At 57.5% G+C, this 56,672-nt stretch carries 52 protein-coding genes and 1 tRNA gene (1 of these 53 running past the window's edge); 22 read left to right on the top strand and 31 right to left on the bottom strand.

Translation table 11 applies throughout. The features are described 5' to 3' along the window. Positions 1–470: the 3' portion of a YghX family hydrolase gene (gene yghX / locus OWK27_RS07160; protein WP_252004174.1), read on the top strand. 418 nt of this gene lie to the left of the window's left edge; the window shows 470 of its 888 coding nt (coding positions 419–888); its start codon lies off the left edge, out of view; the stop codon is at positions 468–470. 64 nt (positions 471–534) lie between these two features. Here yghX and OWK27_RS07155 read toward each other — a convergent pair whose 3' ends face one another. Continuing rightward, positions 535–3,126: an autotransporter outer membrane beta-barrel domain-containing protein gene (locus OWK27_RS07155; protein ID WP_267590103.1), complete on the bottom strand. Its 2,592-nt coding sequence runs from the start codon at positions 3,124–3,126 to the stop codon at positions 535–537. 502 nt (positions 3,127–3,628) lie between these two features. Between OWK27_RS07155 and OWK27_RS07150 the strand changes: the two genes are divergently transcribed. Beyond that, positions 3,629–5,176, top strand: a complete 1,548-nt coding sequence (locus tag OWK27_RS07150) for a methyl-accepting chemotaxis protein (RefSeq protein WP_267590102.1) — start codon at positions 3,629–3,631, stop codon at positions 5,174–5,176. A 38-nt stretch (positions 5,177–5,214) separates the two neighbouring features. Here OWK27_RS07150 and fucR read toward each other — a convergent pair whose 3' ends face one another. Together fucR and yghU are read right to left on the bottom strand one after the other, a co-directional pair. Then, the gene (fucR, locus tag OWK27_RS07145; RefSeq protein WP_267590101.1) at positions 5,215–5,943 is read right to left on the bottom strand and encodes an L-fucose operon activator; all 729 of its coding nucleotides are present in this window, start codon (positions 5,941–5,943) and stop codon (positions 5,215–5,217) included. A 153-nt stretch (positions 5,944–6,096) separates the two neighbouring features. Then, entirely contained in the window at positions 6,097–6,963 is an 867-nt protein-coding gene (yghU, locus tag OWK27_RS07140; RefSeq protein WP_242170520.1) for a glutathione-dependent disulfide-bond oxidoreductase, read from the bottom strand. 183 nt (positions 6,964–7,146) lie between these two features. Here yghU and gss point away from each other — a divergent pair, with 183 nt between their 5' ends. Further along, positions 7,147–9,009, top strand: a complete 1,863-nt coding sequence (gene gss, locus OWK27_RS07135) for a bifunctional glutathionylspermidine amidase/synthase (protein ID WP_267590100.1) — start codon at positions 7,147–7,149, stop codon at positions 9,007–9,009. Between the two features lie 52 nt (positions 9,010–9,061). Here gss and pgaD read toward each other — a convergent pair whose 3' ends face one another. From pgaD to pgaA, 4 genes are read right to left on the bottom strand one after another with little or no spacing between them, the layout of a single operon-like run. Continuing rightward, positions 9,062–9,496 (bottom strand): poly-beta-1,6-N-acetyl-D-glucosamine biosynthesis protein PgaD, encoded by a 435-nt coding sequence (gene pgaD / locus OWK27_RS07130; protein WP_193354972.1) that lies wholly within the window; start codon positions 9,494–9,496, stop codon positions 9,062–9,064. Continuing rightward, positions 9,493–10,824, bottom strand: a complete 1,332-nt coding sequence (pgaC, locus tag OWK27_RS07125) for a poly-beta-1,6-N-acetyl-D-glucosamine synthase (protein WP_267590099.1) — start codon at positions 10,822–10,824, stop codon at positions 9,493–9,495. The genes pgaD and pgaC overlap by 4 nt, the downstream gene beginning before the upstream one ends. Next, positions 10,817–12,754 (bottom strand): poly-beta-1,6-N-acetyl-D-glucosamine N-deacetylase PgaB, encoded by a 1,938-nt coding sequence (gene pgaB, locus OWK27_RS07120; RefSeq protein WP_267590098.1) that lies wholly within the window; start codon positions 12,752–12,754, stop codon positions 10,817–10,819. The genes pgaC and pgaB overlap by 8 nt, the downstream gene beginning before the upstream one ends. Before the next feature lie 8 nt (positions 12,755–12,762). Then, positions 12,763–15,201, bottom strand: coding sequence for a poly-beta-1,6 N-acetyl-D-glucosamine export porin PgaA (gene pgaA, locus OWK27_RS07115; protein ID WP_267590097.1), 2,439 nt, complete (start codon positions 15,199–15,201; stop codon positions 12,763–12,765). A gap of 669 nt (positions 15,202–15,870) precedes the next feature. Between pgaA and OWK27_RS07110 the strand changes: the two genes are divergently transcribed. Further along, entirely contained in the window at positions 15,871–16,398 is a 528-nt protein-coding gene (locus tag OWK27_RS07110; RefSeq protein ID WP_148418646.1) for a LuxR C-terminal-related transcriptional regulator, read from the top strand. A gap of 61 nt (positions 16,399–16,459) precedes the next feature. Here OWK27_RS07110 and OWK27_RS07105 read toward each other — a convergent pair whose 3' ends face one another. After that, entirely contained in the window at positions 16,460–19,477 is a 3,018-nt protein-coding gene (locus OWK27_RS07105) for an autotransporter outer membrane beta-barrel domain-containing protein (RefSeq protein ID WP_267590096.1), read from the bottom strand. Between the two features lie 116 nt (positions 19,478–19,593). Beyond that, entirely contained in the window at positions 19,594–19,908 is a 315-nt protein-coding gene (locus tag OWK27_RS07100; protein ID WP_148418491.1) for a lipoprotein, read from the bottom strand. 175 nt (positions 19,909–20,083) lie between these two features. Here OWK27_RS07100 and OWK27_RS07095 point away from each other — a divergent pair, with 175 nt between their 5' ends. Together OWK27_RS07095 and OWK27_RS07090 are read left to right on the top strand one after the other, a co-directional pair. Then, the gene (locus OWK27_RS07095; protein WP_148418492.1) at positions 20,084–20,716 is read left to right on the top strand and encodes a LuxR C-terminal-related transcriptional regulator; all 633 of its coding nucleotides are present in this window, start codon (positions 20,084–20,086) and stop codon (positions 20,714–20,716) included. Continuing rightward, the gene (locus tag OWK27_RS07090) at positions 20,713–22,524 is read left to right on the top strand and encodes a hybrid sensor histidine kinase/response regulator (RefSeq protein WP_267590095.1); all 1,812 of its coding nucleotides are present in this window, start codon (positions 20,713–20,715) and stop codon (positions 22,522–22,524) included. Before OWK27_RS07095 ends, OWK27_RS07090 begins: the two co-directional genes overlap by 4 nt. Before the next feature lie 86 nt (positions 22,525–22,610). On the opposite strand, the gene OWK27_RS07085 is transcribed toward OWK27_RS07090, so the two are convergent. Continuing rightward, a tRNA-Phe gene (locus tag OWK27_RS07085) sits at positions 22,611–22,686 on the bottom strand. A gap of 95 nt (positions 22,687–22,781) precedes the next feature. Then, positions 22,782–23,495 carry a DUF554 domain-containing protein gene (locus OWK27_RS07080; protein WP_148418494.1) on the bottom strand — a complete coding sequence of 238 codons (714 nt, stop codon included), beginning with the start codon at positions 23,493–23,495 and terminating at the stop codon, positions 22,782–22,784. 181 nt (positions 23,496–23,676) lie between these two features. Between OWK27_RS07080 and OWK27_RS07075 the strand changes: the two genes are divergently transcribed. Then, entirely contained in the window at positions 23,677–25,812 is a 2,136-nt protein-coding gene (locus OWK27_RS07075; protein ID WP_148418495.1) for an ornithine decarboxylase, read from the top strand. Positions 25,813–25,866: 54 nt separating this feature from the next. Here OWK27_RS07075 and OWK27_RS07070 read toward each other — a convergent pair whose 3' ends face one another. Continuing rightward, positions 25,867–26,559, bottom strand: coding sequence for a response regulator (locus tag OWK27_RS07070; RefSeq protein WP_267590094.1), 693 nt, complete (start codon positions 26,557–26,559; stop codon positions 25,867–25,869). Continuing rightward, entirely contained in the window at positions 26,549–28,186 is a 1,638-nt protein-coding gene (locus OWK27_RS07065) for an ATP-binding protein (protein ID WP_267590093.1), read from the bottom strand. Before OWK27_RS07065 ends, OWK27_RS07070 begins: the two co-directional genes overlap by 11 nt. Before the next feature lie 346 nt (positions 28,187–28,532). Here OWK27_RS07065 and OWK27_RS07060 point away from each other — a divergent pair, with 346 nt between their 5' ends. Genes OWK27_RS07060 through citG form a run of 8 tightly spaced genes read left to right on the top strand, consistent with a single transcriptional unit; the run spans position 28,533 to position 35,844 of the window. Then, on the top strand, positions 28,533–29,894 hold the full coding sequence (locus OWK27_RS07060) for a 2-hydroxycarboxylate transporter family protein (RefSeq protein ID WP_176609503.1): 1,362 nt from the start codon (positions 28,533–28,535) through the stop codon (positions 29,892–29,894). Positions 29,895–29,911: 17 nt separating this feature from the next. After that, complete coding sequence (locus tag OWK27_RS07055; protein WP_267590092.1) at positions 29,912–30,775, top strand: fumarylacetoacetate hydrolase family protein; 864 nt, start codon at positions 29,912–29,914, stop codon at positions 30,773–30,775. Between the two features lie 13 nt (positions 30,776–30,788). After that, on the top strand, positions 30,789–31,811 hold the full coding sequence (citC, locus tag OWK27_RS07050) for a [citrate (pro-3S)-lyase] ligase (protein WP_267590091.1): 1,023 nt from the start codon (positions 30,789–30,791) through the stop codon (positions 31,809–31,811). 16 nt (positions 31,812–31,827) lie between these two features. Then, on the top strand, positions 31,828–32,121 hold the full coding sequence (gene citD, locus OWK27_RS07045; protein ID WP_252004190.1) for a citrate lyase acyl carrier protein: 294 nt from the start codon (positions 31,828–31,830) through the stop codon (positions 32,119–32,121). Beyond that, on the top strand, positions 32,118–32,993 hold the full coding sequence (gene citE / locus OWK27_RS07040; RefSeq protein ID WP_176609506.1) for a citrate (pro-3S)-lyase subunit beta: 876 nt from the start codon (positions 32,118–32,120) through the stop codon (positions 32,991–32,993). The genes citD and citE overlap by 4 nt, the downstream gene beginning before the upstream one ends. Positions 32,994–33,003: 10 nt before the next feature. Continuing rightward, complete coding sequence (gene citF / locus OWK27_RS07035) at positions 33,004–34,527, top strand: citrate lyase subunit alpha (protein ID WP_267590090.1); 1,524 nt, start codon at positions 33,004–33,006, stop codon at positions 34,525–34,527. Beyond that, positions 34,524–35,063 carry a citrate lyase holo-[acyl-carrier protein] synthase gene (citX, locus tag OWK27_RS07030; RefSeq protein WP_267590089.1) on the top strand — a complete coding sequence of 180 codons (540 nt, stop codon included), beginning with the start codon at positions 34,524–34,526 and terminating at the stop codon, positions 35,061–35,063. Before citF ends, citX begins: the two co-directional genes overlap by 4 nt. Then, positions 35,041–35,844, top strand: a complete 804-nt coding sequence (citG, locus tag OWK27_RS07025; protein WP_267590088.1) for a triphosphoribosyl-dephospho-CoA synthase CitG — start codon at positions 35,041–35,043, stop codon at positions 35,842–35,844. Before citX ends, citG begins: the two co-directional genes overlap by 23 nt. A gap of 33 nt (positions 35,845–35,877) precedes the next feature. Here citG and OWK27_RS07020 read toward each other — a convergent pair whose 3' ends face one another. The 4 genes from OWK27_RS07020 to mutY form a co-directional block, all read right to left on the bottom strand. Continuing rightward, positions 35,878–37,134: a nucleoside permease gene (locus OWK27_RS07020; RefSeq protein WP_148418505.1), complete on the bottom strand. Its 1,257-nt coding sequence runs from the start codon at positions 37,132–37,134 to the stop codon at positions 35,878–35,880. Positions 37,135–37,406: 272 nt separating this feature from the next. Continuing rightward, a complete protein-coding gene (gene mltC, locus OWK27_RS07015; RefSeq protein WP_148418648.1) occupies positions 37,407–38,483 on the bottom strand; it encodes a membrane-bound lytic murein transglycosylase MltC in 1,077 nt (358 codons plus the stop codon). 56 nt (positions 38,484–38,539) lie between these two features. Beyond that, positions 38,540–38,812: an oxidative damage protection protein gene (locus tag OWK27_RS07010; protein ID WP_148418506.1), complete on the bottom strand. Its 273-nt coding sequence runs from the start codon at positions 38,810–38,812 to the stop codon at positions 38,540–38,542. A 26-nt stretch (positions 38,813–38,838) separates the two neighbouring features. Beyond that, positions 38,839–39,891, bottom strand: a complete 1,053-nt coding sequence (gene mutY, locus OWK27_RS07005) for an A/G-specific adenine glycosylase (RefSeq protein ID WP_252004192.1) — start codon at positions 39,889–39,891, stop codon at positions 38,839–38,841. Positions 39,892–40,035: 144 nt separating this feature from the next. Between mutY and trmB the strand changes: the two genes are divergently transcribed. Genes trmB through OWK27_RS06990 form a run of 3 tightly spaced genes read left to right on the top strand, consistent with a single transcriptional unit; the run spans position 40,036 to position 41,854 of the window. Continuing rightward, positions 40,036–40,755: a tRNA (guanosine(46)-N7)-methyltransferase TrmB gene (gene trmB / locus OWK27_RS07000; protein WP_022649361.1), complete on the top strand. Its 720-nt coding sequence runs from the start codon at positions 40,036–40,038 to the stop codon at positions 40,753–40,755. After that, the gene (locus tag OWK27_RS06995; protein ID WP_003862421.1) at positions 40,755–41,081 is read left to right on the top strand and encodes a YggL family protein; all 327 of its coding nucleotides are present in this window, start codon (positions 40,755–40,757) and stop codon (positions 41,079–41,081) included. Before trmB ends, OWK27_RS06995 begins: the two co-directional genes overlap by 1 nt. Positions 41,082–41,137: 56 nt before the next feature. Continuing rightward, positions 41,138–41,854: a DUF2884 domain-containing protein gene (locus OWK27_RS06990; protein ID WP_148418509.1), complete on the top strand. Its 717-nt coding sequence runs from the start codon at positions 41,138–41,140 to the stop codon at positions 41,852–41,854. 67 nt (positions 41,855–41,921) lie between these two features. Here the strand turns inward: OWK27_RS06990 and OWK27_RS06985 are convergent, their stop codons facing one another. Genes OWK27_RS06985 through OWK27_RS06960 form a run of 6 tightly spaced genes read right to left on the bottom strand, consistent with a single transcriptional unit; the run spans position 41,922 to position 45,661 of the window. After that, entirely contained in the window at positions 41,922–42,284 is a 363-nt protein-coding gene (locus OWK27_RS06985; RefSeq protein ID WP_267590087.1) for an endonuclease domain-containing protein, read from the bottom strand. A gap of 56 nt (positions 42,285–42,340) precedes the next feature. Continuing rightward, entirely contained in the window at positions 42,341–43,489 is a 1,149-nt protein-coding gene (gene hemW, locus OWK27_RS06980; RefSeq protein ID WP_148418511.1) for a radical SAM family heme chaperone HemW, read from the bottom strand. Then, positions 43,482–44,075: an XTP/dITP diphosphatase gene (locus tag OWK27_RS06975; RefSeq protein ID WP_267590086.1), complete on the bottom strand. Its 594-nt coding sequence runs from the start codon at positions 44,073–44,075 to the stop codon at positions 43,482–43,484. Before OWK27_RS06975 ends, hemW begins: the two co-directional genes overlap by 8 nt. A 3-nt stretch (positions 44,076–44,078) precedes the next feature. Continuing rightward, complete coding sequence (gene yggU, locus OWK27_RS06970) at positions 44,079–44,375, bottom strand: DUF167 family protein YggU (RefSeq protein WP_047364545.1); 297 nt, start codon at positions 44,373–44,375, stop codon at positions 44,079–44,081. After that, the gene (locus OWK27_RS06965; RefSeq protein ID WP_148418513.1) at positions 44,372–44,938 is read right to left on the bottom strand and encodes a YggT family protein; all 567 of its coding nucleotides are present in this window, start codon (positions 44,936–44,938) and stop codon (positions 44,372–44,374) included. Before OWK27_RS06965 ends, yggU begins: the two co-directional genes overlap by 4 nt. A 21-nt stretch (positions 44,939–44,959) precedes the next feature. Continuing rightward, positions 44,960–45,661: a YggS family pyridoxal phosphate-dependent enzyme gene (locus OWK27_RS06960; protein ID WP_242170613.1), complete on the bottom strand. Its 702-nt coding sequence runs from the start codon at positions 45,659–45,661 to the stop codon at positions 44,960–44,962. Between the two features lie 17 nt (positions 45,662–45,678). Between OWK27_RS06960 and OWK27_RS06955 the strand changes: the two genes are divergently transcribed. After that, entirely contained in the window at positions 45,679–46,659 is a 981-nt protein-coding gene (locus OWK27_RS06955) for a type IV pilus twitching motility protein PilT (protein ID WP_148418515.1), read from the top strand. Between the two features lie 10 nt (positions 46,660–46,669). Here the strand turns inward: OWK27_RS06955 and ruvX are convergent, their stop codons facing one another. From ruvX to metK, 8 genes are all read right to left on the bottom strand, one after another. Continuing rightward, complete coding sequence (gene ruvX / locus OWK27_RS06950) at positions 46,670–47,086, bottom strand: Holliday junction resolvase RuvX (RefSeq protein WP_114979901.1); 417 nt, start codon at positions 47,084–47,086, stop codon at positions 46,670–46,672. After that, positions 47,086–47,646 (bottom strand): YqgE/AlgH family protein, encoded by a 561-nt coding sequence (locus tag OWK27_RS06945; protein WP_252004195.1) that lies wholly within the window; start codon positions 47,644–47,646, stop codon positions 47,086–47,088. The genes ruvX and OWK27_RS06945 overlap by 1 nt, the downstream gene beginning before the upstream one ends. Positions 47,647–47,720: 74 nt before the next feature. Beyond that, on the bottom strand, positions 47,721–48,668 hold the full coding sequence (gshB, locus tag OWK27_RS06940) for a glutathione synthase (protein WP_176609516.1): 948 nt from the start codon (positions 48,666–48,668) through the stop codon (positions 47,721–47,723). 19 nt (positions 48,669–48,687) lie between these two features. Further along, positions 48,688–49,419, bottom strand: coding sequence for a 16S rRNA (uracil(1498)-N(3))-methyltransferase (gene rsmE, locus OWK27_RS06935; RefSeq protein ID WP_176611173.1), 732 nt, complete (start codon positions 49,417–49,419; stop codon positions 48,688–48,690). A gap of 51 nt (positions 49,420–49,470) precedes the next feature. Beyond that, positions 49,471–50,178, bottom strand: a complete 708-nt coding sequence (gene endA / locus OWK27_RS06930; RefSeq protein WP_148418519.1) for a deoxyribonuclease I — start codon at positions 50,176–50,178, stop codon at positions 49,471–49,473. A 94-nt stretch (positions 50,179–50,272) separates the two neighbouring features. Continuing rightward, positions 50,273–50,770, bottom strand: a complete 498-nt coding sequence (locus tag OWK27_RS06925; RefSeq protein WP_061097110.1) for a SprT family zinc-dependent metalloprotease — start codon at positions 50,768–50,770, stop codon at positions 50,273–50,275. A gap of 58 nt (positions 50,771–50,828) precedes the next feature. Continuing rightward, positions 50,829–52,226 carry a galactose/proton symporter gene (gene galP / locus OWK27_RS06920; protein WP_148418520.1) on the bottom strand — a complete coding sequence of 466 codons (1,398 nt, stop codon included), beginning with the start codon at positions 52,224–52,226 and terminating at the stop codon, positions 50,829–50,831. A 361-nt stretch (positions 52,227–52,587) separates the two neighbouring features. Continuing rightward, on the bottom strand, positions 52,588–53,742 hold the full coding sequence (gene metK / locus OWK27_RS06915) for a methionine adenosyltransferase (protein WP_061097111.1): 1,155 nt from the start codon (positions 53,740–53,742) through the stop codon (positions 52,588–52,590). Positions 53,743–54,167: 425 nt separating this feature from the next. On the opposite strand from metK, the gene OWK27_RS24355 reads away from it, so the two are divergent. The 3 genes from OWK27_RS24355 (at position 54,168) to speA (ending at position 56,522) form a co-directional block, all read left to right on the top strand. Then, positions 54,168–54,311: a hypothetical protein gene (locus OWK27_RS24355; RefSeq protein ID WP_418250466.1), complete on the top strand. Its 144-nt coding sequence runs from the start codon at positions 54,168–54,170 to the stop codon at positions 54,309–54,311. Positions 54,312–54,405: 94 nt separating this feature from the next. Continuing rightward, on the top strand, positions 54,406–54,537 hold the full coding sequence (gene yqgB / locus OWK27_RS06910; protein WP_057979949.1) for an acid stress response protein YqgB: 132 nt from the start codon (positions 54,406–54,408) through the stop codon (positions 54,535–54,537). Positions 54,538–54,545: 8 nt separating this feature from the next. Next, complete coding sequence (gene speA, locus OWK27_RS06905; RefSeq protein ID WP_148418521.1) at positions 54,546–56,522, top strand: biosynthetic arginine decarboxylase; 1,977 nt, start codon at positions 54,546–54,548, stop codon at positions 56,520–56,522. Positions 56,523–56,672 lie beyond the last annotated feature (150 nt).

The following is a 56,672-nucleotide window of genomic DNA, read 5'->3' as shown; positions in this document are numbered from 1 at the left end:
ATCCAGGCAACGACGAAGAGGGGAAGGCGCTACAGCAGAAGGTGGATCCGACAAAGCTGATGAATGACTTCTTTGCCGCCGTCGGGTTCATGAAGGATCGTCCAGATGCGACCGGCAAAGTGGGGATAACCGGCTTCTGCTATGGCGGCGGCGTATCCAATGCCGCAGCAGTCGCTTACCCGGAGCTGGCGTGCGCGGTGCCGTTTTATGGCCGACAGCCGCCGGCCGCCGATGTGCCGAAAATCAACGCGCCGCTTCTGCTGCACTATGCGGAGTTCGATAAAAATATTAATGAAGGATGGCCAGCGTACGAGGCGGCCCTTAAGGCCAATAATAAGGTGTATGAAGCCTACATCTACCCCGGCGTTAACCACGGCTTTCATAACGACTCCACCCCGCGATACGACGAGCCCGCAGCCGGGCTCGCCTGGAAACGCACGCTGGGGTGGTTTGAGAAATACTTGAGCTAACGCCCGGCGTCGGGCCAGCGGATTGCCGGGCAGGGGGAACTGCCGCCCGGCAATCCGTCCGAGCTTAGAAGCTGTAGCTCATACCCGCCTGCACGCTGGCATCGTTATCCACGTCTCCCGTCCCAACATACACGCCGGTATTGAGCGTGAAGTTATGCGCGATGCTGGCGTTAATGCCTGCCCCAAAGATCCCCATGCTGTTGTTGTGACCGGCGGTGTTGTGGTAATCCGCTGCCTTAATGTCCGTATCATCGCTGAACTCTTTCTGGAAGCGGGCATCCACCCACGGCATTACCGTCACGTTTTTGTTCAGATCGGTAAGCATGGTGGTCAGACGTACGCCGGCACCGCCGTTCCAGGAAGAGACCTGACTGTCGGCAAAGGTCACTTCGCGGTCGGAGAACCCGTTTGCTTTTGTCTCATCCCAGCCTAAGGTGGCGTAAGGTTGCAGCAGGGTCTCACCAGGCAGCAGTACGTTAATACCGGTGCGGGCCTGCGCCAGATACAGGCTACCGTCCGTCGATCCGCTCAGCGCCTCGGTCATGCCGCTGGTATCGCCAGTGACGTTGCTGGCGGAGAGGGAGTAACGCATATCGCCATAGCTGAAGCTGCCGTCAGCGAACAGGCCCCAGGTTCTGCCGTTCAGCGCCTGCTGCCAGCCGCCGTAAAGGCTGTAGTAGTTACCGTAAACGCTGTCATTGAAGCTTTCTGCGCCGTCGCTGGTGTCCTGCACGCGGCTGCGCGTCCAGGCCAGGGCAATACCGCCGGTAACGCTGTCGCCGTTGCTCAGGTGAGCCGTCCAGTCAACGCCGCCCTGCGCGCCCTGGGTAATGCTTTTATAGTCCACGTCGTTGCTGAAGTTGCCGTTCTGGTAGAGGAAATCGCCCCACACCTGCGCGCCGTCCTGCTCGTCGCCCAGCATATTCGCGAGATGAACCTGGTTCATATGGTTACTAATGTCATCCGCAACCTGATGCCCGGCCTGCTCGGCGGCATCCAGACCCGCAACCAGCCCCTGGACGTCGCTGGCGAGGCTTCCCTTCTGGCTGTTAAATTCAATATTCCAGCTCTGGCTATTATCGGCTGCCAGCATCGTCTGCGGTGCCGCGTCGGCAGCAACAATATTCAGGCTGTTATCGTAGTTATAGGCACCGCTGCGGTTTTCAACCTCCTGCTTGCCGTTGGTGAAGGTTGCGGCGGCATAATTTTGCGGTGCGCTGCTGCCTGCTGTGGTGAAGGTGCCGAGGATGACGCCCTGCTGATTCATCGCGGACGGGGTAATGCTGTTTACGATGACCGCATTATTGGCCCCGGTAATAGTGCCGAAGTTCACAAAGCTGTCGGTACTCATCGTAACCATCGCATTGCTGCCGGTGGTGGTGGCAATGAGCGTGGAGCCGTTTTGCAAACTCCAGCTGGTCGCATCGTGAATTTTATCAATGGCGATGCTGTTATCGCTGGTGGTATTTACCGTCTCGAACTGGCTTATTTCGCCGGAAATAGCGCTACCGGCGTCCATTGAAAGCGTATCGCTACCGTCACCGCCGTCAACGTTGCCGTTAACGTGGGAATTATTGGTGAGCACAACGGTGTCATCACCCGCGCCGGTGGTAATATCGCCATTGACCGTGGCGTTATTTTGCAGGGTGATGGTAGTGTTACCGCTGTTCTGGCTGGTATTCACTGCGCCGTTAATGGTGCTGTTATCCACCAGAACCGAATTGGCTGAATTTCCGCCCAGCGTAATATTGCCGTTCACCACGCTATGGTTATTCAGCGAAAGGGTGGTTGTGCCTTTTTCGTTAATCACGTCGATATCACCCGTCACGGTGCTGTTATTGAGTGCCAGCGAATCGGCTTTTGTGCCGTACATGGCAACGGCGACGTCGCCAAACGCATCCAGATTCAAATCGCTGAAGGGCTGATATTCGCTAAGTTTTTCCGCCAGCGTATCAATATTTTGGGCAATCTCGCTTTGAGAGCCGTCTACCGTGGCGTTGGTCAGGGTAATAGTGGTATCAGATTTATCGCTACCCGCGTAAATGCCACCTTTATCCATCGTGCTGTTGCTGATGTTAATGTTTTGCACACCTGCGCCCGCGCTTACAATACTGCCGTGCAGAACGCTACCGTTCTGGATATTCACGTTATGGTAGCCTTTATCCATCGGATCAAGATAAATGGCGGAGCCCATCATATACGCTTTATCTCTGTCGTAATCACCCGCGCTGTTTTCACCGTTCAGCGTCGAACTATCGACCGTTATCGTCGTATTGGTTGTTTTAAATTCTGAACCGGTCTCAATCATATCCACGGTTGCGCCGTTGTTCAGGTTGATATTCACCGTGCCGCCGTTGCTGCCCTGAATATAATGACCAGACATATCCGTGCCGGAGACGGTCAGCGTTTGGGTATCACCCTCTTTACGATGGCCATCCATATAAATATTGGTTGCCGTAGCGTTCGCCATAACGGCATTGGCCACCTTTGAATCCTGATAGAAATTTCCATCGTCATATTTCTTTAAACCGCAGGTTTGCGATGTCGAGCTACCATCGCATTCCGTGGCAGGCGTGGTGGACGCATGGGCGCTGAATGAGGCCAATGCCATTACAATACTCTGCGAAAGCAGGGTCAGGTTCGTTAATTTGCGCATTTGAATTTCTCTGAATAAAAAAGTCGGCTTTTTTTTTAAACCACTTCATGAAAATTCAGAACTTTCTTAAGCAGGTGGGGTGTAATGAAATTTTAAACATCAGAACAGGCTTAAGATGCCGGAAAAATAGATTTGTGTGATAAATAATTTAAAACATATTTATTGTATAAATCTGGCTGAATGATTAGCACGCAAATTAAGGGGTTTCTTACTAAAGCTGGCGCTATCTATCGATCTTATCTGTGAGTGAGGTAAGCCTTCCGAATTTTAAGGTTAATTTTATGTGTAACTGTTTTACATTTTCTTATCAGCCGTAATGTAAAAACACACATTTTTCCGGACAGGATATCCGCGCCGACGATTATCGTTATCGCTTGTAAACCGGCCCAGTAAAAAATTTTATAAAATTACGCGCGAAAGATTATAACTTCGTCTTTTCCTGCCGATAACGAGGAAAGTACTCGCCTCTGGGCGAATTCACCCTCACGGCAAGGAATACTTAATGAATATGCTTCGTAATTTCACCATCCGTTTCGTCCTGTTGACGATACTGGGGATCTTTTGCGTCATGTGGGCAGGCGTGGGGCTTTACAGCACCTGGTCGCTGTCCCGTGTTTCTGATGGTAATGAGGTCGACCGCCAGCTGGTCAGGCAGATGACGGTGCTGAGCCAGGGTAACGATCAGTACTTCCGCTTCGTCACCCGCCTGAGCCGTGCGATGGAGGTCAAAGCGGCAGGCGGCACGCCGGACCTGTCCTCCGCCCAGCAGGCGCTGGATAACATGGGGAAAAAGCTGGCGGAGATGAAGGCGATCTCCCCGGGGCCGATGGATGAAAAAGTCTCTGCGCAGGTGATTTCCACCTGGCAGGCGCTGCTTGACCAGGGCGTAACGCCGCAGATGGCGCAGGCGAAGCAGGCGACGCTCGAAGGCTATCGTCAGCACGCTAACAGCGTCACGCCACCCCTGAGCCGTGCTTTCGGGGCAGCGGCTGAGAACTTTAACGATACCGCCGCGAAGGCGCTCGACAGCACGCGCGTTATCGTCGACGGCCTTACCAGCATGACCCGGACGGTAATTATCACCGCCACGATCGCGGGTCTGCTGATCCTGCTCTTCACTGACCGCTACCTGGTGGCGATGCTGGTAAAACCGCTGGAGCGCATCCGCCAGCAGTTTCGTCAGATTGCGCAGGGCGATCTCAGCCAGCCGATTGAGCCCTTTGGCCGCAACTGCGTGGGGCAACTGGTGCCGCTGCTGAGCGCCATGCAGGACAGCCTACGGGAGGCGGTCAGCACTATCCGTTCCGGCAGCGAAAATATCTGGCGTGGCGCAACGGAAATTTCCAGCGGTAATAACGATCTCTCTTCGCGTACCGAAGAGCAGGCCGCCGCCCTGGAAGAGACCGCTGCCAGCATGGAGCAGCTCACCGCAACGGTGAAGCTGAACGCCGAAAGCGCGCGTCAGGCCAGCCAGCTGGCGGACGTGGCCTCCGGTACGGCCAGCCGTGGTGGGTCGCTGGTGGAGGACGTGGTGACGACCATGAGCGGCATCTCGGACAGCTCGAAGAAAATTGCGGAAATTACCACCGTGATTAACAGCATCGCCTTCCAGACCAACATCCTGGCGCTTAACGCCGCGGTGGAGGCCGCCCGTGCGGGAGAGCAGGGGCGCGGTTTTGCGGTGGTTGCAGGGGAGGTGCGTAACCTTGCCAGCCGCAGCGCGAACGCCGCGAAAGAGATCGAAGGGCTGATTGCCGATTCCGTTGCCCGCGTGGAGCAGGGAGCGCGGCTTGTGAACGATACCGGCACCACCATGGAAGCTATCCTGCGCGACGTGACCGAAGTGACCGTCATCATGAAGCAGATCGCCACCGCGTCGGAGGAGCAGAGCAAAGGGATTTCTCAGGTAGGCGTTGCCATCACGCAGATGGACGGCGTAACCCAGCAGAACGCCTCGCTGGTGGAGCAGGTTTCCGCCGCCGCCGCCGCGCTGGAACGCCAGACCGAAGAGCTCCAGCGCTCGGTGCAGAAGTTCCGCCTTACCGCGTAACGTCCGTGCGTCAGGCCGGAATGCCCGGCCTGACGCCCTTATCGCTTCCCGCCCTCGCTCTGAATAACCTCCGTGACCTGCGACAGCTGGCCGACCTTGACCTCGCTTGACCGCTTAAATTTACTTTTGTCGATGAGCAGAAGCGACTGGCTGGCGCGGCTTAACAGCAGCGCTTTATAGGCCGCGTTGTGCCCGGAGGGATCCCAAAGCACGCCCTGCTCGTCGACGCCTTCGCAGGAGAAGATAAACAGGTCTATCTCCAGCCCTTTAATCTGCGTCACCAGCGCCGGATTAACATAGCAGCGATACTTTCGCTCAAGGGTTCCGCCGGAGCAGATTAACGTGGTTCGCTTGCGCTTCGCCATCTCCTGGCAGATGGGCAGGCTGTTGGTAAAAACGGTGAGTTCGATATCCGGTAGCTGGCGCGCCAGATGAAAGCAGGTCGAGCTGGCGTCAAGGGCGATGGTCATCCCTTCGCCGATCCAGCCCAGCGCGTGGCGGGCAATATCGGCTTTGTCGGCATAATGGCTTTTCAGCCTCGCGCCAAAAGGCTCTCCGCTGTCGCGGCTGTCCAGACGAATCAGGCGCGCGCGTCCATGCTGGCGCAGGATCTTGCCCTGCTGCTGCAGGGCCTTCAGATCGCGGCGGATCGTCTCTTTGCTGACGGAAAGCTTATCCGCCAGCGCCTCCGTGGTCAGCCAGTCGCTTTTACTCATCAGGTTGAGGATGTCCTGCTGTCGGGTCTGCCTGAGCGTCTGGTCTGACATAAAAGATCCTTGCGGAGGAAACGGAATAAGCGGGAGTATGAATTTTTCAGGCCGTAAACCGCAACATCACGCAAAAAAAAAACCAGCGCGCAGGCTGGTTTCGATCGTGGTTTATCGCGTGTTGCTTTACCCGCTCGGGCGCCCGGCCACTTATCAGGCCTGACGTTTATCTTCCGTCTGGGTATCAAAGTCGCTTGCTGAATGGCGTTCATGCAGCTGCTCGTTCAGCTCGCCGCTGGTGCGGTTAACGATGCGTCCGCGCTTCACGGCCGGGCGATTCGCCACGTCTTTTGCCCAGCGCTGCACGTTGGCGTACTTCCCGGCATCAAGGAACTCGGCGGCGTTATACACGCTGCCCAGCGCCACGCAGCCAAACCATGGCCAGATTGCCATGTCGGCGATGGTGTACTCTTCGCCTGCCACGTAGCGCCCGCGCGCCAGCTGCTTGTCCAGCACGTCGAACAGGCGCTTGGCCTCCATGGTGAAGCGATCGATGGCGTACTCAATCTTCACCGGCGCATAGCTGTAGAAGTGGCCGAAACCGCCGCCCAGGAACGGTGCCGCGCCCTGGAGCCAGAACAGCCAGTTCAGGGTCTCCGTGCGTCCCGCCGGATCTTTCGGCAGGAAGTGGCCAAACTTCTCGGCCAGATACAGCAGGATACTGCCGGACTCAAAGACGCGCGTCGGCGGGGTGGTTGAGTGGTCGCGCAGCGCCGGAATTTTTGAGTTCGGGTTCACGTCCACAAAGCCGCTGGAGAACTGATCGCCCTCGCCGATGCGGATTAACCATGCGTCGTACTCCGCGCCCGTCACGCCCAGCGCCAGCAGCTCTTCCAGCATGATGGTCACTTTCTGTCCGTTCGGCGTGCCCAGCGAATACAGCTGGAGCGGGTGCGCGCCCACGGGCAGCGCTTTCTCGTGCGTGGCGCCTGAAACGGGGCGGTTGATATTGGCGAACGCGCCGCCGTTATTCTTTTTCCATTCCCACACTTTTGGTGGCTGATAGGTGTTCTCTGACATGTTGGCCTGCCTTTTTGGTGTTGTGTTGAGGCAGTGTAGCAGGAGATGGGAGGGCCGTTTAACGATGTGAGCGTAATGGTCGGGGCGGGTGTATGATAACGCCACCTCTGTCAGTTAATTACAACGTGCAGACGACGACAAATCCCACAAAAAATTGCCGCCTGCCTGTTTTAGGTTGGACACATGCGTAAAGGAACGTTAAGCAGTGATGCACCCTTCGGGACGTTATTAGGCTACGCGCCGGGTGGCGTGGCGATTTACTCTTCGAATTACGGCAGCCTCGATCCGCGTAACTACCCGGAAGACGCGGAGTTCCGCAGCTATATTGGCAATGAATACATGGGCCATAAATGGCAGTGCGTTGAGTTTGCGCGCCGCTTCCTCTTCCTCAACCACGGTTTTGTCTTTACCGACGTCGGCATGGCGTGGGAGATCTTCTCCCTGCGTTTTTTACGCGAGGTGGTGAACGATAACATCCTGCCGCTCCAGGCCTTTGCCAATGGTTCAAAGCGTCCGCCGCAGGCGGGCGCGCTGCTCATCTGGCAAAAGGGCGGGGAGTTCCACGAGACCGGCCACGTTGCCGTCATTACCCAGCTGCTGGACGACAGGGTGCGCATTGCCGAGCAGAACGTGATCCATTCTCCGCTGCCGATGGGGCAGCAGTGGACGCGCGAGCTGCGCCTTACCGTAGAGAACGGCTGCTACACCCTTCACGACACCTTCAACGATACCGAGATCCTCGGCTGGATGATCCAGACGGCGGATACTGAACACAGCATTCCTCAGCCGGAGATCGACGGCGAGCTGCTGAAGATCCGCGGCGCGCGGCTGAAGAACAACCGCCAGTTCGACGGAAAGTGGCTCAACGAAAACGACGCGCTGCAGCAGGCGTACGTCCGCGCGAACGGTCATGTCATCAACAGCGATCCGTGCCACTACTTCACCATCACCGGGAGCGCCGAGCAGGAGCTGATCAAAGCCACCAACGAGCTGCATCTGATGTACCTCCACGCAACCGACAAAGTGCTGAAGGACGACAGCCTGCTGGCGCTTTTCGACATCCCGAAAATTCTCTGGCCGCGCCTGCGCCTCTCCTGGCAGTGGCGTCGTCACCATATGATCACCGGCCGTATGGATTTCTGCATGGACGAGCGCGGCATTAAGGTTTACGAGTACAACGCGGACTCCGCGTCCTGCCATACCGAGGGGGGCCTGATCCTCGAAGAGTGGGTGAAAAACGGCTATCGCGGCAGGGGGCATAACCCTGCGGAAGGGCTGCTGGAGGAGCTGACCGGCGCCTGGAAGCACAGCCACGCGCGGCCGTTCGTGCACATCATGCAGGACAACGATATCGAAGAGGATTACCACGCGCTCTTTATTCAGCGCTCGCTGATGCAGGCCGGGTTTGAAACCAAAATCCTGCATGGGCTGGGCGCGCTGGGCTGGGACGCTGCCGGACAGCTGATTGATGACGAAGGCCGTCACGTTAACTGCGTGTGGAAGACCTGGGCGTGGGAAACGGCGATAGAGCAGATCCGCGAGGTGAGCGAAACCGAATACGCCGCCGTGCCGATCCGCACCGGGCACCCGCAGGGGGAAGTGCGCCTGATTGACGTCCTGCTGCGCCCGGAGGTGCTGGTCTTTGAACCGCTGTGGACGGTGATCCCCGGCAACAAGGCGATCCTGCCGGTGCTGTGGCAGCTGTTCCCGAACCATCGCTATTTGCTCGACACCGATTTTGAGGTTAACGACCTGCTGAAGCAGACCGGCTATGCCGTTAAGCCGATCGCCGGACGCTGCGGCAGCAATATCGATCTCATCAGCGCTCGGGACGAACTGCTGGACAAATCCAGCGGCAGGTTTGTCGATCGTAAAAATATCTATCAGCAGCTGTGGTGCCTGCCGAAGGTCGACGGCAAGTACATTCAGGTCTGTACCTTTACCGTGGGCGGAAACTACGGTGGGACCTGCCTGCGCGGCGATGAATCGCTGGTGGTGAAGAAAGAGAGCGATATTGAACCGCTGATCGTGGTGAAGGATAACTAATTCGTACCAGCGACAAAAAAGCCCCCGCAGGTTACCCGGCGGGGGCTTTTTCTTACTGTTCTTCCTCGTCCTCCTGCTCGCTAATCTTCAGATCGATGATGCGGCCGATCTGGTCATGATAGACCGTCAGCAGGTTGTACTGGCTCATCTCCGAGATAAGCTGCGGTGAAACGTCAAAGCTTCTGGCAAGCTCGTCATGGTGCAAATAGCCCGCACGGCGGCGCCTCACGTGGGTACGTCGACGATTGTACTGATACCACAAAATCAGCAGCCAGCCGTTGAGCGCGGCGAGCAGCAGATAGATCAGCACCGTGTTAAAGGAAGCAATGATGTCTCCCCACCGGTACTCGCTCTCCTCGGTTAACTGCATCCACAGCCTGGCATACAGAAAAAACAGAAATCCTCCCCACGCCAGCAGGGTTAGCGCGGTATCGAAAAGGCGCGGCAGTAGCCGGTGTTCGGTCAAAATTAAGGTATTTTCGTTCATTGAAGACGTCCTTTTCCCCGGTCCGGGCTGATCCAGCGCGCGCGGGCGCGCTGGCGCTTAAGCATGACTTTTGGAAATGCAACGAGGGTGGTGAACAGGCCGATCATCCAGTAGACCATCGGGAACCAAATCACCCAGAAAAGCGAGCCTGCCACTTTTCGCTCGTACCGCCCCTCGATGTACAGGCTGACAAGAAACTGCATCAGGCACATCACGCCCAGCAGCAGCCCGGTAAACGCCGGTGGAAAGAGGGTTTCGACGGTCAGGTTGGCGGGCACCGGCGCGACATGGCTGATGATGAATAACAGGACCGTCACCGCGTAGGCAAACGCCCACAGCGTTGACAGCGCGTACTCCAAAAACAAGGGCCACATGCGATGGTGTTCCCAGCGCACGATCCGGCGAAGGTTGACCAGAAATACCTCCGCGCCGCCCTGCGCCCAGCGCAGGCGCTGTTTCCACAGGCCCCTGAGCGTCTCCGGCATCAGGATCCAGCACAGCGCCCGCGGCTCGAAAAAGATATCCCAGTGGCGCAGCTGGAGCTTCCAGCTGATGTCGATGTCTTCGGTGATCATGTCCGGGCTCCAGTACCCGACGTCCGCCAGCGCCTGGCGGCGAAAGGCGGCGATAACGCCCGAGACGGTAAAGACCCGTCCGTAGATCCGCTGCGTCCGCTTGATAAGCCCAATGATGGATGAGAACTCGCCCACCTGAATACGGCCTATCAGCGTCGAGCGCGTGCGGATCCGCGGGTTCCCGGTGACGGCCCCAACGTGGGGATACTGGATCAGCGGCGCCACCAGATACGCCGCCGTGTCGCGGTCGAGCAGGGCGTCGCCGTCAATGCAGACAAGCAGATCGCCCCGGGCCGCCGCCGCCCCGGCCTTGAGCGCGACGGCCTTCCCCTGGTTCTCCGCGAGGTTAATTACCCGCAGGCGCGGCTGCTCCAGCGCGAGCTGGTGCAGCACACGGGCGGTGTTGTCGGAAGAGCCGTCGTTAATGGCGATAACTTCAATATTTTCGTACCGCTGAGCCAGCGCGGCGCCGATGGTCTCTCTGGCATTCCTTTCCTCGTTGAAGCAGGGAATAAGGATAGAAATTAACGGCTCACCGGCGAGCGTCGGGGCTGGCGTTTCTTTGCCCCACGGCCAGCGTCGTTCGAGCTGAAGCCAGAAGTAGAGACCGCCGGTTATCCACAGCACGGACATGAACAGCGGCCAGAAGAACACAAAGTCCAGGATCAGCTCGCCGGTAAACAGGGCGGCAACGCCTAATGGCAGCCCGAACACCAGGCATAAAATAGAGAATGCGATAATGCGATCAGTCATTGTCAGGATACCAGTAGGAAGATAATTCAGGCCTGATGCGGGACATAGCAGGCTGGTTGTTAATGAAATCGTCGGGGTAGTAGCCGTAGTTTTTGACGCCGTTCAGCTGGAGCACGCGCATCCACTCCACCAGACGCTCGTCGGGAACGGGGCGCTGCGGTTTTTGCGACCAGTCTCTCGCCTGTAGTTCAAAAATGGTCTTGTTGAGCGCGCCGGGCCGCGCGGCGACGGCCTTAACCAGGCGCGTCAGCCATGCATTGCTCTCCTCTGCCGGGACGGACTCCATCAGGGGCATTGCCATCGGCACCGTCCAGTCATAGGCCGCCAGAAAATCGTCAAGATTCTGCGCAAACCACGCTTCGCTTTCGGGTTGCAGAATGGGCAGGACGAACATATTGCGCGCGGTTTTGGTTTGCGGGCCGCGGATGTCCTTTACCGCCCGGCTCAGGGCCTGGGTAAACCCAATGAGCAGCTGGCTCCTCTGGCGCGCGGTATTCTGCCCGGCATCGTCAACGTCCGTCAGCACCGCGTCGTCATGGAACACAATGCCGTTGAAGCTGGCATGCCGGGCTAAATCTTCATAGATTTCCGTCACCTGCTGGCGAACCCGCGGGTCCCAAGGCGAAAGCCTGATGTAGGGTTCGGTGGCGTCGTGCAATGTTCCTGCCTGACGGTCCCGACGCTGAACGCGCGGCAGGGAAGGATTGAGATCGAACGAGAGCACCGGCATCCACGCGAAGACTTTTACGCCCGCCCGGGTCTGGAGCTGCCAGGAGACAAAATTAAAGAGATCGGCCCGAACCGGCAGCCGGCGGTTGGGGAAATAGAGCGCTTTGATTTTGCCGTCGCCCTGCGGGTCGGCAAACGCCTGGAGGAAAACATGGCTTATTTTCATGTCGTAGACCCGCTGGACCAGCTTGTTGATATTCCGGGTCTGCTGGGCCGGGTCGGGATCGTAAACGTAGTCGAGATCGACGTGCATGACGCGCACGGGATCGTGCTCCTGGATCTGGCTGACCGTACTGGCAAAGGTTTTGAGCGAGGGATTTCCGGCAATCAGCAGGCGGGGAATGCTGCTGAGGTTGCGCACGTCCCCCAGCCCGTCCTCCAGGGTAAAGGCCAGCCGGTAGCCCTGTTTTTCGGCAATGGAGAGTGACGTGCCGTTGGCAGCACCGTACGGCCAGACCCAGGCGCGCGGCGCTTTTCCGGTTACCCGGGTGATTTTATCCGTCACCTTGCGGACGTCATCGCCGATCCGCTGGCTGAACTGCGCGTCAGTTTCATAGCGCCCCGTCGCCTTATCGTAAAAGCGGCTGGCGATGGCCGGTTCGCGGCTGCCCTGCGGGTTGGCCGGGATGCCGTAATGTGAGGCCCAGGTATGCGAGCCGATTTCAACCAGCGGGGAGCAGCTTAACTCGCGCACCATGTCCCACGTCGCGAACCGATCGCGGGGCGTCATCAGCCCTCCGAAGTTAACCTTTTGATTTTCCGGCGTATCCACCCAGCTGCCCACCGGCGCCCACAGCGCAGGAACGTTCCATGCCTGAAGCAGCGGCCAGACGCGGGTATAAAAGCTGCTGTAGCCGTCGTCAAAGCTGAGCAAAAAGGCTTTCGGCGGCAGCGTTTTCTTTCCGTCATGGGCATCAAGAATGTCCTGCACGCTGATGGCGCGATAGCCGTTATGCAAAAGCCAGCCGATCTGCTCGTTTAGCGCGCTGGTGCGAACGGAGAGGTAGCGCTGGTCGGCGGCATCATCCTCTACGTCGTGATAGGCGAGAACCAGAAACTGGTTTTTCGGCCAGGGCTTGCTCGCCTCCTGCTGCGGCCTCTCTTTGGGCGCAATAAACGAGATCGCCTGCGCGCAAACGCTCGCGCTGAGGCAGAGGCAGGCGATGAGTAACAGTCTCACGGAAAAACGTGTGTTCAGCATATTCATCCTTAAAAGCGTAAAGTCGCATCAAACGAGACGGAAAGATTGCTTTCGCGTTTGCCGTCGTAAGGGCGTTTATCCCAGTTCAGCATCACCCCGGTATCAATGACGTTATTCCACTGAACGCGTTGCCCGTAGCCCAGCAGGGTAACGGCGCCAGGCGACTGATTTTTCTGCCAGTATCCGCCGCCGCCGGCCACAATCTGCTGGCTCCAGAGGGTGTCGTAGTGGCGGTACATCTCATGGTCAACGGACAGGGCTGCCGTGACGGAGAGATCCCGCTCGGGGTTGTAATAGAGCGTATCCCGCAGGCTGTTTTTGCTGGCGGCGATCCCCGGTTCGAGATCCAGCGTCAGGGAGGGGCTTTGCCAGAGACGCTCTTTCCCCGTGAGGGCGTATTCCTGACGGCGGTTATGGTCTGAGAAGCGGCTAACGGCGGCGCTGAGCCGATACTCCCGGCGCTCGTTCTGGTACCAGCGCACTCCGCCTTCGCCCCGGTTCGCGCCGATCCCATTGCGGAGCGCCCGTAAGGGCGTGGTGCGGGACAACCGTTCGAGGCTACCGCTGACCTGCCAGCTATCGTTGAGGCTGTAAGTCGTTGAGAGCCGGGCACCCGGCGTGCTTTTACCGTGATAGCGGTTGCTGGAGAGCTCGGCCTCGAGCGTGAGGTCGCGGGGCCGCCACTCAACGCCGCCCAGCAGGTGGCGGCTGATGCCTTTACCTTCGTCAAAATTGCCCTGCGCATAGCGGGCGCCGGCAAACAGCCGCCAGCTATCCGCAACGGGCGGGCCATAGAGCGTGGCGTCCCAGCTCATGTCGTGGCTGCCGCTGACGGGATTGTCCGAGTGCAATCCTTTACCCGCGTTCAGACGCAGTTCAGACATGTGGTGGACCGCTCTGAGCCTGTCCAGACGGCGGGCGCTGCGATCGTCGGGCGCGCGGGCTATCACGTCCTCAGCCAGTAAATCCATCTGTCGCCACTCCTGAAGGTCCATTGCGACGTAAGCCTGCTGTTTCTCAAGCTCCAGATTCGAAGGTTCTAGCGCCTCCGCTCGCTTTAGCTTTTGCTCGGCCGCGCGCGGCAGGCCCCTGGCCTGAAGCAGGGCGGCATAGTCAATCTGTAACCCCTGATTGCCCGGCGCCGTTGACGCCAGACGATGCGCCAGCCTTTCGGCCTCCGGCAGGGCGTTGGTCGCCAGCAAATAGTTAAATGTGAGCGACTGCCCGGTAAGCCACCGATCGTTCGGCTGAGCGTTCGGGGACCCGAAGTCGTAGCGGATCCAGGGGACGCTGCGGGTCTGGCGCTCAACGTAGCGGCGGGCGGCCTGGTACTGCCCCGTATCCAGCCAGGCGTAGAAAAGCGCGTGCTCCTCGTCCTGCGGATCGGAGGCGTACCGTGGATAGCGCTGCAGAAGCGAGAAGGCGGCGGCGGTGTTTTTCTCCTGCAAATACGCGGAGATCGTCCAGCCGATGGCCCACTCCGGCACCGGATGCCGTGCGGCTGTCAGCGCCTGATATTCGCTAATGACCTGCCGGTAATCACCGTGCGCATACAGCGCGCCAAGCCGATCGATACGGGCAAGGATGACGTCTTCAGCCGCCTGCGGTTCGCTTTGCCAGCGGGAAAGCAGGGCGTGGTAACGATCTAACGCGTTTTGTGCCAGCCGCAGGCGCTCTTTCTCCGTTCTGCCGGGCACGTCCGCCAGGCGAACCATTTCGGCAGCGGCGTTACGCTCAAGGCGGCGACGCTCCGCGGGAGACAGCGCCGCGCTTCGTGACAGCCAGAGCGCGGGCGTGCTTATCCGGTTATCCGCTAGCGCATCGATCGTCTCGCGAAGAAGGGCCGTATTCCCCGGTGCGGCGTTCAGCGCGCGCATGTCCGCCAGCAGCCGATCCCAGCTTTTTCCCTGACGCATCCAGACATAGGAGAGCGTCTCAAGGTGCGCGGGAGATGGATCGTCCTTAACCATCTGCCGGGCTTCCCGAAGCGCGAGGCGATCCATGCGGGCGTCGGCCAGGGTCTTAACGTAGCCGATGCGGTAATCGTCGTTATCCGGCGCAAGGCTGCGCGCCTCTTTCCACAGCGTTAAGGCGGAAGGCCAGGCTTTTTGGTTTCTTCTTGACTGCGCGACGGCAGCGATGGCGCGAGCGGGCAGCGGCATATAGATGCCATAACGCTGCCAGACCTGAATAACCTCGTCATCGCGGCCTGCCCAGGAGGCTACCTGTAACCAGTCCGCAACCCGTTCGGGCGTTAAAGCATGCTGCTGCTCGTAGCGCTGTACATAATCAAGAAACAGAGCGTAATTACCGTTACGTGCCTGTTGAATCTGATGCTCATAAACGGATTCATCAGCCTGAACCAGAACAGGAAAGAGTAATACCAGGAACAATAATATTGTGGTGCGATAAAAGAATAACGTAGTGAAGCGAAGCGATCTTTCCATATCTATTTGCCATTTGTTTATCATGAATCCATTGCATAACACGGCCGCCTTTTAACTCAGCGTTAAAGGCCATAAAGGAAAACATTAAATCTGAATGATGTTACGTTATGGGGTACTTACCTAAAGGTAATTATGAGCCCTCCGCACAGTGGTTCGGTTGGGGGTAATGTACACCTGATGTGTTGGGGGATAAATAAGCTGAAAAGCGGGGTGGAGGTTTTGAGATAATTCTGGAAGCAAGCGGTTTTTTTGATAATTAAATACAAGGCGATTGTTTTTAACTTGCTGATAGTATTTGATTTTTCTTTCTTGTTTTTCCTTTTTGCTATATTCGAAATGAAGTTCTGCTCAGTTAATTAAAGAACTTTCCGGTGCATGTTTGGGAAGTTTCATGACAAAAATTCTTAATGTTCAGGGAAGTGACTTTTCTGAAATTCTTTTTTATTTATAATTAACGCAAGCCATTGAGTGATAGTCTGCAAAAAGTCTGGCTCACCAATGCGCATATTGAGGGATGATCAAAGCCAGAATACATTTGCCGTTAATGTAAAGCGCTATAAACGAAAGCGTTCTTCTTTCTTAAGAGGCGGGCTTGCTATAATCTAAAAGGGATGGTTAGTGGCGACTTCAATAGTGTTAGTGACTCAGGATTGTTTCCTTGTCAGGGGGATGCGGCTATTTTTCCCGGATATAATTTGCCTCAGTTCGATTGACAGAAACATATTTGATACCGGTGCAGATGAATATACTGTACTGATTGATAGCCGTACGCCGCTCCGTTTATATGATTACCTGATACGCCATCCGGCCAGAACGAGAAAAACGATCTGCTGCGTTATGCTGGATATGGGCCATCGGGATGAGGATCTGCTCAGTATGAAGCTGTTTATGAACACGTCGCTTACGGCTCCGGATATGGCGTCGTTATTCAATCTGGTGCTCGATATGAAAGGCAGGCGTCTGACAACCAAATGGCTGCTTAACTTACGGCTGAGCAGACACGAAGCGATAATGCTGCGGTTGCTGAAGGCAGGGAGGTCGATGGAAGAGATTGCAGAGAAGCTGAATATGTCGGTCAAAAGCCTGTACCGCAAGCGAACGATGCTGTCGGAGCGGCTAGGGGCGGGGAACTTCAACGAAGCGTGTTTGTTTATCTTTAAAAACAAACTGCTGGACGCGGTTGGGAACGATCCCTAGCTTTGTCAGAAGCCAAAAGCAAAAACCCGCCTCGGGGGCGGGTTCGTTAAAGTGAAATCCTTCAGAACGACCAGCGCAGATTAGCGTTAACCGAGTTGACGCGGGTGTCCGCACCATATTGTCCCTGATAACCCACATCCAGCGTCGCAGCACGCGACAGCTGTACGCTCACGCCGATATCACCCACCATCACGTCCTCATCCACGGCCTGCCCCTGAGTAATGAACGCGTCGCTGCCCGCAAACGCCATGCGCGAAGAGGTATTCTTATCGCCATACGCGTGCTGCCATCCCAGCGAACCGTAGAGGTTAACGTTCTTCGGCAGTTCGGTCATACCGCGCACCCCGAGGGTGGAATAGAAGGTGTTCATCGTTTCGTTACGTACGCTCAGCGCGGCGGCACCGCCGTCCTCCCTGAAGCTGTCGGTATGCAGCCGAATGTACGATAAATTGACGAACGGCTCGAGATTCATATCAGGCTGGCCGAAACGGTAGCCCGCTTCGGTGAACGCCAGCAGCGAGTTGGCGTCGTAATCCGACTTCAGCCGATCCGAGAAGCCGCTGAAATCAACGTTGCGCTCGCCTTCGATCTTGTGCCAGGTGTAACCAAGCGCGCCGCGAAGGGAGAACGCATCCTGTTGACCAGCCGCATACAGGCCAAGGTGATAGTTGTCGGTATCCGTTGAGGAACGACGGCTGTCGACGTCGTAATCACCGCGGCTGTAGCCGAAGTAGCCACCGACGCGCACGTTATGGTCCGACAGCTTGCGATCTGCCCCCAGCAGGAAGCCGGTGGTGTTGCCGTCCAGCTTGCCCACGTTACCGTCGCCGCTGTTTCGGCTCCAGGAGCTAAAGGTCTGGCCCCAGACGCCACTGTTTTGCGGCTCCGGCTGCTGCACCAGCGACATCGCTAGCGGTGGTATCGGCAGGCTGTCGTTATCAAACGCGCGCTGCATACGCTGGTTTAAGACGTTAACCACCTGCGTGCTCCCGGCGATAAGACTGGACTGCACGGACGGATAAACTTCACCGGACAGCTGGTTGAACGCCTCGCGCGCTTCCGGCGCGCTCAGCACCAGCAGCGAGTTATACAGCGCCAGCGACGGGCCGCTTTGCGTCAGCGTGGAGAGCGCACCGGCGGTATTCCATTGGTTGCTGCTCCTGGCCACGGTCTGGAAAATCCCCGGCTTGCCGCTGCCCGGGTTTTCACCGCCAGGATCCTCACCGCCCGGATTTTCGCCACCTGGGTTCTCACCACCTGGGTTCTCACCACCCGGGTTTTCGCCTCCGGGGTTCTCTCCTCCAGGATTCTCGCCGCCGGTCTCTTTCTGCGCGATGGTCAGATCGACGGCGTTGGTGCTCTGCCTGAGCGCCACGTCCAGGAAGGCGGATTTAGATATCGCCGACGCAAACTCGCCGTCAATCCCGCCGTTCGACGTCAAAATGCGGTAGCTTTGGCCCGTTTTGTAGCTGGTTTGCGGGTCCAGTGCGTTGACCTGTACCTTAGCCTGATTGCTGATGGTGGTTTTGCCCGACACCAGCAGCTGGTCGCTGCGGCCATCTCCCGCGATATCTACGTCATAGAAAGATTCGCCGATAAAGTTCAGATAGCGTTTCAGCGTCAACGTGCCGATATTGCCGTCGCCGGGGGAGATATGCCCGCCGGACAGGATCTCGGTCTGGCCCAGCGTGCCGTTACCGCCCAGCGTGCCGCCGGCCTTGATTGACGCGGCGCTGCTGTAGCCCAGCCCGTTGCTGACGTCTGAACCCGCCGTCGCGTTGAGGATCAGCGTGCCGCCGTTCTCCGCGCTTAGCGTCTGGACGTCAAAAATATCGTCTTCTGGCCGGGTGTTAATATTGCTGGCAATGATGACTTTACCGCCCCGCGCGGTTACGTTCGCCTGAAGGGCTGAAAGATCGCCGTTCAGCGTCGTCTGCCCGGAGGTGTTGATCACATCCCCTTCGCCGCTCATCGTGTTGCTGAAGACGTAATCGTCGTCGGTATGGTTGAAGTAGACATAGCTGCCGAATAGCCCGCCGCGCAGGCTGATTGCCGTCTTCGCATCGAGGGTACCCGCGCCGCCTGCCGTACCAAGCGTTGGCTCAGTTATACCCGTGCCGGTATCCATGTTGCCGCGGCTGCCGATGATGAGCGCACCCCGGTTCGAGCCGGAACCCGATGTCCCCACGATCAGCGTATTGCTGCCTGCGGAAAATGAACCGCCGTCAATAACCGACAGCACGCCGTTGCCATAATCACCCACGCTAACGCTGCTGTCGCTGGTAAAGCGCGAGTCTTTGCCCGCAATCACCAGCTCCGCGGTTTTCCCTGCCCCGGAGACGCCCGCCACCTGCACGCCGCCAACGTTAACCGCTCCGCCGTCCAGTACGTCCAGGTCGCCATTAAGCGTCAACGTACGGCCAACGTTCCACTGTGAGCCGCTCCCGGTGACGGTGGCTTTCGGGCTCAGCGTGTCGGCTTCATCCGGCCCGGTACCATTACCGATGCGCGCATCGTAGGCGGTATTGAGCGCCGCGCCGTCCTCAATTGCCAGCGTGGAGCGTGCGCCCAGATCGGTGCCTACGCTCAGAAAATTACTGGTCACGCGAGAGCCGGCACCCGTGGCGATAAGGTGGCTGTCGTAGCCCCGGGTGGTGCCGACAACGATCTCCTTTGCGCTCGCCAGCGCGCCCTCTTCGACTCGCAGGGTGCCGAGCCCGAGATTCAGGTCGCCGCGCAGGACGTACCGATCGTTCACCGCGTTAAGCTCCGCGTTTGGCCCACGGACCGTGACCACGCTTTCATAAATCTGGCCGTCGAACAGCCGACCGATATTGATGTTATAGGCGGTGATTTTGCCATTATCGATCAGCAGGTTTCCGCGTTGATTACGTCCAACGTAAACATCGCCGGTGTAACCCAGCGTTTCGGTAATACGCGAGTCGCCGTCAAAAAATGCATCGGCTGCACGCGCGACGTCGGCAGGTAAAAGCAATAACAGCGGCGCGGAAAATAGGGCGAGGTAAAGTCTGGAAAGCGGCGTCTTAACCGCTAAAGAATGCGATGTAGAGTTATTCACGGGCTATCTCCGTACTCATTAGCGTGATGTCGGGAAAATCGTTTTTATATGAAAACTCAGATACGTCAGATAACGTAAAAGGCGTTATTTCAGTACGCCTTTTGCTGTGGCGTTAATTATTTATGTGTGACAACAGGTGTACAGGTTGGCGCGCTAAGCGTCGGTGCGGATCCTAAAATTCCCGGCATCATCATCGATGAGCAATCGAAAATACGCCCTTTTTCCGTCGTCGCGCGATAAGAGAGTTTTTGTCCTCCCAGCGCGTCCGGCTGGGCGCCATTAACGTTGGTCACGGTTATTTCATCCGATGAGCCCAGCCCCAGCATTTTAGCGGTCTCCGCCTGCAGGAGTGGAATAGCCTGATCGGTTTTTAGCGTGGAACAACCGGCTAGCATCAACGTAATGGTTAAAAAGAGCAGCGATTTTTTCATAAATTATCCTTTATATCCAATCAGTTAATTTCACTGATTGTATTTAAGTTCTCAATTACCCAAATCAGCGGATAATATATTTCTCTTTCCTAATCGAAAAAACCCTCCTAAAGTAGGGTGGGTAGATAATAATTCATCCGAACTCTCAGATATGCGAAGGTCAAAGGAGGACCCTTTGGGACAGAATTATGCGCTGGTCGTTGATGACCATCCATTGGTAGCAAGCGGCATCGCCAATTTTCTGATTACACATTGCCAGTTTAAGCAGGCGTGCGTGGTGACGAATGAGGAAGATTGCTACCGTCAAATTAGGGATACTGGCCCGCCACGCTTGCTGGTAATCGATTTTTGGCTCTCGTCCGGAACGGCCCTGAAATTACTTAAAGAAATAAAACAACTTTACCCACAGGTACGACTCCTGGTGGTCAGCGGGGATGACAATAATGATCTCTGGCGGAAAGTGCATGCCGCCGGTGGGCACGGTTTTGTATTGAAAAGCGAGCCGCCTGAAATGTTCTCACGGGCCGTTTTCGCACTCGCTGATAATTTAACCTGGTTTCCTGAGGGAGACGAAATTCCCGTTAAGTCGACCAGTGAGAAGTTAAGTAAATTTAACTTAACGCCGCGACAAATTGACGTGTTAAATATGATTATGCGCGGCCTGCCAAATAAAAGAATCGCCGCACAGCTTTCAATTTCTGAGCCCACGGTTAAAGAACACATCAGCAATATTTTGAAAAAGATAGGCGTTAACAGCCGGGTCGAAGCCATTACGCTTTTGCATGGCAAACAGGAATCATCGGAATGAGGTTTTTCCAGCATTTACAAAACGATGTTATCTCTGCCCCGGCGCAGATCCGTTTGCTAAATAATACATTTCTACGGCTGGTATTCAGCTTTAGCGCGGTACCCTTTGTCGGTATTCCTTTCGCCATCTGGATTTATATGCTTGGGGACAGCCTCGGCCCAACCATTACCTGGATAATCATTTATTTGCTATGTGCTGTGGCGATACGAATATTGCACCGGCGCTATCAGCGCGAAGCGAAAGAAAATGTTGAAAAGGACGTCCTGCGGCGCTGGCTTCCGCGTATTAATAATATCGCCTTTATTCACGGGCTGGGCATTTCATCACTCTATTTAATTACGCCACAGACGCAGAACTTTGACTTTTTCCTGCTGCTTAATATCAGCATTGCCGCCATCGTTGCCGCCAACGCAACGCATCTGACGCCGGTCATCAGCACCTTTACGCGTTTTTTCTTCGCCTCGTGGGGCGTGCTGAACCTCGGTATTATCTGGCGGCTGGATGAGCTGATGTTCATTGTGCTTATGCTGAACCTGCTTTACGGCTTCGCGATTTATCGCCATGCGTTAACGTCACACGCGTTCTTTATTCAGCAGGCGCTGCTTGAGGAAAAAAGCTCACGCCTGGCGGAGCAGTTTCGTCAGGCCAAAGAGGACGCGGAGCAGGCGCTGCTGGATAAAAATCAGTTTCTGACAACCGCCAGCCACGATCTGCGCCAGCCCGTGCACGCTATGGGCTTTCTGATCGAAGCCATCCTCCACCGAAACCGGGACGACAGCCTGACGCCGCAACTCCTTGACCTGCAGCAGAGCGTTCGCTCGGTACATTTGATGCTCAATTCTCTGCTCGATCTCAGCAAAATAGAATCCGGGAATGTACTCTCTGCCCCTACTAAAGTGGATATCGGCGCTCTGCTCGACTCGGTCATCACGCTGTTTCGCGAAGAGGCCAACAGCCGCGCACTTAGGCTGTGCACCCGGCGGCCCAAACGCCGCATCTGCGTGACAGGCGATCCGCTTCTGGTGCGACAGTCCCTGATTAACCTGATTCAAAACGCCCTTCGCTACACGCTCAAGGGCGGCGTGCTGGTCGCCATCCGACCGCGCGGCGAGGAGTGTATGGTGGAGGTGTGGGACACGGGGGTCGGTATCGCCGATGATGAGAAAGGCAAAATCTTTTCACCTTACTACCGCCCCGAGCTGGCATGGAAGATCGACAGCGCCGGACACGGGCTGGGACTGGCCGTAGTCGCCCGCTGTGCCAAGCTGATGAAGGTGAAGTACGGGATGCAATCCATTGAAGGTAAAGGCTCACGCTTCTGGATGCGCTTCACCCAATATGCTGGCGAAGACATCGCGCCGGATATCCCGCCCGCCAGCGACAACACCGCCACGCCGGTACGCTATGCGCCGCTGCACGGCTCCTGCCTGGTCGTTGATGACGACCCGCTGGTGACGTCTGCCTGGGAGAGCCTGATGAGCGTCTGGGGAATCAACGTGCGCTGTGCGGCCTCCGCTGAAGAAGCATTTGCCATAATCGACGACGGCTTTACGCCGTTCGCCGTGCTGTGCGACCAGCGTCTGCGATCCGGCGAAAGCGGCTTCGACATCCTGAAAGCGCTTTTTGAACGTCTGCCGGATATGAGCGGCGCGATAGTCAGCGGCGAATTTAATTCACCGGTTCTGCTGGAGGCGGAGCAGGAAGGGTACCTGGTGCTCCGCAAGCCTCTCGAGCCGGCTAAACTGCATGCGCTGCTGACGCAGTGGTCGGGGGGAATGGATAAAAACGTGGCTGCGGGATTACGTTGATTGAGCGGGGGCAAGTTAAGGCATTACGGAAGGATTGGCGGGCTTAGAAAGCAAAAACCCGCCACGAGGGCGGGTTCTTTAAATAGTGGTGCCCGGACTCGGAATCGAACCAAGGACACGGGGATTTTCAATCCCCTGCTCTACCGACTGAGCTATCCGGGCAACGGGGCGCATTAAACCCGATTCATCCTCCGTCGTCAACGAAATTTGTTGTTTTCGTTGCAGACTGCACACTCTCTCACCATTTCGCCGCAAACTTAAGCGAAAAAGTGCGTCCAGAGCGCGGAAAGGGGCATTGCGAGCAGCAGGGCAGGGAGCATATTCACCACCGCGAACATTTTGATCCCGCAGATGCGCAGCCCCGTCGCCAGCAGCAGCAGGCCACCGACGGCGGTAAAGTCCGCCATCATCGCGGGCGTCGTCAGCGGCAGGATCAGCGCGGCGCAGGCGGCAAGCGCCAGCTGGATAAGCAGCATCGGCACACTAATCGCGGCGACGGCAATGCCGAGCGTGGTAGCAAAAATCGTGGCGGTGAAGAAATCCAGAAATGCCTTCGCAATCAGGATGCTGGGGTCACCGGTCATCCCTTCCTGCATCGAACCGAATATTCCCGTCCCGCTCGCGCAGAACAGAATAATTATCGCGACGTAGTTCTGAATAAACGATTCATGGGTGCCGTGTTTCGCCTTGCCCGGCCGGGCAATCAGGTTTTTGGCCTTGCCTACCGCGCTGTTGATGCCTTTTTCCAGATAGCAAAACTCGCCTATCAGGGCGCCAAGCAGCGTTGCCAGCACCATCACCGGCAGGTTGGCGCATTTAATCACTAACAGGATGCCGATCCCCAAAGATGCCAGTCCAAAAATAGAGGGCATAGAGACCCGAATACGCTCCGGCAATCGCTGACTGAGCACCGCTCCGAGTACGCCGCCCAGCAGTACGGCTCCCGCGTTGATAAAGGGTCCAATAACCACGTTTAACTCCTGTTATTTAAGCATTGGCATTGCATGATTATGGCACGTCTGTGCCTGATTACGCTTAGCTTTGGGAGGCGAAATGCATACTGATTCCTTGTTGCACCTGAAAATAAAAGGTGACATGATTGCGCGAATTTTCTCCTCCCTGTCTCACCGTTCGGTGAGGGTACTTGCGCTTATGAAAACCATGAAAATTGCCGTCAGCCGCGAGCTGGTATCCACAGTATCTACCCACCGCGAAAAGGTGACGCTGGATAACACCGATTTTACCGATGTGGCGGCAGTCGTCATGACGGTCGCGGAAAGCGGGAGCGGCATTCTTGCGCTGCTGAAGCGAACCGGTTTTCAGCTACCGGTGTTTATGTTCTCGCCGGAGCCAGGAGAGGTACCTGATGGCGTCACGGCGGTTATCTCGGGTAAAGCACAGGAATTCCTGGAAGTAGAATCTGCCGCCTGCCGGTATGAAGAGAACCTGCTGCCGCCTTTTTTTGACACCCTGAGCCAGTATGTTGCGATGGGCAACAGCACCTTTGCCTGTCCGGGACACCAGCACGGCGCGTTTTTCAAAAAGCATCCCGCCGGGCGACAGTTTTATGATTTCTTCGGTGAGAACGTGTTTCGCGCCGATATGTGCAACGCCGACGTCAGGCTCGGGGATTTGCTGATCCACGAAGGGTCCGCCAAGCACGCGCAGAAGTTCGCGGCGAAAGTCTTTAATGCGGATAAAACCTACTTCGTGCTCAACGGCACCTCCGCTGCCAACAAGGTGGTGACCAACGCGCTGCTGACCCGCGGCGATCTGGTGCTGTTCGATCGTAACAACCACAAATCCAACCATCACGGCGCGCTGATTCAGGCAGGCGCGACGCCAGTCTATCTTGAGGCGGCGCGTAACCCGTTTGGCTTTATCGGCGGGATTGACGAACACTGCTTTGACGATGCTTACCTGCGCAATCTGATCCGCGACGTTGCGCCGGAGAAGGCAGGCGAGACCCGCCCGTTCCGCCTGGCCATTATCCAGCTCGGCACCTACGACGGCACGATCTACAACGCCCGTCAGGTGATCGACAGGATCGGCCATCTTTGCGATTACATCCTCTTTGACTCCGCCTGGGTTGGCTACGAGCAATTTATCCCGATGATGGCGGAAACGTCTCCGCTCCTGCTGGAGCTGAACGAGAACGATCCGGGCATTTTCGTGACCCAGTCGGTGCACAAGCAGCAGGCCGGGTTCTCGCAAACCTCGCAGATCCATAAAAAGGATAACCACATACGCGGTCAGGCGCGCTTCTGCCCGCACAAGCGGCTGAACAACGCGTTTATGCTGCACGCCTCCACCAGCCCGTTTTATCCCCTGTTCGCCGCGCTGGACGTGAACGCCAAGATCCACGAAGGCGAAAGCGGGCGCAGGCTGTGGGCGGAGTGCGTGGCGCTGGGCATCGAAGCGCGCAAGGCGATCGTGGCGAACTGCCATATGATCAAACCGTTTATTCCGCCGACGGTGGCGGGGCGTCCGTGGCAGGATCATCCTACTCACGCCATCGCCAGCGAGCGTCGCTTCTTTAGCTTTGAGCCGGGCGCAAAATGGCACGGGTTTGAGGGATATGCCCGCGAGCAGTACTTCGTCGATCCGTGCAAGCTGCTGCTGACCACGCCGGGCATTGATGCGGAAACGGGGGCGTACGCGGATTTCGGTATCCCGGCGACCATTCTGGCGCACTACCTGCGTGAAAACGGCATCGTGCCGGAGAAATGCGACCTTAACTCGATCCTGTTCCTGCTGACGCCGGCCGAGAGCGCCGGGAAGATGGCGCAGCTGGTGGCGATGCTGGGGCAGTTTGAACAGCATATTGAAGACGACACGCCGCTCGCGGACGTGCTGCCGACCATCTACCAGAAATACCCGGTGCGTTATCGCGACTACACTATCCGGCAGCTGTGCCAGGAGATGCACGATCTCTACGTCAGCTTTAACGTGAAGGATTTGCAGAAGGCGATGTTCCGCCGGGAGAGCCTGCCCGCCGCGGTGATGAACCCGCAGGACGCCAACCAGGAGTACATTCGCGGAAACGTGGAGCTGGTGCGCATTCGCGACGCGGAAGGGCGCATCGCCGCCGAAGGCGCGCTGCCGTATCCGCCGGGCGTGCTGTGCGTGGTGCCGGGCGAAGTCTGGGGTGGCGCGGTGCAGCGCTATTTCCTGGCGCTGGAGGAGGGCATTAATATGCTGCCGGGCTTCTCGCCGGAGCTGCAGGGCGTGTACAGCGAGAAGGACGCCGACGGGATTAAGCGGCTGTATGGGTATGTGTTGAGATAGTGCGGGCTGTTGCCCTCACCCTAACCCTCTCCCACAGGGAGAGGGAACTTTTCTTCAAACCGCACTACGTTTATACATCCTTCTCGGATGCCCAATCTTCCCGTACAGCATCTCCACGCTCAGAAAGCCCACCTCCACGCAGTGCTCCAGGTAGCGTCGGGTGGTGGTTTTACTCAGCCCCGTCTCGCTCACCACCTCATCCACCGTAAAACAGTGCGCCGCCTTGTCGTTAAACAGCGTCTGCACCCGCGCCAGCGTATTCTCCTCAATCCCTTTGCTGCCGTTGTCCAGGCGGTAGTTTTTCGCCTGTAACTGATAGAGTGAATCCACGTTCTGCTGATCGACAATTTTCCACACGCGCTGCTGTTCGGCAAACTGTACGAAGCGCTCCAGCGACTGGCTGAGACGCTTCCAGGAAACCGGCTTGAGGATATAGTCGAACGCGCCGTTACGAATAGCCTGGCTACAGGTCCCCATATCGCTGGCGGCGGTGATGAAAATCACCGAGCAGTTGGCGCGTGCCAGCATGGGGTCGCTGACTAGCGTGATGCCCTTACCGTCGGGCAGGTAGTTATCCAGCAGCATCAGCTGCGGCCGTTTGCTCTCCAGCTGAACCTGCGCGTCGGCCAGCGACGAGGCAATCCCCACCAGCCTCAGGCGAGGGTGTTTACCGATCAGCTCCGCGTGCAGTTGCGCCAGTTCGTTCTCGTCTTCAACAATCAGTACGTCGATAAGTTCATGTTGCATAGTCGGTATCTTCCAGTTCCTGTGCGGGGTGCCGGGCCGTTCCCGTGGCGGGAATAAACAGTGAGAAAATGGCACCGCGTGGGGTGTTATCGGCAACTTCGATTGCGCCGCCAGCCTGTGTGACATAGCTTTCAATCAGATACAGGCCAATACCGTGATCGCCGCGCGTTTTGGTGGTGATGCCGCGCTCAAATATCCTGTCGCGGATCTCCGGTCTGATGCCGACGCCCTGGTCGGCGACTTCGATGATCAATTCCTGCGCGCTGAGCTTTATCAGCACTTCAACCGGCGCATGGGGAAGCGGGGCCCGCTGGGTTGCCTCGATGGCATTATCCAGCAGGTTACCGATGATCGAGATTAGCTCCGATTCCGGCAGCGGCAGGAACGGCTTATCCATCCGGCAGGCCGGATCGAAACTCAGCTCAACGCCCTTCTCGCGGGCGCGGGCGGCCTTGCCGAGCAGCAGCCCGCACAGCGTTGGGGAGCTAAAGCGGGACGAGATAAAGTCCAGAAGCTCCTGGGCATGCTCCGACTGCGCCTGAATGTAGCAAATCGCCTCTTCATAACGGCCCATGTGCAGCAGGCCAGAAAGCGTGGTCATGCGGTTCAGCTGCTCGTGACGCATGATGCGCAGGTTATCGACGTAGCGTTTTACCTGGCTGAGCTGGGCGCTGAGGGAGTCGATCTCGTTGCGATCGCGGAAGGTGATAACCCAGCCCTGCAAAGCATCCTCCAGCATAATCCGCACCCGGCTGGCAATGACCGTGAGATCGTTAAAGCGGCAGATCTCATCGTGGGTGTCTTTCGCAAGCATGGTCTGCGGGTTGAAGAACGGTACGGGCGCGATCACCCGGCCGATGGGCTGGCCGCGCAGCTCGCGCGCGGGCTGGCTTAGGCCTAACAGCTTGCGCGCCGCCTGGTTGATCACTTCAATGCGCAGATCGTCATCTATGGCAATCACCCCTTCATAAATGGATTCCATCATCGCCTTTTGCTGGCGCACCAGCAGGCCGATTTCGCGTGGCTCAAGGGAGAAGATCTGCTTCTTAATACTGCGGGTGAAGAACCAGGAGAAGACAAACAGAGCGATAAGCAGCAGGACGGCGGCAATCAGAATATTGACCACCTTGTTGACGGTGATGGTGTCGAGATAGCTCGTGAGATACCCCACCGAAACAATGCCCACCACCTGTCCGGCATCGTTGAAAATGGGGGCTTTGCTGCGCAGTGAAATGCCTAAACCGCCCTTGCGGATGGTGGTGGTGCTTTTGCCGTGCAACACCTCGTCGTTATCCCCACCCACCAGGGTGGTGCCTACGCGGTCGGCAAAGACGGAGTGAAAAAGATGCAGCCCTTTATTGTCACCTACCACAATAAAACTGGCATCGCTGTGGGCCGCTATTTTCTGCATAAAATTCCGGATGCCCTGGATATCCTTTTGCTCAACCTCTTTTCGCAGCGTAGGAATAAGCGCAATTTCTTCAGCCTGTATTTTTGCGCGCGCACTCATTTCCTGATAAAGCTGCCTGCCGACATCGACATAATAATATCCGCCCAGCAACGCAAACAGCACTGAGAAAAAGACGACCAGCGAAATAAACAGCTTGATCTGAAACGATACTTTCATAACTATCACGCGAGGTATCAACAGGTCGGCCCAATATATCACCTTTTAAGACGAGGGCGCCCGCTTTGCCGAAAACTTGTGATCCCTTGCACAGCACGGTCTGTACAAGAATTTTCCTAAAAAGGTGAACTGCTTAAGGCAAAATGAATAAATGTTATTTGTTTGTGCATTTAAGAAAAGAAACCATAAAAACCACGGCAATAAATAAGGCGTAAATCACATTAAATAAACGAAACCATTAAAACCATAGCTGCCATTAAAACTTCGCTTTTAATATGCCATTCCTCACATAAAGTAAGCCTTTGTGACTCTAAGCTGAACGCACAAAATAACTAAGGGGCTTATTATGAGCACAACTGACGATTCATTCTCTGTTACCCACGACCCGATTGATATTCAGCGGCCAACGCTTAAAGAGCGCTGGTGGCATATTATGGATACCTGGAAAGTCGGGATTATTCCTCTGCCGCTGTTCGTGCTGGCGGGCGCGCTGATTGCGATTGATTGCCTGGGCGGAAAACTGCCGAGCGACATTGTGGTGATGGTCGCAACGCTCGCCTTCTTCGGCTTTGCCTGCGGCGAATTTGGCAAGCGCCTGCCGATTGTCGGCAAGCTCGGCGCGGCGGCGATTTGCGCCACCTTTATCCCTTCCGCACTGGTCTATTACGGCCTGCTGCCGGACGTGGTGGTCGAGTCCACCACTAAGTTCTACAAATCCACCAACATTCTCTATCTCTACATCTGCTGCATTATTGTCGGCAGCATCATGAGCATGAACCGTACGGTGCTCATTCAGGGCTTCCTGCGCATCTTCTTCCCGATGCTGTGCGGCGAAATCGTCGGCATGGTGGTTGGGATGGGCGTCGGCCTGGCGCTGGGCCTTGAGCCGTTCCAGATCTTCTTCTTCATCATCCTGCCGATCATGGCGGGCGGCGTCGGGGAAGGTGCGATCCCGCTCTCCATCGGCTATGCCACCCTGCTGCACATGGATCAGGGCGTGGCGCTCGGCCGCGTGCTGCCGATGGTGATGCTCGGCGGCCTGACGGCGATCATTATCTCCGGCTGCCTGAACCAACTGGGGAAACGCTACCCGCACCTGACCGGCGAAGGCCAGCTGATGCCGAACCGCGCGAACGCGGATGCCACCGTTTCTCAACCTGCGTTTTCCGGTAAAGCGGACGTCACCACCATCGCCTCCGGTGCGCTGCTGGCGGTGCTGCTGTATATGCTCGGCATGCTCGGCCACAAGCTGATTGGCCTGCCCGCGCCGGTTGGGATGCTGTTTATGGCGGTGCTGGTGAAGCTCTGCAACGGCGCCTCGCCGCGCCTGCTGGAAGGCTCCCAGGTGGTCTACAAATTCTTCCAGACATCCGTGACCTACCCAATCCTCTTTGCCGTCGGCGTGGCCATCACCCCGTGGCATGAGCTGGTCGCGGCGTTCACCGTCAGCAACCTGCTGGTGATTATCAGCACCGTTTCCGCGCTGGTGGCGACAGGCTTCTTCGTCGGTAAAAAGATCGGCATGCACCCGATTGATGTCGCCATCGTCTCCTGCTGTCAGAGCGGGCAGGGCGGTACCGGCGACGTGGCGATCCTGACCGCAGGCAACCGCATGAGCCTGATGCCCTTCGCCCAGATTGCTACCCGTATCGGCGGCGCGATTAACGTCTCTGTCTCGCTGCTGATTCTGGGCAACTTCCTCGTTTAAGTATTCAGGAAATAACAATGAAACTCGCAAGCTTTTTATATCAGGGAAAACGCAGCTACGGCATCGTCCAGGCCGACGGCGTGATTGATTTAGGCCGCCGTCTCGGCGACCGCTACGGCGACCTCAAGGCGCTGCTGCAGGGCAACGGGCTGGCGCAGGCCACCCGTTATCTGAACGACGCGGTGGACGTGCCGATGAGCGCCATCACCTTCTTGCCGGTGATCGTGCAGCCGGAAAAAATCCTCTGCGTGGGCATGAACTACGCCGACAAGCGCAAGGAGTTTGACCAGCATAATCCGGCCCCGACGCTGTTTGTCCGCTTCCCGGATTCTCAGACCGGCCATAACGAGCCGGTGCTCAAGCCGCGCCACTCCAGCGAGTTCGACTACGAAGGCGAGCTGGCGGTGATCATCGGCAAGGGCGGGGAGAACATCAGCCGCGACAACGCCCTGCGCCACGTGGCGGGCTACAGCTGCTACATGGACGGCTCCGCCCGCGACTGGCAGCACACCTGGTTTACTGCCGGTAAAAACTGGCGCCAGACCGGGGCGTTTGGCCCGTGGATGGCGACGGCGGATGAGATCCCGGACCCGCATCAGCTGGCGATCCGCACCTGGCTGAACGGCCGCATGGTGCAGGAAGACAACACCAGCAGCATGATCCACAAGGTTGCTGAGCTCATCGAGTACATCAGCACCTTCACCCGCCTCAGCCCGGGCGACGTGATCATCACCGGCTCCCCGGGCGGGGTGGGTAAAAAGCGTAACCCGCCGCTGTTTATGAAGGAGGGGGATCGCATCGAGGTAGAGATTGAGCATATCGGTCATCTGAGCAACGTGATCGTGGAAGCGCCGGCCGTCGGGCTCGCGGCGGCACACTGAGCAAGGCGGCAGCATGAAATCGCACCCCATCGATTTTCGCCACACGCTGGTGGCGAAACACCCGGAGCGCTTAAGCCAGATCCGTTATCTGCTGGCAGATAGCGGCCTTGGCCTGGACAACGACATTACCCTGTTTGTCGAAGCCTGGTCCGGCCCGCAGCTGGTGGGCTGCGCAGGGCTTGCCGCCAACGTCATCAAATGCGTGGCGGTCAACGAGCAGCTGCGCGGGGAAAACCTCAGCGCGCGGCTGCTGGCAGAGGTGGAAAACGCGGCGCTGGAGCGCGGCCATTTTCACCTCTTCCTCTGCACCCGACCGTGCAACGGCGAGCGTTTTGCCCGCAGCGGCTTCTGGCCGATTGCGCGGAGCGGAAACAACGCCGTGCTGATGGAGAACACCCCGCAGGGGATCGAGCGCTACTGCCGTTCCCTGCGCGCGAAGCGCAGGTGCGGGGAGAACATTGGCGCGATAGTGATGAACGCCAATCCGTTCACCCTCGGCCACCGTCATCTGGTGGAGCAGGCGGCGATGCGGTGCGATGCGCTGCATCTGTTCGTGGTGCGTGAGGACGCGTCGTTCTTTCCGTTCAGCGCCCGCCTTGAGATGGTGCGCGCGGGCGTGGCGCATCTGCCGAACGTGGTGGTGCATGAAGGCTCGCAGTACATCATCTCCCGCGCCACCTTCCCGGCCTATTTTCTGAAGGAGACCGGCAAAGTGCAGCAGGCGTGGAGCGAGATCGACGTGCTGATCTTCCGGAACTTCATCGCGCCGGCGCTGGGCATTACCCATCGTTTTATCGGTTCAGAGCCGTTCTGCGACATCACCCGCCAGTACAACCAGACGCTGCACGACCTGCTGGCCTCGCATATTGAGGTGGTGGAACTGCCGCGCATCAAGGCCGCCGGGAACGCCATTTCAGCCTCAGAAGTGCGTCGCTTGCTTAAGACGCAGCAGTTTTCGCGGATCCGGGAGATCGTCCCGGATTCCACCTTCGCGCACCTCGAAACGCATTACCGTGCGAGTGCGGAAGTCGCATAACTATCAGGAATTTATCATGAAAATTGTAAGGGAGGCGCTGGCCGGAACGCAGGAGTCCAGCGACCTGATGGTAAAAATCGCCCCCGCTCACGGCGAGCTGGAGATTGTCATCCACAGTGAAGTGATTAAGCAGTTTGGCGAGCAGATTCGCCAGGTGGTCAATGAAACATTGCGCGCCATGAACGTACGCCAGGGATTAATCATTATTGAAGACAAAGGGGCGCTGGACTGTGTGATCCGCGCTCGCCTGCAAAGCGCGCTTCTGCGTGCCGCCGATGAACAGGCCGTTAGCTGGGAGGCGCTGAAATGAGCAAGCTCCGCCGCAGCATGCTGTTCCTGCCGGGCGCCAACGCCGCCATGCTCTCCACCGCGTTTATCTACCGTCCTGACTCCATCATGTTTGACCTTGAGGACGCCGTCGCCCTGCGCGAGAAGGATACCGCGCGCATGCTGGTGTTCCACGCGCTGCAGCACCCGATGTATCAGGATATCGAAACCGTGGTGCGCATTAACCCGCTCAGCACGCCGTTTGGCCTGCTGGATCTGGAGGCCGCCGTGCGGGCGGGCGTGGACGCGATCCGCCTGCCGAAGACCGACACCCCGGAGGATATTGACGAGCTGGAAGGCCACCTGGCGCGCATCGAGCGCGAGTGCGGCCGCGAGGTCGGCTCCACCCGCGTGATGGCGGCGATTGAATCGGCCATTGGCGTAATAAACGCCGTGGCGATTGCCCGCAGCTCCCCGCGCCTGATCGGCATCGCGCTGGCCGCCTTTGACTACGTGATGGACATGCAGACCGAGCGCGGCGACGGCACCGAGCTGTTCTACGCCCGCTGCGCCGTGCTGCACGCCGCCCGCGCCGCGGGCATTGACGCCTTCGACGTGGTCTGGTCAGACGTTAACGACGAGGCCGGATTCCTGCGCGAGGTCGACCTGATCCGCAGGATGGGCTTTAACGGCAAATCCCTGATCAACCCGCGCCAGATCGACCTGCTGCACAACGCCTACGCCCCAACGCAGGAAGAGGTAGAACACGCGAAGCGGGTGATTGAAGCGGCAGAAGAGGGCGAGCGTAACGGCCTCGGCGTGGTGTCGCTCAACGGCAAAATGGTGGATGCACCGATTATTAACCACGCGCAGGTGGTGCTCGAACGCGCGGCGGCCTCCGGCGTGCGTCGGTAAGGATGACAAAATGAATCAGACAGAACTTCTTCACGTGAATTTTCCCCATCTGCGGGAGTTAAAACCGTTTGATACCGCCCACAGCGCCACGCCGTGGCTGGCTGACGGCGACGCGAAGCACAATCGTAAACTCTGCGCCTCCATTGAAGAGGCGGTGGTGCGCAGCGGCCTGCGGGACGGGATGACCATCTCTTTCCACCACGCGTTTCGCGAAGGCGACCGGGTGATCAACACCGTCGTGGGGCTGCTGGCGCGGATGGGCTTTAAAAACCTGACGCTGGCATCCAGCTCGCTGATGACCTGCAACGACGCGCTGATCGAGCATATCGAAAGCGGCGTTATCACCCGGATTTATACCTCCGGGATGCGCGGCAGGCTGGCGGAGGCCATCTCCCGCGGGCTGATGGACGAGCCGGTGCAAATCCACTCCCACGGCGGGCGCGTGAAGCTGCTCCAGGACGGCGAGCTGAATATCGACGTGGCGTTTCTCGGCGTGCCGTGCAGCGACGCGTTTGGTAACGCCAACGGCACGCACGGCAAGTCGTGCTGCGGCTCGCTGGGCTACGCGATGGTGGACGCCCACTTTGCCCGTAAGGTGGTGCTGCTGACCGAAGAGCTGGTGCCGTTCCCGAACATGCCCGCCAGCCTGGCGCAGGATCGGGTGGACTACATCGTGCAGGTGGAGAGCGTGGGCGACCCGGCGAAAATCAGCGTCGGCGCGGCGCGCGTCACCAGCAACCCGCGCGAGCTGAGGATCGCCCACTATGCGGCGGACGTGATTGAACACTCGGGCTATTTCAGACCGGGCTTCTCGATGCAGACCGGCTCCGGCGCGGCGGCCACCGCCTGCACCCGCTTTATGGAAGAGAAAATGGAGCGCAGCGGCGTGAAGGCGCGCTTTGCGCTCGGCGGCATCACCGGCAGCCTGGTGGATCTGCACGAGAAGGGGCTGATCGAAAAGCTGCTGGACACCCAGTGCTTTGACGGCCAGGCGGCGGCCTCGCTGGCGCGCAACCCGAACCACGTGGAGATCTCCACTAACGTCTACGCCAACCCCGGCAGCAAGGCGGCAAGCTGCGATCAGCTCGACGTGGTGATCCTCAGCGCGCTGGAAATTGACGTCGATTTCAACGTCAACGTCATCACCGGCTCCGACGGCGTGATGCGCGGCGCGTCCGGCGGGCACTGCGACGTGGCCGCCGCGGCGAACCTGACCATCGTCGTTGCGCCGCTGCTGCGCAGCCGCATCCCGACGGTGGTGAAGCGCGTCACCACACGCCTCACGCCGGGCGAAAGCATCGACGTGCTGGTCACCGATCACGGCATTGCGGTCAATCCGGCGCGCCCGGAGATCCGCGAGCGCCTGCTGGCGGCCGGGCTGAAGGTTGTGGATATCAACGCGCTGTACGAGCGGGCGATCTCGCTGACGGGCGTACCGAAACCGATTGAGTTTACCGATAAGATCGTCGGGGTGATCCGCTACCGCGACGGCAGCGTCATCGACACCGTACGGCAGGTGAAGGAGGATCTATGATTTCAGCGACACCCGTGCGGGCGGGTGTCGGCCTGGGCGAACTGCTGGCGGCGAAGGAGCGCCGCGCGGCGCGCCAGGCTGACATGCTTGAGCACTATCAACAGCCGGCGATCTCCCTCACGCTGGTCACGCCAGGGGAGATCAAGGACAGCCTGCGCTATCGCAACACCATGGGCGTGGCGCTGCAGATGTGCGACCAGCTGCTGTGGGAAAACCGCTGGCAGGTGCTGGACCGCCAGGTGCTGTGGCTGCCGACCGGGCCGGAAGCCCTGTGGTGCGTGGCCCATCCCGCGGCGGAAATTAAAGCCCACTGTGCAGCGCTGGAGCAGACGCACCCGCTCGGCAGGCTGTGGGATCTGGATGTGATTTGCCCTGAAAACGGCCACGTCGGGCGTCAGTCGCTGGGCTCACATCTCAGACGCTGCCTGATCTGCGACGAGCCCGCGCACGCCTGTTCCCGTTCGCGAAAGCATCCCGTTGAGCAGGTTGTTTCCCGCGTGGAGAAAACAATTGATGACTGGTTTGCTCGCGACTAAACCGCGCCCGGTTGATGTCCCCGCGCTTGCCGAAGCGGCGCTGTGGCAGGAGCTGGAGCTGACGCCCAAGCCGGGGCTGGTGGACAGGCTCAATAACGGCTCCCATCGCGATATGGATCACGCGCTGTTTGTCCGCAGCATTGCGGCGATAGCGCCGTGGTTTATGCGTTTTGCGGAGCTGGGTAACACCCATGCAGATAAGCCCGCTGGCGAACAGCTGCGGATCCTCCGCCCGATGGGGATGGCGTGCGAGCAGGCCATGTATGTCGCAACCGGCGGGATAAACACCCACAAAGGCGGCATTTTTGCCCTCGGCCTGCTGTGCTTCGCTGCCGGACGCGTGAAGGAGGCCTGCGCCGATAGCCTCTGCCTTGAGGTAAGTAACGTCTGTCGTGGGCTGGTTTCGCGGGAGCTGGCCGGGCGCAGCGGGCAGGCGACGGCGGGGGAGCGGCAGTACCAGCGGTACGGCTTGACCGGCGCGCGCGGCGAGGCGGAGAGCGGATTTGCGACGGTGCGCAACGCGCTGGCGCGGTGGAACGGACGGTCGCTTCACGGCCTGCTGTTACGCCTGATGGCAATCAATCAGGACAGCAACCTGGTGTCGCGCGGCGGCATTGAGGGGTTGCGCTACGTGCAGGGTTACGCACGGGAGCTGCTGGCTAACGGCTGGGACCGCGAGGCGTTGCGTAGAATGGATAATGCATTGATCGAACGGAATTTAAGCCCTGGAGGCAGCGCGGATTTGCTGTCAGTGGGGTGGGTACTTGCTGCAATAAAATAGCCGGGCGGCGGCTTCGCCTGCCCGGCACAACAATTAATGCGCGACTGGCTGTGCGCCGTGCGGTTCGCGTACATGCTTGTACTGGAACAGCACGATAAACGCGAAGAACAGCACCAGCGAGTACGCCGCGAAGATGAGCCACACGGGCTGCCAGTTGGTGATGCCGTTCGTGGTGTACATCTCAACCACTTTACCGCTCACCACGCCGCCCAGAATACAGCCGAAGCCGTTGGTCATCATCAGGAACATGCCCTGCGCGCTGGCGCGGATTTCAGGCTTCACCTCTTTTTCCACAAACACCGAACCGGAGATGTTGAAGAAGTCGAAGGCGCAGCCGTAAACAATCATCGACAGAACCAGCAGCACGGTGCCGAACGCGCTTGGGTCGCCGTAGGCGAACAGGCCGAAGCGCAGCATCCATGCGGCGATACTGATCAGCATAACGTTCTTGATGCCGTAACGGCTCAGGAAGAACGGGATGGTCAGGATGAACAGCGTCTCGGAGATCTGCGAGATAGACATCATCACCGAAGCGTGTTCAACGATAAAGCTTCCGGCAAACAGCGGATCGTTATCGAAGCTGTGCAGGAAGGTGTTGCCGAACATGTTGGTGATTTGCAGCTCCGCGCCCAGCAGCATGGAGAAGATAAAGAAGATCGCCATGCGCTTGTTTTTGAACAGCGCGAATGCGTCCAGGCCGAGCATGGTGCTCCAGCTCTGGTTTTTCTGCTGGTTAGACACCGGAATATGCGGCAGCGTCAGGGTAAACAGCGCCAGCAGTACGGAGAGCGCCGCACCGATATACAGCTGCATATGGCTCAGCTCGAAGCCTGCGAAGCTCACGCCCCACATCGCCATGATAAAGCCGATGGTGCCCCAGATACGGATTGGCGGGAAGTCGGTAACGATATCCAGACCGGCAGACTTCAGGCGGTAGTAGGAGATGGTGTTGATCAGCCCAAGCGTTGGCATGTACGCCAGCGAGTTAAGCAGGATCACCATAAACATCGCCCCCGGCGTCGTCACTTCGGCCGCCATGAACAGCGTCCCCGCGCCCACCAGATGGCAAAGCATGTACAGCCACTTCGCGCTTAACCACTTATCCGCCACGATACCGAGCAGCGTTGGCATGAAAACAGCCGCGATGCCCAGCGAGCTGTAGACGGCACCGATTGACGCACCATCGAACTTGAGCGTCACAAACATATAGGAGCCGAGTGTAGTCAGCCAGCTTCCCCACAGGCAGAACTGCAGAAACGACAAGATTTTAAGCTGCAGCTTAAGGTTCATGTTACTTTCCTCACAAGTGAGCGGGAGATATGTTGTTATAGGAACATTCAGGGTTGTTATTTGATGCAATTCTATCAGCTGACGGGGGCAGGTTTTGTTACCTCCCGCAAAAAAATGCAATCCATATTAATTTGCAGTCTGGATTGTGATGCAAATAGCATTTTTGTATGGGTGGGGGGTTGGGTGCACCCTGCCCTCTCTCCAAAGGGGAGAGGGTATTCAAGTTCCCTCTCCCCTTTGGGGAGAGGGTTAGGGTGAGGGGGTGTTATTTTCTAGCGGCGACGGTAGTTCTTCTGCGCCGTATTCACCTTATACAGATAGCGGCGGGATTCCGCTGACGGGTGGCGGGTGGTGAGGGTGGTGTACACGTCCCCCGGCGCCATGCTGTTGATGATGTTCGCGGCCTGCACCTTGTCGTTCGAGAAGACGCGGAGCACGCTGCCCGCGCCGCCGTTATAGGCGGTAATAACCGCATAGCGACGTGAAGTCGGGTTATCAATCCCGCCAAGATAGACATTGTTCAGCATGGCCAGATAGGCCGTTCCGGTATCAATATTGCTTTGCGGGTCGAACAGGTAGCTGCGGCTTGGCGTGCCGGATTTCCCCTGCGAGCGGAACACGTCTTTACCGGCGCTGTGCTGCACAACCTGCATCAGCCCCAGCGCGTCGGAACGGCTCACGGCGTAGGGGTTAAATGACGATTCGGTCTGCATAATCGCCAGGATCAGCGACTCGTCCACGCCGTACTTGCGCGATGCCTGACGCACCATGCCCAGATACTTATGCGCACGCTTGTCGAGGTGGTTTGGCACCAGGTTAATCGTGACGCTGTAGATCACCTTCAGGCCGTTGGTGCGGCTTTTCAGGCGCGTTTGCAGCAGGTAGTCGGCAAATTTCGTGGCGCGGCCTTCCCAGCGGATTGGCTGACCGGTCTGGTCCACGACCTGCCCGTACAGGAACGGCTCTTTGGAAATGGTAATGTCATCGGCGTCAGAGTAGAGGTCGATAGATCCCGGATCGTCGCCCATCAGCAGGGTCTTGATGATGGCCTGCCGTAAATGCGCCGCAGGTTCGGTCCCCGCGATGGTTTCAACCGTGATCGTACCGTCATCGAAGTTGATGTGGCTACGGGTCTGATAGGCGTCGGTGTACTTAACGTAGTCCTTCGGTCCGGCGATAAGAACTTCGTTAAATCCCCATATATTTTCGATGTTGTGGGCAAACTGCCCCATCAAAATGTCAAAACCGTTAGTGTCCTTAACCCAGGCTTCGTTATAGCTATCGCCCTTTTTGGAAGAACAAGACACAAGCAACGGCGCAACAAGTGCTAGCGCTAAAAGTTTTTTCATCATTCCGGGAGTGCGTGTTGTGTTTGCTGTAACGGCGGGGTTAACCCCGCACGCTGTTATTTTTCCGGCGGCGTATAGCCTTCGATGTGTACGTCTTTACCTTCGAACAGGAAGTTCACCATCTCCTGCTCCAGCAGCTTGCGGTGCTCCGGGTTCATCATGCTGAGCTTTTTCTCGTTGATCAGCATGGTCTGTTTTTGCTGCCACTGTCCCCAGGCTTCTTTAGAGATCTCGTTATAGATGCGCTTACCCAGGTCGCCCGGGTAGAGCTGGAAATCCTGGCCCTCAGCGTCGCGCTGCAGGAAAGTACAAAAAATGGTTCTGGCCATACTCATTCCTCTTTGTGTTGCCGATGCTAAACCATTGCACCGACACGTAATTGCTGTAACAGGCGCTCCACGGGAGCCGCCAGCCCGACTGATGGCGGTTGCGCTAAGTTATACCAGAGAGCGGTGCCTTCATCCATGCACGAGGTGAATGAGGACACGGGAAGCCACATAGGCACAATATCCAGATGGAAATGGCTAAAGGTATGGCGGAACGCGTTCAGCTGCGTCAGCGTATCGGCGGCAATGCCGCGTTGCTTAAGCCATTCCCGAAGCGAGGCTTCATCCTCAAACTGTGGGAAGCAGTATAGACCACCCCACAGGCCACTCGGTGGGCGCTGCGCAAGGAACACCTTATCGCCGTGCTGCATCAGCAGCATATACCCGGTGCGCTCCGGCAGCGTCTGCTTCGGTTTTTTCCCCGGATACTGCGCCCATGACTGGTTGGCGTAGGCGACGCAGAGGTTATTTACCGGACAGAGTTCACACTTCGGTTTTGAACGGGTGCAGACCATCGCGCCTAGATCCATCATCGCCTGGTTAAAACGCTCCACGCCTTTCGCCGGGGTGACCGCTTCAGCGATCTCCCACAGGCGCTTTTCAACGTCCTTCTTGCCCGGCCAGCCGTCAACGGCGTAACAGCGGGCGAGCACGCGCTTCACGTTGCCGTCGAGGATCGGGAAATGCTTGCCTAACGATAGCGAGAGAATAGCGCCCGCGGTTGAGCGCCCAACGCCGGGTAAATCCGCCACCTCGTCAAAGGTTTCCGGGAATTTACCGCTGTGCCGCGTGGCCACCTGCTGGGCGGCTTTGTGCAGATTACGCGCGCGGGCATAGTAGCCGAGCCCGGTCCACAGGTGCAGCACTTCGTCCAGAGGGGCGTTTGCCAGGTCGGTCACCGTCGGGAAGCGCGCCATAAAACGCTCGAAGTAAGGGATCACGGTGGTAACCTGCGTTTGTTGCAACATCACCTCGGAGAGCCATACTTTGTAAGGCGTTTTTTCAATTTGCCAGGGCAGGGTTTTACGCCCGTATTTGTCGTACCAGTCCAGCACCTGGGCTGAAAATTGAGAGGCTTGCATGGTCATCGATTCGCATAATCAGGGACGCAGATTGCAGCACAGCGTCAATCTGCTGTAAACCGGATCTTTCCCATGCTTGCATAGAAGCCTTAACTTTGGATAATGCCCGTTTCCCGAACACTCTCACAAGCAGACAACTCTTTTATGAAAAACGACGTCATTTCACCGGAATTTGATGAAAACGGTCGCCCGCTGCGCCGTATTCGCAGCTTTGTCCGCCGTCAGGGCCGCCTGACAAAAGGGCAGCAACACGCGCTGGACAACTACTGGCCGGTGATGGGCGTTGAGTTCAGCGAGCAGCCTCTCGACTTTACCGAACTGTTTGGCCGCGATGCGCCCGTCACCCTGGAGATCGGTTTTGGCATGGGCACGTCGCTGGTGACCATGGCGAAAGCGCGCCCGGAACAGAACTTCCTCGGCATTGAAGTGCACTCGCCGGGTGTCGGCGCCTGTCTGGCTACGGCCCATGAAGAGGGCGTTGAGAACCTGCGCGTAATGTGTCACGACGCGGTGGAAGTGCTGCACAAAATGATTCCTGACAATTCTTTGAACATGGTTCAGCTCTTTTTCCCTGACCCGTGGCACAAAGCGCGTCATAATAAACGCCGTATCGTTCAGGCACCGTTTGCCGAGCTGGTGAAAAGTAAGCTGAAGCTGGGCGGCGTCTTCCACATGGCGACCGACTGGGAACCTTATGCGGAACATATGCTGGAAGTGATGTCGTCTCTGGACGGGTATAAAAACCAGTCTGAAAGCAACGACTACGTACCGCGTCCGGATTCACGTCCGGTGACAAAATTTGAACAGCGTGGCCATCGTCTTGGTCACGGCGTATGGGACTTAATGTTCGAGAGGGTGAAATAATGGCAAAGAATCGTAGCCGTCGTCTGCGTAAAAAGATGCACATCGAAGAATTCCAGGAAGTAGGTTTCTCCGTTGCCTGGCGCTTCCCGGAAGGCACCAGCGTCGAACAGATCGACCAGGACGTTGATGCGTTCATCAACGAGGTGATCGAGCCAAACAAGCTGGCCTTCGACGGTAGCGGCTATCTGGCGTGGGAAGGTCTGATCTGCACCCAGGAAGTGGGGAAATGCACCGAAGAACATCAGGCGCTGGTACGCAAATGGCTTGAAGACCACAAGCTGGAAGATGTTCGCGTCAGCGAACTTTTCGACGTTTGGTGGGACTAATAAAGAAGTCAGGGGCCAGCATTAGCTGGCCCATTTTGTCTGAGGGAGTGTTAAAGATGCGCAAAACGTTGCTGGCTGTTGCTTTACTGGCAATCGGTTCCACCGCCCATGCGGAGTATAAATGTAGCGTCACCCCGCGTGACGACGTGGTGTTAAGCCCGCAAACCGTGCAGGTTAAAGGCGAGAACGGCAATCTGGTGATTACGCCGGAGGGTAACGTCACCTTTAACGGCAAGCCGCAAAACCTGACGGCCGCCCAGCGTGAACAGGCGAAGGATTACCAGGCCGAGCTGCGTACCGCGCTGCCGTGGATCAACGACGGCGCGCTGACCCGCGTTGAGAAGGGGCGCGTGGCGCTGGATAAAATCATCACCAAAGAGGTGGGAGAAAGCAGCAATATGCGCACCCGCCTGACGAAGCTGGATAAGCAGCTGAAAGAGCAGATGAACCGAATTATCGAAACCCGCTCCGACGGCCTGACGTTCCACTATAAGGCGATCGACCAGGTGCGCGCCGACGGCCAGCAGCTGGTGAACCAGGCGATGGGCGGCATTCTCCAGGACAGCATTAACGAGATGGGCGCCAAAGCGGTGCTGAAAGGCGGCGGTAACCCTTTGCAGGGCGTGCTGGGCAGCCTGGGCGGACTGCAAACCTCGATTCAGAACGAGTGGAAGAATCAGGAAGCCGATTTCCAGCAGTTCGGCAAAGACGTGTGTAAACGCGTGGTGTCGCTGGAAGATAGCAGAAAGGCGCTGGTGGGGACGCTGAAGTAATTAACTTCACCCCTCACCCTAACCCTCTCCCCAAAGGGGCGAGGGAATAGTTTGCTCCCTCTCCCTTTCAGGGAGAGGGCCGGGGTGAGGGTTGCAGCGCCTGCAGCGTTTCAAGGATCTTTTCTAGCACCGCCTCTTCATTATTCCAAAGTTCATTGTTCCAGAATCGAATGACGTGCCAGCCCTTTTGGTTTAACCACAACGTCCTTTGACGATCGTATTCCTGATTTTCATTATGCTGTCCGCCGTCCAGTTCAATAGCCAGACGAGCCGCGCAGCAGGCGAAATCGAGAATATAGTTGCCTGCCGGATGTTGTCGGCGAAATTTATAATTTTCGAAACGGCGGCTGCGCAGTAAATACCAAAGCCGTCTTTCTTCCTGTGTGAGCTCGCGTCTGAGCTGCTTTGCGTATGAACGTATAATTTCCATCCCCACACTCTGCCAGCCTTTCCCTCAGCCGGCAGAACGGGATGCAAAATCCTGAATCAGCCTTCAGATTCTTCGGCGAGGAACAGCTCAAGAAGGGAGTTTAAGAACAGCTTGCCGTGCTCGGTGATCTGCCAGTATTCCTCACATTCCGTGAGATACCCCTGCGCCAGCGCCTCGTCAATCTGCGGGCGAATCACCGATTCCGGCAGTCCGGTATAGCGCGCAAACTCTTTACGCGGTGCGGCTTCCAGCAGGCGGAAGCGGTTCATAAAGAACTCAAACGGCTTATCCGCCGCCTCGACGTCGTGCTGACGTTCGAGATAACGACCTTCCATATACCCGCGCGGATGGCGCGTTTTGGCGGTGCGCAGTATTCGCCCGTCCGGGAAGGTCACTTTGCCGTGCGCGCCGCAGCCAATCCCCAGATAGTCGCCAAATCGCCAGTAGTTCAGGTTGTGCTGACACTGATATCCCGGCTTCGCATAGGCAGACGTTTCATATTGCTCATAGCCCGCAGCGGTTAACAGCCGGTGGCCCTGCTCGAAGATATCCCACAGCGCGTCGTCGTCCGGCAGCACCGGTGGACGGGAACCAAACAGGGTGTTCGGCTCAATGGTCAGCTGATACCACGACAGATGCGGCGGCGCCAGCGCAATCGCCTGGCGCAAATCGTCCAGCGCCTCTTCCAGCGACTGATCCGGCAGGCCGTGCATCAGATCGAGGTTAAAACTGCGCAGGCCAAGCCCTGTCGCCAGGTTTGCCGCGCGCTTCGCCTCTTCCGGGCCGTGAATGCGCCCCAGGCGCTTCAGCTTTGGCTCGCTAAAGCTCTGCACGCCGATGGAGATACGGTTCACGCCAGCGCGCTGATACTCGACAAAACGGTCGGCCTCAACGGTGCCGGGGTTGGCTTCCATCGTAATTTCAGCATCCGCTGCCAGATTCAGGCGCGACCGCACGCCGTCCAGCAGCGTCTGCATCGCCGGGCCTGAAAGCAGGCTCGGCGTACCGCCACCAATAAAAATGGTCTTTACTTCACGTCCCTGCGCGTACGGTACATCGGCATCCAGGTCGGCCAGCAGATGGGCAACGTAGTCATCATGCGGCACTTCGCCCTTCAGCGCGTGCGAGTTGAAATCGCAGTACGGACATTTCTGCACGCACCACGGGATATGAATATAAAGACTCAGAGGCGGCAAATTAGCCATTACGCAGTGCTTCCAGTAACAGTTTCAGGGCGCGTCCACGGTGGGAAATCGCGCTTTTCTCTTCGCGGGTCAGTTCCGCAGCGGTTTTGCCCTCGGTGGGGACAAAGAAAATCGGGTCGTAGCCAAAGCCGCCGCTGCCTGTCGCCTCACGGGTAATCACGCCCGGCCAGCTGCCGTGGCAGACGATTGGCGTTGGATCTTCCGCGTGACGCATGTAGACCAGCACGCAGTGGAACTGCGCGGTACGCTGTTCGTCAGGCACGTCCTTCAGGGCAACGAGCAGCTTTTCCAGGTTTTGCCGGTCGGTAGCGTCCACGCCGGAGTAGCGGGCGGAGTAAATGCCCGGCGCACCACCCAGAAAATCCACCGCCAGGCCGGAGTCATCGGCAATTGCAGGCAGCCCCGTGATTTGCGCGGCGTGGCGCGCTTTCAGAATGGCGTTTTCGATAAACGTCAGGCCAGTCTCTTCGGCGGAATCGACGCCCAGCTCGGTCTGAGCCACCACGTCCAGCCCAAAATCATTTAATAGCGAGGCCAGCTCGCGCACTTTACCGGCGTTACCGGTGGCGAGAACAACTTTCTCCATGGTTTAGTCCTGTTCTGTCAGAGCCGCGACTTCCGTCGGGATAGATTGCGGATTGAGGATTTTTACCTGTTTATGCCGCCCAAGTTCACCTTTTTCAATGATGACCTGGCTTTTAGCAACGCGAAACTGTTTAGCCAGATATTTGGTCAGATGCGCATTCGCCTGACCGTCTACCGGCGGGGCGGTGATGGCGACCTTTAACTCGTCGCCATGCAGCCCCACAATGCTGTCGCGGCTGGCTTTCGGCTGAATGTACAGCCGTAAGACCAGCCCGTCGGTGCAGGTACTTACCGCACTCATAACGCCATCCACAGCCCCGGCAGCAGCATATTGCCCGTTGCCTGCAGCAGCTCCGCAATGCCCATATTGAGCACGTACAGCAGCAGCACGAGAAGCATCGGCGAGAAGTCGATACCGCCCATCGCCGGCAGCAGACTGCGAATCGGACGCAGCAGCGGTTCAGTGAGCTGAATCAGCGCGTATTCCACAGGGCTACGGCCCCGGCTCACCCAGCTCATGATTGCCATGACCAGCAGGACCCAGAAGATCAGCAGGCCGACGGTTTTCACGAGGATCAGGACGGCAGAAATCCAGATAATCGGCTGGAAGGTAATGACCATAAACAGCACGATCGCTTTGATAACGCTCAGAATAAACGCCATCAGCAGAGATGAGCTGTCAATCGGCCCCATTGCCGGAATAACGCGGCGAAGCGGCCCCACAACAGGCTGCGTAATTTTCACGATAAATTGTGAGAACGGGTTGTAAAAATCACAGCGGGCCCACTGCATCCAGACGCGCAGTAACAGCGCCATCGTGTACAGCTCAATCACCGTTGAGAGCAGGAAAGTCAACGTCTTCATGGCGTTCCTCAGTTTTCCTTATTATTGGGTGTAATCGCGCGCACCGAAAATTGCCGTGCCGATGCGCACCATGGTACTGCCTGCCGCGATGGCGGCTTCCATATCGTCCGACATGCCCAGAGAAAGCGTGTCTACCGTGTCATAGCGCGCTTTAAGCGCCTCAAATGCTACAGCCATTTGCTGTGCCACGGCAAACTGCCTTTCATAACTTGACTCTGGCGCCGGAATTGCCATCAGCCCGCGCAGGGTCAGGCGCGGCAGCGCCGCCACCTCAGCCGCCAGCGCATTCAGCTCGCTCAGCGCAATGCCGGACTTGCTGTTTTCATCACTGATATTGATTTGAATCAGCACGTTAAGCGCGGGCAGCTCCGCCGGACGCTGGTCGTTCAGACGGGTAGCAATGCGCAGGCGATCGAGGGTGTGGCACCAGTCGAAGTGCTCTGCCACCAGACGGCTTTTGTTCGACTGTAGCGGACCGATAAAGTGCCATTGCAGGTCCGTATTACCCTGTTCCCGGAAATAGCGAATTTTATCCACGCCTTCCTGCACGTAGTTTTCGCCAAACGCGCGATGGCCGGCGGCAATCGCTTCTGCGATGGCGCTCGCAGGCTTGGTTTTGCTGACTGCAAGCAAGGTAATTTCTTCTGAAGCACGGCCGCAACGCGTTGCAGCGGCTGAGATTTTGTCCCGGACCTGTGCCAGGTTATGCGCAATGTCGTTCATTTTCCGAGGAGTAGTCTATGGATGTGGAAGAAATTGTGGCCCTTAGTGTAAAGCATAACGTCTCCGATCTACACTTGTGCAGTGATTCGCCGCCGCGCTGGCGCAGAGCGGGGCGCCTTGAACCCGCGCCGTTTCCGCCCCCGGACGTGGAGGCGTTATTGAAAGCGTGGCTCAACGACGAGCAGCAGGGCGCATGGTGGGCGAGCGGGCAGGTGGATTTTGCCGTTACCGTCGCGGGCAATCAGCGTCTGCGCGGCAGCGCGTTCAGGCATATGCAGGGCGTTTCGATCGCGCTGCGGCTGTTGCCGCTGGCGTGCCCGCAGCTCTCCACGTTAGGCGTGCCGCGAACGATCCCGGCGCTACTGTGCAATGACGATGGTCTGATTCTGGTCACCGGCGCAACCGGCAGCGGGAAGTCAACGACGCTTGCAGCAATGGTCGATTTTCTCAATCACCATACGGACGGCCATATTCTTACCCTGGAAGATCCGGTGGAGTTCAGGTACCAGAGCGAACGCTGTCTGATCCAGCAGCGGGAAATAGGCCAGCACAGCCCGTCCTTTGCCGAGGCGCTGCGCAGCGCGCTGCGTGAAGATCCGGATGTCATTTTGCTTGGCGAGCTGCGCGACAGCGAAACTATCCGCCTGGCGCTGACGGCGGCTGAGACCGGGCATCTGGTGTTAGCCACGCTGCATACGCGCGGTGCGGCGCAGGCAATTGAGCGCCTGGTGGATATCTTTCCGGCGCAGGAGAAAGATCCGGTGCGTAATCAGCTGGCGGGAAGCCTGCGTGCGGTGCTGGCTCAGAAGCTGCGTCAGGACGTTCAGGGCGGGCGCGTGGCGCTGTATGAGCTACTGGTGAATACCCCGGCGGCGGCAAACCTGATCCGCGAAGGCAAAACGTGGCAACTGCCGGGCATTATTCAAACCGGACAGCAGGCGGGTATGCAGAACTTTGAGCAGAGCCTGGCGGAGCGACGGGCGCAGGGGCGGCTGTAGGCCCCGGCGCTCAGTAACCCTGTTCGAAATAGCTTTCGAGGATGATGACGGCAGAGGCCGAATCAACGCTGCCTTTGTTCAGCGCCCGGAAACCGCCGTGCTCGAACAGGCCAGCACGCGCTTCGACGGTGCTCAGGCGTTCGTCGTGCAGCTTTACGGAGACGCCGAAGCGGCCATGAATTTTGTTCGCGAACTTGCGCGCGCGGGCGGTGAGCGGCTGCTCGGTGCCGTCCATGTTCAGCGGTAGCCCAACAATTACGTCGTCCGGCTGCCACTCCTTGAGCAGGCGCTCAATGAGGTTCCAGTCCGGCGTGCCGTCGTTGGCCTTCAGCGCCGCGAGCGGGCGAGCCGTACCGGTGATGCGTTGACCAACGGCGACGCCAATGCTTTTGGTACCGAAGTCGAAGGCTAGAAGGGTGCCGCTCATTACGCGTGCCCCGCAACGCCAGGCATGGTCAGAATATCAATGCCAATCAGCTTTGCCGCGTCACGCCAGCGATCGGCGATAGGGGTTTTAAACAGGATGTTCATATCCGCAGGGGCCGTCAGCCAGGCGTTGTCCAGAATCTCTTGTTCCAGCTGGCCTTTTTCCCAGGAGGCGTAGCCGAGCGCGACCAGCACTTCAGAAGGCTGCATTGCGGTACCCAGCGTTTCGAGCACGTCGCGGGAGGTGGTGACAACGGTGTTATCGGAGATACGAATGCTGGATGAGAAAACCGGCGGAGTGTGAAGGATAAAGCCACGATCTTCTGCAAGCGGGCCGCCCAGCATCACCGGTTTATCGAGACGGATTTCCGGCAGACGATCTTCAGCGGTGATTTTCAGCTTGTCCAGGATCCCCTCAACCTGCAGGTTTTCCAGCGGTTTATTGATGATAATCCCCATCGCGCCGTCTTCATTGTATTCACAAATATAAACAACGGCGCGGCGGAAAATCGGATCCTGGAGAGCAGGCATGGCAATAAGAAAGTGATGCTGTAAATTCATTGTCAGAGGTACTGTTTCCTGGTTTAAAAAGCGACAGCGCCCAGTATGGGGATAAACACAGGCGCTGTCACAGGTTATTTCTGTAAACGTTTTTCGATAGCGTCCATCAGCATTCCGGTGATCGAGATCGGGAATTCCGCTTCGATTTCACGAATGCAGGTCGGGCTGGTGACGTTCACTTCGGTCAGGCGATCGCCGATGATATCGAGGCCAACGAAGATCAGGCCTTTGGCTTTCAGCGTAGGGCCGACGCGGCGGGCAATTTCCCAGTCGCTTTCGCTCAACGGACGCGGTTCGCCGCGACCGCCGGCCGCCAGGTTGCCGCGGGTTTCGCCGCCCTGCGGGATACGCGCCAGGCAGTAAGGCACCGGCTCGCCATCTACCACCAGCACGCGTTTGTCACCGTCTTTAATGGCCGGCAGATAGTTCTGCGCCATGCAGTAGCGGGTACCCAGCTCGGTCAGCGTTTCGGCAATGACGCCGATGTTCGGATCGCCTTCCTTCACGCGGAAGATAGACGCGCCGCCCATGCCGTCCAGCGGCTTCATGATGATATCGCCGTGCTTCTGCCAGAACTCTTTCAGCTGCGCCTTGCTGCGGGTCACCAGCGTTTCCGGCGTCAGGTCAGAGAACCAGGCGGTGTAAAGCTTCTCGTTACAGTCGCGCAGGCTCTGCGGCTTGTTGACGATCAGCGTCCCTTTCTCCTCGGCGCGCTCAAGGATATATGTGCTGTAGATGTATTCGGTGTCGAACGGCGGATCTTTACGCATCAGGATGACGTTGAGATCGGCAAGGGCAATATCCTGCTCGGTGCCAAACTCGTACCATTTGTCGTAGTTCTGCTCGACGTTAACGATGCGGGTGCGCGCGCGGGCTTCACCGTTGATCAGGTAAAGATCGTTCATCTCCATATAGTGGAGTTCATAGCCGCGACGCTGCGCTTCCAGCAGCATGGCGAAGCTGGAATCTTTCTTGATGTTAATGTTTGCGATGGGGTCCATCACGATGCCGAGCTTGATCATCTTCTTCTCCGTTAATGGGTCAACCCAGATCGCCAAACCGTACCTGTAGCGCGGTAATGGCTGTGAGTGCCGTTGTCTCAGTGCGCAGAACGCGAGGTCCCAACAGAATATCAGTAAACTGGTAACGCCCCGTCATGGCAATTTCGTCAGCCGACAGGCCGCCTTCCGGGCCAATCAGCAGGCGTACGCGCTCAACGGGCAGCGGCAGCGTGTTGATGCTGGCGCTGGCGCGCGGATGAAGATTAAGCTTAAGCCCGCTTTCCTCTTCTGCACACCAGTCCTCCAGATCCATCGCCGGGCGGATCTCCGGGATACGGTTGCGGCCGCTCTGTTCGCAGGCCGCAATGGCAATTTTCTGCCACTGCTGGATCTTCTTATTCAGACGTTCCGCATCCAGTTTAACGCCGCAGCGCTCAGAAAAAAGTGGCGTAATGAGGCTTACACCCAGTTCAATGGATTTCTGAATGGTGAACTCCATCTTTTCCCCGCGCGACATCACCTGACCCAGATGAATGTGAAGGGGGGATTCACGGTCGTCCACTTCGCCACGCAGCACCTTGACGTGTACGCTTTTTTTGTCGGCGCGCGTAATTTCAGCGTCGAAAACCTGATTTGAGCCGTCGAACAGCTGGAGCGCCTGGCCGGCACCCATGCGCAGCACGCGGCCTACGTGGTGTGCTGCGTCGTCAGACAGGGCGATTTCGCCGCCGGCGGTAATCAGTTCAGGATGGTAAATGCGGGGGATGCGCATAGTCAGAAATTCCATGTGTCATGCGATATAAGCGAATTGCCGTAGTGTAGGTTAGCTCTTTTGCGCCTGGCAAGCCCGCTGGACGTAAGGGTTATGATTCCCCTGGACTTTGGCGATACGTTCGTCGCGCTGGCATTCCCAGTCCGTCACCGGATACTGCTTATCCCATGCGTTGAACAGCTGCGTCTGCTGGCGGGAAAGGTTGAGATCGTAGCGATCGCGCATATAGAAATAGGTACGGGCGATGCTGCCGCGCGCGCGGGCAGGGGGTTCGGCGACTTTCTCCTTGAAGTCCACCTTCATGGCGCACTGGCCGTACTGGCCTTCGCCACCGTTCCACTGGCTGTACATGAAGTTACCGCGATCGCCGTTTACCTCGCCCACGGCGGGCTGCAGGTTATGCATATCGCTTTCCATCTGGCGGTATACCGGATCTTTCGCGCAGTTTTTGCGTCCGCCATCCTGCCAGCACTGGCGCTGGTGGCCAAACTGCCAGGCCGGAACAACGTGTTCCCATTCGATTCGGCTGGCGCGGTTCTCGTTCTTGCGTACCTTATAGCCGCAGGACTCAAGGTCAACGACCCCTTTTTTCCCCTGCCAGTTAATTTTGCACCCGCAGTAGAAATCACCCGGCACGTCGGCGTTAATCTTTACGCCTGCGGTTTTTGCCTGAGAGAAACTGTGAATACCGTCGGCCAGAGCATGGCCGGAGAGCGCCGTCGCCAGAAACGCGACCGCGAGAGAAACATTACGGGACATCTTACACTCCGTGTCAAAACGAGCCCGCAACGTAACGAATGTTGTTCCCGTATGCAATCAGGCAGATCATGAAAGTTCCTGATCGTTCAATTGATTACTCTGCAACCAGCGGTTCGCCGCACTTCACGCAGCGGTAGGTGGCCTCGCCGCGCACCACCCGGTTGTGACGCCGGACGGTGAGCTGATGCTGCTGGCACCGGCAGCGGTAGGGAAACGTATTGCGGCGTACCGATTCCAGCTCGAACTGATGCGTGCGGCGCGCCGGAACGCCAAGCACCGCCTCCATCATCCACTTCCACTCTTTGCCGTGCGGTGCGACGCGGCCAAAGTGTTTCCACACCAGAAGATGGGCCAGCTCGTGCGGTACCACCTCCTCAATGAACGCCTGCTGGTTTTCCATCATCAGAACCGGGTTCAGGCGGATCTCATAGGATTCCAGCCAGGCGGTACCCGCCGCGGTTCCCCGCTGCTGATAGACCAGCTTAGGTTCAGGATAATTGCGGCCGAGCTTCAGGTTGGCCTGGGCGAGTTTTTCCCGCAGGCTGCGCATAACGGCTTGCTGAATGGCGATGGGGAGACGGGGAGCTTTCATAGGGGCAGAGCATAAAGCGGGAAGCGGGGAGGCGCAAGAGGCGCCTCCCGCAGGAGGATTAGTCGTGTGCGCCGATTTCGCGCAGAGGACGACCTTTCATCAGGTTACGTTCGATGTGTTCCAGTGAAACGTGCTTGGTTTCAGGAACCAGCCAGACGGTAAGAACAATAAAGAACAGGTTCAGACCGGCGTAGACCCAGAAGGTGTTGGCGTTACCCAGGGTGTTGAGCATGGTCAGGAACGTTGCGCCGACGATCATGTTGGCAATCCAGTTGGTCGCGGTGGAGCAGGTGATACCAAAGTCACGCCCTTTCAGCGGCTGGATCTCAGAGCACAGCACCCAAATCAGCGGACCGGCACTCATCGCAAAACCAACGATAAACATCAGCAGCATCGCCACGGCGAAGTACTGCGCGGTTGGGGAGTGAATGCCCATGTGCATCATGGTGCCCAGCACGCCCATACCGATAGCCATCACCAGGAAGCCCAGCGTCAGGGTTGGCTTACGTCCCCAGCGGTCAACCAGGCCGATGGCAATGAAGGTCGCCAGCACGTTGGTCAGACCGACGATAACGGTGCCCCACATCTGCTCGGTGGTGTTGGTGTAACCCGCCAGCTCGAAGATTTTTGGCGCGTAATACATGATGACGTTCATCCCGGTGAACTGCTGCATTACCTGTAACAGCACGCCAAGGAACACCGCGCGGCGGAAGTTGCTGTTCTCTTTGAACAGCGCCCAGCCAGACTGTTTAATCTTCAGGCTTTCGCGGATCTCTTCCAGCTCGTTCTTCGCCTCTGCGCTGGTATCGCGCAGGCGTAAGAGCACCCGTTCCGCATCGTGGAAGCGGCGCTTGGCGGCAAACCAGCGCGGGCTGTCCGGCAGGAAGAAGACGCCGATCAGCAGCAGGATGGCAGGAATGATGATCACACCCAGCATCCAGCGCCATGCGCCGCTGTAGCTGAACGCCGTATCGGAAAGATAAGCGCCCAGAATACCGATGGTAATCATCAGCTGGTACATGGAAATCATGCTGCCGCGAATTTTTTCCGGCGCGATTTCAGACAGGTAAAGCGGAGCGGTATAAGACGCGACGCCCACCGCCAGACCCAGCAGCACGCGGGAGAGGATCAGAACCTCAACGTTAGGCGCCGCAGCAGAGAACAGCGAGCCGGCAACGAACAGGATCGCGCCGATCATCAGGCTCTTTTTACGCCCGAGCTTAAAGGAGAGCCAGCCGCTGCCGACCGCGCCAACGGCGGCACCGAACATCATCGAGCTAACCACCCATTCCTGAGTGTGTGCGCTAATCTGGAACTCTTCGGTGATGAAAGGTAATGCACCGGCAATTACGCCAATATCCAGGCCAAAGAGTAATCCTGCCAGAGCGGCAAGGAAGCAGACGAAGAACGTCATTGCCTTATTGGACGTACGCCCCTGTTTATTATTGTCAGGCATTATGCCCTCCAGTTTGGTTATCAGTTTTATCAATGTTAAGGGTAGGTGAGCGACCCATAAAAATATGTGAGACAAATCACAATGGTGTAATCGGTTACACTAACCTGTAACCGTAAAAATAATTAAAGCTTTGAAAATATAGAGGTAAATTAATTGATGTGCATCGCGTTTGCATGAATTTCAGACTTAACTGAAAGGAAATGTAACAGCAGAAGAAAGGCGATTGTGCAAAGAGATTAATCTGAAAGCGGAGCGCGAAGCATGAGGTGTAATCGGTTCCATGTTATGCGGCTTTGCGCCGCCACATGACATAAAAAAGGCCAGCGCAAAGGCTGGCCAGTTTAACGCATTTAGCGATCGGTTACTTCAGACCGGCAGCCTCACGCAGCAGAGCGGCTTTGTCGGTTTTTTCCCATGGGAAATGTTCGCGACCAAAGTGACCGTACGCGGCGGTTTCCTGGTAGATTGGGTGCAGCAGATCCAGCATCTGAATCAGGCCGTATGGACGCAGGTCGAAGAACTCGCGCACCAGCAGGGTCAGCTGTTCAGAAGGCACTTTTTCCGTGCCGAAGGTTTCAACCATAATGGAGGTTGGCTCAGCCACGCCGATAGCGTAGGAAACCTGAATCTCACAGCGGTCAGCCAGGCCCGCAGCAACGATGTTTTTCGCAACATAACGTGCAGCGTACGCGGCAGAACGGTCAACCTTAGACGGATCTTTACCGGAGAAGGCACCGCCACCGTGACGCGCCATGCCGCCGTAGGTATCAACGATGATCTTACGACCGGTCAGGCCGCAGTCGCCCATTGGGCCGCCGATAACAAAGCGTCCGGTTGGGTTGATGAAGAATTTGGTCGCAGAGCTCAGCCATTCGGTCGGCAGAACCGGCTTGATGATCTCTTCCATCACCGCTTCCTGCAGGGATTTCTGGTCAATATCTTCGGCATGCTGAGTGGAGAGCACCACGGCATCGATACCGACGATTTTGCCGTCGTCATACTGGAAGGTCACCTGGCTTTTCGCATCCGGACGCAGCCACGGCAGGGTGCCGTTTTTACGTACTTCAGCCTGACGCTGCACCAGGCGGTGTGCGTAGGTCACAGGTGCCGGCATTAGCACGTCGGTTTCGTTGGTTGCGTAGCCGAACATCAGGCCCTGGTCGCCCGCGCCCTGTTCCAGCGGATCGGCACGGTCAACGCCCTGGTTGATGTCCGGAGACTGTTTGCCAATCGCGCTCAGTACTGCGCAGGAGTTGGCATCAAAGCCCATATCAGAATGCACATAGCCGATCTCACGCACCGTATTACGGGTGATCTCTTCGATATCAACCCATGCGCTGGTGGTGATCTCACCGCCAACCAGAACCATGCCGGTTTTGACATAGGTTTCACACGCTACGCGCGCTTTAGGATCCTGCGCGAGGATCGCATCCAGCACCGCATCGGAGATTTGGTCAGCAATTTTATCAGGATGTCCTTCTGATACAGACTCGGACGTAAACAGGTGTTTTGCCATGTTATATTTCACCTAAGAGGAATTTGGTTAGCTCAAGCTGCTGTGTGGAATAGCCAAAGGAGATAATTCTACCAAGGCCTGCAGGATTTTGACACTGGCAGTCTGAGTGTTAATCAGTATGGATGGATTAACATCTGGACGGCTATTTTAGGTCACTTCTTCGCCCGATTTCCAGTTTTTTTTGACCGAACTCTCACTGCGTTGAAAACACAGCTGGAAATTATTCCTGACGGCGCTGGCAACCCGCGCATTTTTGTTTTGCTTTTTTCCACCCTTCTCGGTATAAAACGCGGCGCGCGGCTCATATAAAACAAGCGCTCGATGAACTCATCGTGTCGCCACTTCCAGCCGGGTTAAGCAGTGAACTTTTAGCTTTGGCTTGTGGTCCGTTTCAGCAGAGGCGGCCGTGGAGGTGATACGAGATAATGAACCATCGTTTTCCGCTAATTCAGCGCAGCCGTTCTGGCGCGCATTTGATTCCCGCAACCCGCATTTCTAGTCTGCAAACCTGCCGATGTTATACCCATCTCGGCGCTTCTCAGGATTCTAGAGCCGGTCACGCTTTGTGAAAACTGAACAAGGGCGCTCTTGTTAATACAGGAGTTTTCTCGTGGTTTCGCCGAACCTTGTCATACAGAGTTCGGATACGTGTTTTACAATGATATGAATAAGAAACCGGTCGCACGGTCTGGATTTCAGCATACTCTGCTGGGAAATGGAGCCGTTAATGGGTTGTTATCGCCGTATAACGCTGCGATAGTAGTCAACTGTTTTACACTTAATACAAAGAGTTGAGGTTCGCTATGTCTGACGACATGTCTTCGCTTTCGCCTTCGTCAGCAGGCGAACAGGGTGTACTACGTTCTATGCAGGAGGTTGCGATGAGCTCCCAGGAAGCCAGCAAGATGCTGCGCACTTACAATATTGCCTGGTGGGGCAATAACTACTACGACGTCAACGAGCTGGGCCACATCACCGTCTGCCCAGACCCGGACGTACCGGAAGCGCGCGTGGATCTCGCTAAGCTGGTGAAAGCCCGTGAAGCGCAGGGCCAGCGCCTGCCTGCACTGTTCTGCTTCCCGCAGATCCTGCAACACCGCCTGCGTTCCATCAACGCCGCGTTCAAACGCGCGCGCGAATCGTATGGCTATAACGGCGACTATTTCCTCGTTTACCCGATCAAGGTGAACCAGCACCGCCGCGTGATTGAATCCCTGATCCACTCCGGCGAACCGCTGGGCCTCGAAGCGGGTTCTAAAGCGGAGCTGATGGCGGTCCTGGCCCACGCGGGCATGACCCGGTCGGTGATCGTCTGTAACGGCTATAAAGACCGTGAATACATTCGTCTGGCGCTGATCGGCGAGAAGATGGGCCACAAGGTCTATCTGGTGATCGAAAAGATGACCGAAATCGCCATCGTTCTGGAAGAGGCCGAGCGCCTGAACGTGGTGCCGCGCCTTGGCGTGCGTGCGCGTCTGGCGTCGCAGGGCTCCGGTAAATGGCAGTCCTCCGGCGGCGAAAAATCCAAGTTCGGCCTTGCGGCGAACCAGGTGTTACAGCTGGTGGAAATCCTGCGCGAGCGCGGCCGTCTGGACAGCATTCAGCTGCTGCACTTCCACCTCGGCTCGCAGATGGCCAACATCCGCGATATCGCCACTGGCGTGCGTGAGTCAGCGCGTTTCTACGTTGAGCTGCACAAGCTCGGCGTGAATATTCAGTGCTTCGACGTGGGCGGCGGCCTGGGCGTGGACTATGAAGGTACCCGCTCGCAGTCTGACTGCTCCGTAAACTACGGACTGAACGAATACGCCAACAACATCATCTGGGCGATTGGCGATGCCTGTGAAGAGCACGGCCTGCCGCATCCAACGGTAATCACCGAGTCCGGCCGCGCGGTCACCGCGCACCATACGGTGCTGGTTTCGAACATCATCGGCGTTGAGCGTAGCGAAATCACCGAAGCGACGCCTCCGCAGGACGATGCCCCGCGTTCCCTGCAGAGCATGTGGGAAACCTGGCAGGAGATGCACGAGCCGGGCACGCGCCGTTCCCTGCGCGAGTGGCTGCACGACAGCCAGATGGATTTGCACGACATTCACGTCGGCTACTCTTCAGGCACCTTCAGCCTGCAGGAGCGCGCGTGGGCGGAGCAGCTCTATCTGAACATGTGCCATGAAGTGCAGAAACAGCTCGACCCGAGCAACCGCGCGCACCGTCCGATCATCGACGAACTGCAGGAGCGTATGGCGGATAAGATGTACGTCAACTTCTCCCTGTTCCAGTCTATGCCGGATGCCTGGGGTATCGACCAGCTGTTCCCGGTTCTGCCGCTGGAAGGGCTGAACCACGCGCCGGAACGCCGTGCCGTGCTGCTGGACATCACCTGTGATTCCGATGGCGCTATCGATCACTACGTGGATGGCGACGGTATCGCGACCACCATGCCGATGCCGGAATACGATCCTGAGAACCCGCCAATGCTGGGCTTCTTTATGGTCGGCGCGTATCAGGAGATCCTCGGCAACATGCACAACCTGTTCGGCGATACCGAAGCGGTTGACGTGTTTGTCTTCCCTGACGGCAGCGTGGAGGTTGAGCTGTCCGACGAAGGGGATACCGTGGCTGACATGCTCGAATACGTGCAGCTGGATCCGAAAAAACTGCTCACCCAGTTCCGCGACCAGGTGAAAAACACCGGTCTGGACGATGCGCTGCAGCAGCAGTTCCTGGAAGAGTTTGAAGCGGGTCTGTACGGTTACACCTACCTGGAAGACGAATAAGCTTTTTATTCCCTCTCCCCTCTGGGGTGTACGGTCCGGGGACATAGTGAACACTTGTTCGGGGACATGGTAGACACTTACAACTAAGGCATAAGAACCCGTTTATGGAGTCGCTTATGCCCTGGGATGCGAGAGATACCATGTCATTAC

The organism is Enterobacter cloacae complex sp. 2022EL-00788, assembly GCF_026627565.1.
In the GTDB taxonomy this organism is placed as follows: domain Bacteria; phylum Pseudomonadota; class Gammaproteobacteria; order Enterobacterales; family Enterobacteriaceae; genus Enterobacter; species Enterobacter pasteurii.
Note: the sequence above shows the minus strand (reverse complement) of the source record. Positions and strands in the feature narration are given on the sequence as shown.

What these genes read in the sequence shown, in the direction of transcription:
- OWK27_RS07155 (WP_267590103.1), bottom strand. Translation starts at nt 3,126, where the DNA reads ATGCGCAAATTAACGAACCTGACCCTGCTTTCGCAGAGTATTGTAATG.
- OWK27_RS07150 (WP_267590102.1), top strand. Translation starts at nt 3,629, where the DNA reads ATGAATATGCTTCGTAATTTCACCATCCGTTTCGTCCTGTTGACGATA.
- fucR (WP_267590101.1), bottom strand. Translation starts at nt 5,943, where the DNA reads ATGTCAGACCAGACGCTCAGGCAGACCCGACAGCAGGACATCCTCAAC.
- yghU (WP_242170520.1), bottom strand. Translation starts at nt 6,963, where the DNA reads ATGTCAGAGAACACCTATCAGCCACCAAAAGTGTGGGAATGGAAAAAG.
- gss (WP_267590100.1), top strand. Translation starts at nt 7,147, where the DNA reads ATGCGTAAAGGAACGTTAAGCAGTGATGCACCCTTCGGGACGTTATTA.
- pgaD (WP_193354972.1), bottom strand. Translation starts at nt 9,496, where the DNA reads ATGAACGAAAATACCTTAATTTTGACCGAACACCGGCTACTGCCGCGC.
- pgaC (WP_267590099.1), bottom strand. Translation starts at nt 10,824, where the DNA reads ATGACTGATCGCATTATCGCATTCTCTATTTTATGCCTGGTGTTCGGG.
- pgaB (WP_267590098.1), bottom strand. Translation starts at nt 12,754, where the DNA reads ATGCTGAACACACGTTTTTCCGTGAGACTGTTACTCATCGCCTGCCTC.
- pgaA (WP_267590097.1), bottom strand. Translation starts at nt 15,201, where the DNA reads ATGGAAAGATCGCTTCGCTTCACTACGTTATTCTTTTATCGCACCACA.
- OWK27_RS07110 (WP_148418646.1), top strand. Translation starts at nt 15,871, where the DNA reads ATGCGGCTATTTTTCCCGGATATAATTTGCCTCAGTTCGATTGACAGA.
- OWK27_RS07100 (WP_148418491.1), bottom strand. Translation starts at nt 19,908, where the DNA reads ATGAAAAAATCGCTGCTCTTTTTAACCATTACGTTGATGCTAGCCGGT.
- OWK27_RS07090 (WP_267590095.1), top strand. Translation starts at nt 20,713, where the DNA reads ATGAGGTTTTTCCAGCATTTACAAAACGATGTTATCTCTGCCCCGGCG.
- OWK27_RS07075 (WP_148418495.1), top strand. Translation starts at nt 23,677, where the DNA reads ATGAAAACCATGAAAATTGCCGTCAGCCGCGAGCTGGTATCCACAGTA.
- OWK27_RS07070 (WP_267590094.1), bottom strand. Translation starts at nt 26,559, where the DNA reads ATGCAACATGAACTTATCGACGTACTGATTGTTGAAGACGAGAACGAA.
- OWK27_RS07065 (WP_267590093.1), bottom strand. Translation starts at nt 28,186, where the DNA reads ATGAAAGTATCGTTTCAGATCAAGCTGTTTATTTCGCTGGTCGTCTTT.
- OWK27_RS07060 (WP_176609503.1), top strand. Translation starts at nt 28,533, where the DNA reads ATGAGCACAACTGACGATTCATTCTCTGTTACCCACGACCCGATTGAT.
- OWK27_RS07055 (WP_267590092.1), top strand. Translation starts at nt 29,912, where the DNA reads ATGAAACTCGCAAGCTTTTTATATCAGGGAAAACGCAGCTACGGCATC.
- citC (WP_267590091.1), top strand. Translation starts at nt 30,789, where the DNA reads ATGAAATCGCACCCCATCGATTTTCGCCACACGCTGGTGGCGAAACAC.
- citD (WP_252004190.1), top strand. Translation starts at nt 31,828, where the DNA reads ATGAAAATTGTAAGGGAGGCGCTGGCCGGAACGCAGGAGTCCAGCGAC.
- citE (WP_176609506.1), top strand. Translation starts at nt 32,118, where the DNA reads ATGAGCAAGCTCCGCCGCAGCATGCTGTTCCTGCCGGGCGCCAACGCC.
- citF (WP_267590090.1), top strand. Translation starts at nt 33,004, where the DNA reads ATGAATCAGACAGAACTTCTTCACGTGAATTTTCCCCATCTGCGGGAG.
- citX (WP_267590089.1), top strand. Translation starts at nt 34,524, where the DNA reads ATGATTTCAGCGACACCCGTGCGGGCGGGTGTCGGCCTGGGCGAACTG.
- citG (WP_267590088.1), top strand. Translation starts at nt 35,041, where the DNA reads ATGACTGGTTTGCTCGCGACTAAACCGCGCCCGGTTGATGTCCCCGCG.
- OWK27_RS07020 (WP_148418505.1), bottom strand. Translation starts at nt 37,134, where the DNA reads ATGAACCTTAAGCTGCAGCTTAAAATCTTGTCGTTTCTGCAGTTCTGC.
- mltC (WP_148418648.1), bottom strand. Translation starts at nt 38,483, where the DNA reads ATGAAAAAACTTTTAGCGCTAGCACTTGTTGCGCCGTTGCTTGTGTCT.
- OWK27_RS07010 (WP_148418506.1), bottom strand. Translation starts at nt 38,812, where the DNA reads ATGGCCAGAACCATTTTTTGTACTTTCCTGCAGCGCGACGCTGAGGGC.
- mutY (WP_252004192.1), bottom strand. Translation starts at nt 39,891, where the DNA reads ATGCAAGCCTCTCAATTTTCAGCCCAGGTGCTGGACTGGTACGACAAA.
- trmB (WP_022649361.1), top strand. Translation starts at nt 40,036, where the DNA reads ATGAAAAACGACGTCATTTCACCGGAATTTGATGAAAACGGTCGCCCG.
- OWK27_RS06995 (WP_003862421.1), top strand. Translation starts at nt 40,755, where the DNA reads ATGGCAAAGAATCGTAGCCGTCGTCTGCGTAAAAAGATGCACATCGAA.
- OWK27_RS06990 (WP_148418509.1), top strand. Translation starts at nt 41,138, where the DNA reads ATGCGCAAAACGTTGCTGGCTGTTGCTTTACTGGCAATCGGTTCCACC.
- OWK27_RS06985 (WP_267590087.1), bottom strand. Translation starts at nt 42,284, where the DNA reads ATGGAAATTATACGTTCATACGCAAAGCAGCTCAGACGCGAGCTCACA.
- hemW (WP_148418511.1), bottom strand. Translation starts at nt 43,489, where the DNA reads ATGGCTAATTTGCCGCCTCTGAGTCTTTATATTCATATCCCGTGGTGC.
- OWK27_RS06975 (WP_267590086.1), bottom strand. Translation starts at nt 44,075, where the DNA reads ATGGAGAAAGTTGTTCTCGCCACCGGTAACGCCGGTAAAGTGCGCGAG.
- yggU (WP_047364545.1), bottom strand. Translation starts at nt 44,375, where the DNA reads ATGAGTGCGGTAAGTACCTGCACCGACGGGCTGGTCTTACGGCTGTAC.
- OWK27_RS06965 (WP_148418513.1), bottom strand. Translation starts at nt 44,938, where the DNA reads ATGAAGACGTTGACTTTCCTGCTCTCAACGGTGATTGAGCTGTACACG.
- OWK27_RS06960 (WP_242170613.1), bottom strand. Translation starts at nt 45,661, where the DNA reads ATGAACGACATTGCGCATAACCTGGCACAGGTCCGGGACAAAATCTCA.
- OWK27_RS06955 (WP_148418515.1), top strand. Translation starts at nt 45,679, where the DNA reads ATGGATGTGGAAGAAATTGTGGCCCTTAGTGTAAAGCATAACGTCTCC.
- ruvX (WP_114979901.1), bottom strand. Translation starts at nt 47,086, where the DNA reads ATGAGCGGCACCCTTCTAGCCTTCGACTTCGGTACCAAAAGCATTGGC.
- OWK27_RS06945 (WP_252004195.1), bottom strand. Translation starts at nt 47,646, where the DNA reads ATGAATTTACAGCATCACTTTCTTATTGCCATGCCTGCTCTCCAGGAT.
- gshB (WP_176609516.1), bottom strand. Translation starts at nt 48,668, where the DNA reads ATGATCAAGCTCGGCATCGTGATGGACCCCATCGCAAACATTAACATC.
- rsmE (WP_176611173.1), bottom strand. Translation starts at nt 49,419, where the DNA reads ATGCGCATCCCCCGCATTTACCATCCTGAACTGATTACCGCCGGCGGC.
- endA (WP_148418519.1), bottom strand. Translation starts at nt 50,178, where the DNA reads ATGTCCCGTAATGTTTCTCTCGCGGTCGCGTTTCTGGCGACGGCGCTC.
- OWK27_RS06925 (WP_061097110.1), bottom strand. Translation starts at nt 50,770, where the DNA reads ATGAAAGCTCCCCGTCTCCCCATCGCCATTCAGCAAGCCGTTATGCGC.
- galP (WP_148418520.1), bottom strand. Translation starts at nt 52,226, where the DNA reads ATGCCTGACAATAATAAACAGGGGCGTACGTCCAATAAGGCAATGACG.
- metK (WP_061097111.1), bottom strand. Translation starts at nt 53,742, where the DNA reads ATGGCAAAACACCTGTTTACGTCCGAGTCTGTATCAGAAGGACATCCT.
- OWK27_RS24355 (WP_418250466.1), top strand. Translation starts at nt 54,168, where the DNA reads ATGAACCATCGTTTTCCGCTAATTCAGCGCAGCCGTTCTGGCGCGCAT.
- yqgB (WP_057979949.1), top strand. Translation starts at nt 54,406, where the DNA reads ATGAATAAGAAACCGGTCGCACGGTCTGGATTTCAGCATACTCTGCTG.
- speA (WP_148418521.1), top strand. Translation starts at nt 54,546, where the DNA reads ATGTCTGACGACATGTCTTCGCTTTCGCCTTCGTCAGCAGGCGAACAG.